Annotated in this window: 48 protein-coding genes, 1 pseudogene and 1 riboswitch (1 of these 50 only partly in view); of the genes and pseudogenes, 32 read left to right on the forward strand and 17 right to left on the reverse strand. The window is 67.2% G+C overall.

The features are described from left to right. Together KW835_RS24435 and KW835_RS24440 are read left to right on the forward strand one after the other, a co-directional pair. A pseudogene (locus tag KW835_RS24435) lies at positions 1-767 on the forward strand (hypothetical protein); the annotation flags it as partial. Positions 768-1106: 339 nt separating this feature from the next. Next, the gene (locus KW835_RS24440) at positions 1107-1667 is read left to right on the forward strand and encodes a helix-turn-helix transcriptional regulator (RefSeq protein ID WP_218387208.1); all 561 of its coding nucleotides are present in this window, start codon (positions 1107-1109) and stop codon (positions 1665-1667) included. 110 nt (positions 1668-1777) lie between these two features. On the opposite strand, the gene KW835_RS24445 is transcribed toward KW835_RS24440, so the two are convergent. From KW835_RS24445 to KW835_RS24465, 5 genes are all read right to left on the reverse strand, one after another. Further along, complete coding sequence (locus KW835_RS24445; RefSeq protein WP_218387332.1) at positions 1778-3178, reverse strand: MFS transporter; 1401 nt, start codon at positions 3176-3178, stop codon at positions 1778-1780. Beyond that, complete coding sequence (locus KW835_RS24450; protein WP_218387210.1) at positions 3178-4836, reverse strand: AMP-binding protein; 1659 nt, start codon at positions 4834-4836, stop codon at positions 3178-3180. The genes KW835_RS24445 and KW835_RS24450 overlap by 1 nt, the downstream gene beginning before the upstream one ends. A 394-nt stretch (positions 4837-5230) precedes the next feature. Next, positions 5231-6550: a Glu/Leu/Phe/Val dehydrogenase gene (locus KW835_RS24455; RefSeq protein ID WP_218387212.1), complete on the reverse strand. Its 1320-nt coding sequence runs from the start codon at positions 6548-6550 to the stop codon at positions 5231-5233. A gap of 161 nt (positions 6551-6711) precedes the next feature. After that, on the reverse strand, positions 6712-7605 hold the full coding sequence (locus KW835_RS24460; RefSeq protein ID WP_218387213.1) for a PPK2 family polyphosphate kinase: 894 nt from the start codon (positions 7603-7605) through the stop codon (positions 6712-6714). A gap of 222 nt (positions 7606-7827) precedes the next feature. After that, complete coding sequence (locus tag KW835_RS24465; RefSeq protein WP_218387215.1) at positions 7828-8811, reverse strand: GlxA family transcriptional regulator; 984 nt, start codon at positions 8809-8811, stop codon at positions 7828-7830. 164 nt (positions 8812-8975) lie between these two features. On the opposite strand from KW835_RS24465, the gene KW835_RS24470 reads away from it, so the two are divergent. After that, complete coding sequence (locus KW835_RS24470; protein WP_218387217.1) at positions 8976-9797, forward strand: MBL fold metallo-hydrolase; 822 nt, start codon at positions 8976-8978, stop codon at positions 9795-9797. A 76-nt stretch (positions 9798-9873) separates the two neighbouring features. Here KW835_RS24470 and KW835_RS24475 read toward each other — a convergent pair whose 3' ends face one another. Continuing rightward, a complete protein-coding gene (locus KW835_RS24475) occupies positions 9874-10809 on the reverse strand; it encodes a LysR family transcriptional regulator (RefSeq protein ID WP_218387219.1) in 936 nt (311 codons plus the stop codon). Positions 10810-10880: 71 nt separating this feature from the next. Between KW835_RS24475 and KW835_RS24480 the strand changes: the two genes are divergently transcribed. Further along, a complete protein-coding gene (locus KW835_RS24480) occupies positions 10881-11372 on the forward strand; it encodes a PACE efflux transporter (RefSeq protein ID WP_255593912.1) in 492 nt (163 codons plus the stop codon). 41 nt (positions 11373-11413) lie between these two features. Here the strand turns inward: KW835_RS24480 and KW835_RS24485 are convergent, their stop codons facing one another. Both KW835_RS24485 and KW835_RS24490 read right to left on the reverse strand, forming a co-directional pair. Beyond that, entirely contained in the window at positions 11414-12340 is a 927-nt protein-coding gene (locus tag KW835_RS24485) for a response regulator (protein ID WP_218387220.1), read from the reverse strand. Further along, positions 12324-15761, reverse strand: coding sequence for an ATP-binding protein (locus tag KW835_RS24490; RefSeq protein ID WP_218387222.1), 3438 nt, complete (start codon positions 15759-15761; stop codon positions 12324-12326). The genes KW835_RS24485 and KW835_RS24490 overlap by 17 nt, the downstream gene beginning before the upstream one ends. Positions 15762-15944: 183 nt before the next feature. Between KW835_RS24490 and urtA the strand changes: the two genes are divergently transcribed. The 9 genes from urtA to metH all read left to right on the forward strand — a co-directional run bounded on the left by urtA (position 15945) and on the right by metH (position 26935). After that, on the forward strand, positions 15945-17213 hold the full coding sequence (gene urtA, locus KW835_RS24495) for an urea ABC transporter substrate-binding protein (RefSeq protein ID WP_218387224.1): 1269 nt from the start codon (positions 15945-15947) through the stop codon (positions 17211-17213). Positions 17214-17296: 83 nt separating this feature from the next. After that, a complete protein-coding gene (urtB, locus tag KW835_RS24500; RefSeq protein ID WP_218387226.1) occupies positions 17297-18211 on the forward strand; it encodes an urea ABC transporter permease subunit UrtB in 915 nt (304 codons plus the stop codon). Positions 18212-18254: 43 nt separating this feature from the next. Next, the gene (gene urtC / locus KW835_RS24505; RefSeq protein ID WP_218387227.1) at positions 18255-19451 is read left to right on the forward strand and encodes an urea ABC transporter permease subunit UrtC; all 1197 of its coding nucleotides are present in this window, start codon (positions 18255-18257) and stop codon (positions 19449-19451) included. 31 nt (positions 19452-19482) lie between these two features. Continuing rightward, on the forward strand, positions 19483-20226 hold the full coding sequence (gene urtD / locus KW835_RS24510) for an urea ABC transporter ATP-binding protein UrtD (RefSeq protein WP_218387229.1): 744 nt from the start codon (positions 19483-19485) through the stop codon (positions 20224-20226). A 25-nt stretch (positions 20227-20251) separates the two neighbouring features. Further along, complete coding sequence (gene urtE / locus KW835_RS24515) at positions 20252-20941, forward strand: urea ABC transporter ATP-binding subunit UrtE (protein WP_218387230.1); 690 nt, start codon at positions 20252-20254, stop codon at positions 20939-20941. A gap of 61 nt (positions 20942-21002) precedes the next feature. Then, positions 21003-22232: a formamidase gene (gene fmdA, locus KW835_RS24520; protein ID WP_218387232.1), complete on the forward strand. Its 1230-nt coding sequence runs from the start codon at positions 21003-21005 to the stop codon at positions 22230-22232. Positions 22233-22252: 20 nt separating this feature from the next. Next, positions 22253-22618: a zinc ribbon domain-containing protein gene (locus tag KW835_RS24525; protein ID WP_218387233.1), complete on the forward strand. Its 366-nt coding sequence runs from the start codon at positions 22253-22255 to the stop codon at positions 22616-22618. Between the two features lie 31 nt (positions 22619-22649). Continuing rightward, entirely contained in the window at positions 22650-23675 is a 1026-nt protein-coding gene (locus tag KW835_RS24530; protein ID WP_218387235.1) for an aliphatic amidase, read from the forward strand. 395 nt (positions 23676-24070) lie between these two features. Then, a riboswitch (S-adenosyl-L-homocysteine riboswitch) is annotated at positions 24071-24167 on the forward strand. A gap of 26 nt (positions 24168-24193) precedes the next feature. Then, positions 24194-26935: a methionine synthase gene (metH, locus tag KW835_RS24535; protein ID WP_218387241.1), complete on the forward strand. Its 2742-nt coding sequence runs from the start codon at positions 24194-24196 to the stop codon at positions 26933-26935. A gap of 169 nt (positions 26936-27104) precedes the next feature. Here the strand turns inward: metH and KW835_RS24540 are convergent, their stop codons facing one another. After that, complete coding sequence (locus KW835_RS24540; RefSeq protein WP_218387242.1) at positions 27105-27653, reverse strand: shikimate kinase; 549 nt, start codon at positions 27651-27653, stop codon at positions 27105-27107. 202 nt (positions 27654-27855) lie between these two features. Between KW835_RS24540 and KW835_RS24545 the strand changes: the two genes are divergently transcribed. Both KW835_RS24545 and KW835_RS24550 read left to right on the forward strand, forming a co-directional pair. Beyond that, positions 27856-28812, forward strand: a complete 957-nt coding sequence (locus tag KW835_RS24545) for a YihY/virulence factor BrkB family protein (protein ID WP_218387244.1) — start codon at positions 27856-27858, stop codon at positions 28810-28812. 119 nt (positions 28813-28931) lie between these two features. Then, positions 28932-29735: a glycine zipper 2TM domain-containing protein gene (locus KW835_RS24550; protein WP_218387246.1), complete on the forward strand. Its 804-nt coding sequence runs from the start codon at positions 28932-28934 to the stop codon at positions 29733-29735. 80 nt (positions 29736-29815) lie between these two features. On the opposite strand, the gene KW835_RS24555 is transcribed toward KW835_RS24550, so the two are convergent. The 4 genes from KW835_RS24555 to fdxA form a co-directional block, all read right to left on the reverse strand. Next, a complete protein-coding gene (locus KW835_RS24555; RefSeq protein WP_218387248.1) occupies positions 29816-31003 on the reverse strand; it encodes an amidohydrolase family protein in 1188 nt (395 codons plus the stop codon). Between the two features lie 122 nt (positions 31004-31125). Continuing rightward, complete coding sequence (locus KW835_RS24560) at positions 31126-31833, reverse strand: TetR/AcrR family transcriptional regulator (protein ID WP_218387250.1); 708 nt, start codon at positions 31831-31833, stop codon at positions 31126-31128. 67 nt (positions 31834-31900) lie between these two features. Next, on the reverse strand, positions 31901-32677 hold the full coding sequence (locus tag KW835_RS24565) for a ferredoxin--NADP reductase (protein ID WP_218387252.1): 777 nt from the start codon (positions 32675-32677) through the stop codon (positions 31901-31903). Between the two features lie 76 nt (positions 32678-32753). Further along, positions 32754-33083, reverse strand: coding sequence for a ferredoxin FdxA (gene fdxA, locus KW835_RS24570; protein ID WP_218387254.1), 330 nt, complete (start codon positions 33081-33083; stop codon positions 32754-32756). Positions 33084-33257: 174 nt separating this feature from the next. Here fdxA and KW835_RS24575 point away from each other — a divergent pair, with 174 nt between their 5' ends. From KW835_RS24575 to KW835_RS24635, 13 genes are all read left to right on the forward strand, one after another. Then, on the forward strand, positions 33258-34892 hold the full coding sequence (locus tag KW835_RS24575) for a 6-hydroxynicotinate reductase (RefSeq protein ID WP_218387256.1): 1635 nt from the start codon (positions 33258-33260) through the stop codon (positions 34890-34892). 13 nt (positions 34893-34905) lie between these two features. Next, positions 34906-35826, forward strand: coding sequence for a UPF0280 family protein (locus tag KW835_RS24580; protein ID WP_218387258.1), 921 nt, complete (start codon positions 34906-34908; stop codon positions 35824-35826). 27 nt (positions 35827-35853) lie between these two features. After that, complete coding sequence (locus KW835_RS24585; protein WP_218387266.1) at positions 35854-36495, forward strand: amino acid synthesis family protein; 642 nt, start codon at positions 35854-35856, stop codon at positions 36493-36495. A gap of 54 nt (positions 36496-36549) precedes the next feature. Then, a complete protein-coding gene (locus tag KW835_RS24590) occupies positions 36550-37134 on the forward strand; it encodes an amino acid synthesis family protein (protein WP_218387267.1) in 585 nt (194 codons plus the stop codon). Positions 37135-37212: 78 nt separating this feature from the next. Beyond that, entirely contained in the window at positions 37213-38418 is a 1206-nt protein-coding gene (locus KW835_RS24595; protein ID WP_218387269.1) for an ABC transporter substrate-binding protein, read from the forward strand. A 253-nt stretch (positions 38419-38671) separates the two neighbouring features. Continuing rightward, positions 38672-40579 (forward strand): ABC transporter permease, encoded by a 1908-nt coding sequence (locus tag KW835_RS24600; RefSeq protein ID WP_218387277.1) that lies wholly within the window; start codon positions 38672-38674, stop codon positions 40577-40579. Continuing rightward, the gene (locus KW835_RS24605; RefSeq protein WP_218387279.1) at positions 40576-41367 is read left to right on the forward strand and encodes an ABC transporter ATP-binding protein; all 792 of its coding nucleotides are present in this window, start codon (positions 40576-40578) and stop codon (positions 41365-41367) included. The genes KW835_RS24600 and KW835_RS24605 overlap by 4 nt, the downstream gene beginning before the upstream one ends. Positions 41368-41369: 2 nt before the next feature. Beyond that, positions 41370-42110: an ABC transporter ATP-binding protein gene (locus KW835_RS24610; protein ID WP_370633685.1), complete on the forward strand. Its 741-nt coding sequence runs from the start codon at positions 41370-41372 to the stop codon at positions 42108-42110. 115 nt (positions 42111-42225) lie between these two features. Next, a complete protein-coding gene (locus KW835_RS24615; protein WP_218387282.1) occupies positions 42226-43404 on the forward strand; it encodes an ABC transporter substrate-binding protein in 1179 nt (392 codons plus the stop codon). Positions 43405-43431: 27 nt separating this feature from the next. After that, entirely contained in the window at positions 43432-43947 is a 516-nt protein-coding gene (locus KW835_RS24620) for a (2Fe-2S)-binding protein (protein ID WP_218387284.1), read from the forward strand. Then, a complete protein-coding gene (locus KW835_RS24625) occupies positions 43944-47690 on the forward strand; it encodes a molybdopterin cofactor-binding domain-containing protein (protein ID WP_218387302.1) in 3747 nt (1248 codons plus the stop codon). The genes KW835_RS24620 and KW835_RS24625 overlap by 4 nt, the downstream gene beginning before the upstream one ends. Positions 47691-47815: 125 nt before the next feature. Next, the gene (locus KW835_RS24630; protein WP_255593917.1) at positions 47816-48544 is read left to right on the forward strand and encodes a hypothetical protein; all 729 of its coding nucleotides are present in this window, start codon (positions 47816-47818) and stop codon (positions 48542-48544) included. Positions 48545-48594: 50 nt separating this feature from the next. After that, positions 48595-49575, forward strand: coding sequence for an SMI1/KNR4 family protein (locus tag KW835_RS24635; protein WP_218387304.1), 981 nt, complete (start codon positions 48595-48597; stop codon positions 49573-49575). Between the two features lie 71 nt (positions 49576-49646). Here KW835_RS24635 and KW835_RS24640 read toward each other — a convergent pair whose 3' ends face one another. Both KW835_RS24640 and KW835_RS24645 read right to left on the reverse strand, forming a co-directional pair. Then, on the reverse strand, positions 49647-50189 hold the full coding sequence (locus KW835_RS24640; protein ID WP_218387308.1) for an EVE domain-containing protein: 543 nt from the start codon (positions 50187-50189) through the stop codon (positions 49647-49649). A 150-nt stretch (positions 50190-50339) separates the two neighbouring features. After that, complete coding sequence (locus tag KW835_RS24645; protein ID WP_218387309.1) at positions 50340-50714, reverse strand: VOC family protein; 375 nt, start codon at positions 50712-50714, stop codon at positions 50340-50342. Between the two features lie 183 nt (positions 50715-50897). Here KW835_RS24645 and KW835_RS24650 point away from each other — a divergent pair, with 183 nt between their 5' ends. Both KW835_RS24650 and KW835_RS24655 read left to right on the forward strand, forming a co-directional pair. After that, positions 50898-51362, forward strand: a complete 465-nt coding sequence (locus KW835_RS24650) for a GNAT family N-acetyltransferase (RefSeq protein ID WP_218387310.1) — start codon at positions 50898-50900, stop codon at positions 51360-51362. Between the two features lie 130 nt (positions 51363-51492). After that, complete coding sequence (locus tag KW835_RS24655; RefSeq protein WP_218387312.1) at positions 51493-52818, forward strand: flavin-dependent oxidoreductase; 1326 nt, start codon at positions 51493-51495, stop codon at positions 52816-52818. Positions 52819-52838: 20 nt separating this feature from the next. On the opposite strand, the gene KW835_RS24660 is transcribed toward KW835_RS24655, so the two are convergent. Next, on the reverse strand, positions 52839-53267 hold the full coding sequence (locus KW835_RS24660) for a VOC family protein (protein ID WP_218387322.1): 429 nt from the start codon (positions 53265-53267) through the stop codon (positions 52839-52841). Between the two features lie 379 nt (positions 53268-53646). Continuing rightward, positions 53647-54579, reverse strand: a complete 933-nt coding sequence (locus KW835_RS24665; protein ID WP_255593919.1) for a helix-turn-helix domain-containing protein — start codon at positions 54577-54579, stop codon at positions 53647-53649. A 214-nt stretch (positions 54580-54793) separates the two neighbouring features. Between KW835_RS24665 and pobA the strand changes: the two genes are divergently transcribed. Then, positions 54794-55966 (forward strand): 4-hydroxybenzoate 3-monooxygenase, encoded by a 1173-nt coding sequence (gene pobA, locus KW835_RS24670; protein WP_218387324.1) that lies wholly within the window; start codon positions 54794-54796, stop codon positions 55964-55966. Positions 55967-56379: 413 nt separating this feature from the next. Continuing rightward, on the forward strand, positions 56380-56523 hold the 5' portion of the coding sequence (locus KW835_RS24675) for a hypothetical protein (RefSeq protein WP_218387326.1). The gene runs 18 nt beyond the window's last position; 144 of the gene's 162 nt are visible here — the first part of the coding sequence; it begins with the start codon at positions 56380-56382; the stop codon falls past the right edge of the window.

A 56523-nucleotide genomic window follows, 5' to 3' on the forward strand; every position in this document is an offset into this window, starting at 1 on the left:
CGCCTGCGGCGCCTGCCACGGCGGCCGGGGCTGCATCGGCCACGTCGGGCGCCGCCTGGCCAGCCACCGGCCTCGGCGCGCCGCTGATGCGCATGGTCAGTGCGCTGGTGCAGCAGGTCACGACCAGCAGCGGTGCGCCGCAGCGTGTGGTGTCAGCGCAGCCTTGGCCGGTGGGTCTGGCGCAGGCGCTGGAGAGCGGCTCCATCGACCCGGAGCAACCCCCGCTGCAGACCTGGCTGGTGCGCCAGGGCACGGCGCAGACGCCCGAAGGACCCCGCGGCTTTGCGCTCACGCTCAGGGTGCCGGTACCCTGGCTGGCCACCCAGCCCGCCCCGCCCCCGGCCGCCGCAGCGGGTGGAGCCGGTGGAGCGGTGCCGGGTGCGTTGCAAGTGCCTTTCGCGGGCGGCGGCCAGGCGCTGCAGTCGGGCGTGATCGCGCTGGTGCTGCAGGGCGCGGATGCTGCGGCGCCCCGCACCAGCGCGCTGCTGGTGCTCGACTTCCAGCCTCAGCTGGCGGCCACGGTGTATGGCCGCGACATGCTGCTGCAGCAACAGGCCGGCCGCCTGGACCCGTGGACGCAGATGGCCGTGCTGCAGGCCAGCGGCCAGGTGCCGCGCGAGGAGGACCGGGCGCGCAACGGCGCTTCGGGGCTGTGCGAGACAGTGGGTTGCCCCTACGCGGCCCGCGCGGAGTGCGCGCAGCCGTTCTGCCTGGCGATGCGGGGCGTGCTGCCCCCTGAGCCGGTCGGGCCTTCGCCAGGCGCATAGGGGTCCACGGCGTTCTCGGGGCCGGGGGCTCGAAGTCCGGCAGCCCGCGATGCTTCGCAGTCGTCAGCGGCAACATCTTGCCGTGCATGCGATTGGTTCGACCCGTGCAAAGGCCCCGCAGCCAAACTTTCTCCTGAACTGCGGTGATCGCCGGAGAAAGGGGCGACATGCCCGGCCGCGTGCCGTAGTCTGTGCCTTGATTGGCAGCACTACCCGCCCGGCACATGGCATTGAACGACATCAACGAGACCCGCGAACATGCGTAATCTCGCGCGCGCGGCCACGCTGTCCCACCCTATGTCTGCCCCGGCGCCGCATGCGGCCGCAGGACTCTTGCGCATGGACGCCCTGGCCCCGTGCGTGGTGGTGTTGGACCATGGCTGCACGATCCTCCACACAAACAGTGCAGCCCAACACGAATTGGCGGCGGGTGTCTTCAAGGTCCGGCACGGATGCATTGCCGCGACCGATGCGGGCATGCAGGCCCACCTGGTCAGCGCGGTGGCATTGGCCACGGGTGAGCCGTCTTCAGGCCCGGCTCGTGCCAGCGTGGTGCGCATGGGCCACGAAGGGGCGGGTCGGCTGTGCAGCGTGATCCCGCTGCTCGCCCACGAACCGCTCGCTCATGCGTCCGATGCCAGGCCCCAGGCGCTGCTGCTGTGGTCCGGGCCTCGCACCGTGCCGAACGCCAGCCAGTTGTCGGCGGTGTTGCGCGTTTCCGCGAGCGAGGCCCGTCTTGCCTGGGCGCTCGCTGCAGGCCAGACGGTCAAGGCCTTCGCACAGCTGCAGGGCTGCTCATTGCACACAGCCCGCACGCACCTGAAGAACCTGATGCGCAAGACGGGCTGCAGCCGGCAGGTGGAGCTTGTGCAACTGATCCATTCCATTCCTTTTGGCTGAACGGATTGCGCCGGCGAGGGGGGCGATACGGATGCGGACCGTGTCCCTGCCACGTGCTGCGGCTGGTGCGTGCCCGCGATGTCGGGCTGCGACGGGCAGGGCACAACACACTACGCGGCGCCCGTGCGGGACCGGATGTCCGCATGCCGTGACCGCGTGATCGGGTAGGCCACCAGCAGCGGAATTGCCAGCAACAGGCACACCGCGGGCAGCACGCCGGTCATGAGTGTGATGCCCTGCAGCGCGCTGGCCGACTGCGCGACGTTGGGCACGTAGCCCGTCACGTCCAGCATGCCGGCCACCATCACCGTGGCCAGCGTGCGCGCCAGCTTGTCCATCAGGCCATACAGCCCGTAGTACATGCCTGTCTTGCGCTCGCCGGCCTGCATGTGGCCGTGGTCGATGGTGTCGGGCACCATGGCAAAGGGCACGATCCAGTGCGCGCCCATGCCGATGCCGATCACGACCAGAATGCCCATGACCATGCGCTGGTCGCCCGGGCCCACCCAGTACAGCGCCACGAGGCCCGCCGCGCACAGGACCAGGCCCAGCACGTAGGCCCAGTTCTTCTCCCACCGGTCCACCACGTACTTCCACACGAACAGCGACAGGCCCACCACGCCCAGCAGAGTGCCCATGTAGCGGGGCAGGTCGCCCTTGTCGCCCTGGAGCCGGTAGATCACGAAGTACGCCAGCGCGGCCTGCACCAGCGTGAGCCCCAGGCGCACCAGCGTCGCGGCGCTCATCAGCAGCAGGAAGGGGCGGTTGTGCAGCGTGGTGCGCAGCGTCTCTCGCACGTTCTCCCACATGGGCTCGCGCGGCCCGTGGTCGCCGTCCGCACTGCCGTGGGCGCTGCCGCCGGGCTCGCGCACGCGCCAGGCCACCACGGCCACGGCCACGCCGGCAGCCAGGCCGAAGCACGAGCCCGCCAGCGCATAGCCGGTGCGGGCGTCCGGCGCGGCACGCACCAGCACGGGCATGAGCACGCTGCCCGCAAAGAAGCCCAGCAGCGCGCCCATGGAGGCATAGGCCGTGAGGCTGGTGCGCTCGTCGTAGTCGGTGGTCATGTTCGCGGCCATGGCCTGGTAGGGCAGCTGCACCAGGGTCATGAGCGTGTCGAACACCGTGTAGGTGATGGCGATCCACAGGAATGCGGCCACGGGCGAGAGGCCCGGCGGCACCATCCACACGGCGGCCGCCGCGATGCCCAGCGGGATGGCGCCATAGATCAGGTAGACCCGGTGGCGCCCCCAGCGCGAGCGCGTGCGGTCGGTCATCCAGCCGAACAGCGGGTCGTTGACGGTGTCCCACACCTTGCCCACCAGCAGCGCCGCGCCCGCCACCGCAGGGGCGACAAGCGCCACGTCGGTGTAGAAGATCATGAGCATGAAGTTCATCGCCGCGATCAGCATCTGCAGGCCGACATTGCCGACCGCGTAGCTGAGCTTGGTGCCAAGGGTGAGGGGCGATGCGTGGGCGGTGGCGGCGCCGGGCACGCTGCCTTGCGGCATCACGGAGCCACCGCCGGAGTGGGCGCGGGCACGGCAGCAGGCACGAACGACGGGGCGGCGGCGCGGGGCGGCGCGGCTTCGAGCATCAGCCGCACTTCTCGCCGCAGCATCTTGTTGAGGAAGCTGCGCGGGATTTCATCGACGATGCGCACGTCGTCAGGTTGCAGGTGCGCGGGCAACTCCTTCGCCAGGTACTGCGCCACTTCGCCTTCCAGCGCCCGCCTGTCGTGGCCGGTGCGCCATTTCTGGCGCACGCTCAGCACCAGCACCGCCTGCGTGCCATGCTGCACCAGGCAAGCCTCCTTGACCGAGGGGTGGGTGTGGGCCACTTCTTCCACTTCGCGCGGATTCAACAGCTGGCCGTTGCGCGAGACCCGGTCGGCGCTGCGCCCCAGCACGTGCAGGTAGCCGTCCTTGTCGAAGTAGCCCAGGTCGCCCATCACCACCCAGCCGTCGCGCAGCGTCTCCTGGGTCTTCTCGGGGTCGAGCCAGTAGCCGTCGAAGCGCACGGGCGTCAGCACCGTGATCAGGCCCATCTCGCCCTGCGACAGCGGCTGGAAGTCGTCGTCGCGAATGACGACCTGCACGCCGGGCATGACCCGGCCCACGGTGGAGAGCACGTCGAGCCCGAGCGGGTTGCCCTGTGCATCCACGTGCTGGTGCGGCAGCAGCCAGGTGATGGGCGGCAGCGCCTCCAGGCAGCCGTAGCCCTGCTGGAAGATCGGCCCGAAGCGGCGGATGGCCTCGGCGATCTTGGGGGCGGGCGTCATCTCGGAGCCGTAGGGCACATGGGTGAGCGAGGACAGGTCGTACTGGTCCAGCGTGGGCTCGTCCAGCAGGTCGATGATGGCCGATGGCGAGAGGAAGGCACGAGATACGCGGTGCTTCTGGATCAGCGCGGCAAGGGTCGCGGCGCTGAAGTCCTCGGGCATCACCAGTGCTGCGCCCGACAGCAGCGTGGGCAGCACCAGGCCAGAGCCCGGACCGGTGAGCGGCAGGCCCAGCATGTTCACGTCGGGCCTGTCCGGCGGTGGCGCAAAGTTGATGGACCGTGCGATGAAGCGCACGCTGTCCAGGTACTTGCGGTTGCTGTAGCCGATGGACTTGGGCAGGCCCGTGGTGCCAGAGGTCATGTGCAGGGCGAAGATGTCGTCTTCGTGCACATCGACCTCGCTGCGCACGGGCGCATGCTGGGCCAGTGCCTCTTCATAGTCCTTGCCGATCGCCAGGGTGCGCAGGCCGGGCAGCTTCTCGCGCACGGCCTGCAGGATGGGGGCGCTCAGCAGCGGGTCGTGGATGAACAGGGTGGGCTTGACGCGGCCGATGGTGGTAAGTGCCGCATCGGCGGGTAGGTGCTTGTGAAAACTCGCGAAGATGGTGCCGTTCTCGAACGTTGCCAGCCTCGCTTCGTACTGCTCGCCCGTCTCTGGCAGCAGGGTGAACACCACGTCGCCCTTCTTCACACCCTGCGCCTGCATCCAGGCCTGCAGCCGATACACCCGGTCTTGCAACTGCCGGTAGGTGAGCGTGCCGCGCCGGTCAATGAGCGCCGGCTTGTCTGGATGGCGAAAGTAGGCCAGCCGGGCCACGGAGCGCGCCGTGCGCAGCCGGTCTAGGAGAAAGCGCGCAACAAAGCTGCGCAGTGAGGGTAAAGCCACCGTAATCTCCCGAAAGAGGCGTGAAGAAAGCAAGGAAGTTTTTCACGACCGGTCGTAGCAAGAGATGACCATTTGTATGTACGCGTATCTTTTCGTTTCCAATCCGGCTGTGCGGCTGCTTTGCGCTCTCGAACGGTCTTTTCGGTGAGATGACGTCAGTCCCGCGCAACAGCTAGCGCGCTGCGCGCCCGCCGCATGAAAAAACCGCCAGGGCCGGATCACGGCCACTGGCGGTTAATTTGTATGACTCGTCTCCGGATGGAAGACGATCACATTCGGTGACTGCGTCACCTAAGGGCGTGAACAAAGACCAGCGCACCCGTGGATCTGGCTCAGCCAGTCCACCGGGTGCGTCCCCCCTCGGGGGGGAAGCGGCGCAGCCGCACAGGGAGGCTCAGGGATACAGTCCGCGCATCTCGCGGGCATGCAGGATGCGCTGGCAGGCCACGATGAAGGTGGCGGTGCGCAGGCTTACCTTGTGCTCCTGCGACACCTGCCAGATGCCGGCGAAGGCCTCTTGCATGATGCGCACCAGGCGGGCGTTGATCTCGTCCTCGCTCCAGAAGAAGCTGGAGAAATCCTGCACCCATTCGAAGTAGCTCACCGTCACGCCGCCGGCGTTGGCGATCACGTCGGGCAGCACCAGCACGCCCTTGTCGTTCAGGATGTCGTCGGCTTCGGTGGTCGTGGGGCCGTTGGCGCCTTCGATCACGAGCTTGGCCTTGATCTGGCCTGCGTTGTCCTTGGTGATCTGGCCTTCCAGGGCTGCAGGGATCAGGATCTCGCAATCCACGCCCCAGAACTCTTCGGGCTTCATCACATCGGCGCCGGCAAAGCCGCCCACGCCACCACGGGTCTTCACATGCGCGAGCAGGGCGGGTACGTCCACGCCGTTGCCGTTGAAGATGGTGCCGGTGTGGTCCTGCACGGCCACCACCTTGGCGCCCGCTTCGGCAAACAGCTTGGCGGCAATGCCGCCCACGTTGCCAAAGCCCTGCACCGCCACGCGGGCACCGGCCAGCGCCAGGCCGGTCAGCTTGGCGGCTTCGACACCCACGGTGTACACGCCGCGGCCGGTGGCCTCCACGCGGCCCAGCGAGCCGCCCAGGTCCACGGGCTTGCCGGTGACCACGCCGGTGGCGGTGGCTCCGGTGTTCATCGAATACGTGTCCATCATCCAGGCCATGACCTGGCCGTTGGTGTTCACGTCGGGCGCAGGGATGTCCTTGGACGGGCCGATCAAGAGGCCGATCTCGCTGGTGTAGCGGCGCGTCAGGCGCTCCAGTTCACCCAGCGACAGTTTCTTGGGGTCCACGCGGATGCCGCCCTTGGCGCCACCGTAAGGCACGTTCACCGCAGCGTTCTTCACCGACATCCAGGCCGACAAAGCCATCACTTCGGACAGCGTCACGTCCTGGTGAAAACGCACACCGCCCTTGCCGGGGCCGCGGCTCAGGTTGTGCTGCACGCGGTAGCCTTCGTAGTGCGCGATGGTGCCGTTGTCCAGCTCGATCGGCACGTCCACGATCAGGATGCGCTTGGGGCGCTTGAGCGTTTCCACCCAGCGCGCCAGGTTGCCCAGGTAGGGCGTGACGCGGTCAACCTGCTGCAGGTAGTTGCCCCAGGGGCCGAGGTGGTCGGCTTGCAGGTAGGAGGGCAGGCTGTGGACGGCGCCCGCAGTGGCGGTGCCGGGGGCGCCGGAGGATGAAGACATGGTGAGTTCCTTGTGGGATCAGTTCAAGCCGCGAAGCTTATGCCTGCGCATTCACCCTGTCTAAGGCCGGAGTGTTTGTGGGTTATGCGTTTGGTGCATAACGTGCGGAGAGCACCCGTTCATGCGGCATTGCAGCAAAAACAGGTGCCTGCCGCGATGGCTCATTCGATCTTGAGACCGGCCAGCGCGGGGTCGCCTTCGGGGTAGCGCAGGTCCAGGTTCTGCAGCACCTCGCGCAGCACCGTGGCGATCATGAGGTTGCGATGCGTCTTGGAGTCGGCGGGCACGATGGTCCAGGGCGCCCACGGGGTGTGGGTGGCGGACAAAAGTGCTTCGTAGGCGCGCTGGTATTCGGCCCATTGCTTGCGCACCTCGATGTCGCCCTGGCTGAACTTCCAGTGTTTTGCCGGGTCGTCCAGGCGCTCCTGCAGGCGCTTTTTCTGCTCGTCGGCGCTGATGTGCAGCAAGAACTTGAGCACCACGGTGCCCGTTTCGCTGAGCATGCGCTCGAAGTCGTTGATGTGGGACAGGCGCTGCTGCTGCTGCTCGGGCGTGACCCAGCGGTTGACCACCGGTACCAGCACGTCCTCGTAGTGGCTGCGGTTGAACACGGTGATGTCGCCCGCCTGCGGCACCTGCTGGTGGATGCGCCAGAGGTAGTCGCGGGCGCGCTCCGGCTCGGTGGGCGCCTTCCAGCCCACGGCGTGCACGCCCAGTGCGCTCATGCGGCCAAACACGCCGCGGATGGTGCCGTCCTTGCCCGAGGTGTCGGTGCCCTGCAGCACCACCAGGAGCTTGTAGCGCTTGTCGGCGTAGAACAGGTCCTGCAGCGCATCGAGTTCTGTGGCCAGCGCCTCGACCGCAGCCTTGTCTTCGGACTTGCTGCCCAGCGAAAACGGCTTGGCTCCGGGGTCGTAGTCACCCAGCGATGCGCCGCGCTGCGGCTGTCCGCGGCTGCCGTCCTGGCCGTCAGCGGCTGTGGGTTTGCCTGGCTGCCATTGCGACCACAGGTCGGCGGTCTTGCTGCGGGATTTGGGGATCAGGGGTGAGGGCATGGATGTGATGGACGATGCGTTGATGTGGCGCAGGTTAGTGCAACGGGGCACGTTGCACAAATGGTCTGCGTGGGCCGGTGCCTGTTGCCATGGGTCGTGCCGACCGTCCAGGCGAACCATGGCCCGCTGCGGCAGGTTCGCGGCAGGCCAAGCCGCGTGCGCAACCGGGTGACGCAGCTACAGCGGTGAGGGGGCGGGCCCGGTGCGAGCGTGGTGAGGGCGTCACCGCTGCGCCATGCGGTAGGCCAGCGGAGTCTGCCCCGTGGCCTGGCGGAAAGCGCGGTGCAGGCCCGCCTCGCTCGCAAAGCCCAGGTCCTCGGCAATGCGTTTCAAGGGCTGCGCCGTATCGCACAGTGCTTCGCTGGCCTGGCGCAGCTTGATGCGGCGCATCCAATGGGCGGCCGACAGCCCCGTGTGGGTCTGCACCCGGCGTGCCAGTGTGCGGGGAGACATCCCCAGCGCGTCCGCCAGGGCCGGTAGCCGCACTCGGGTGGCGGGGCTGCGCTGCACCCAGAGCATGGCGCGGCGCAGGTCGCCGTCTGTCGTGGCCATGAGGTCCTGCCCCGCGAACGCCGGGTGGGTGGTGCGCGGGCGGGGCAGCATCAGCAGCGCCTGCACGTCCGCCAGAGCCTCGGGCGGCAGCAGCGCGCCCAATGCATGCAGCATCAGCGGGAGGTAGCCGTTCGCGCTAGCCGCCGTGGTGGTGGTGCCGTCGTGCACCAGGGGCTCGTCAAAGCGCCATTGCACGGTGCCGAACTGCCGCTCCAGCGCGGCGCGCAGCCACCAGGTGGCGGTGGCACTGTGCCCGCGCAGGCGGCCGCTGGCCGCCGCCAGCGCCACTCCCGCGCAGTAGCTCCACACCTGCGTGCGGCGGGGGAGGGCCGCAAGGGCCTGCACCACCGGGGCCAGCTGCTGCAGCGGCACCGCGAGGCCATCGGTGGACGACAGCCACAGGCCGGGGACCAGCACCGCGTCCACCTCAGCCCCTGCCAGCCGTGCCGAGGGTGTGAGTGCAGGCCCTTGCCAGGTCGGCACGGGCTGCAGGTCTGCGCTTACCCACAGCGTCTGCACCAGGGGCCGCTGCACCCGTAGGCCGGCCGCGCGGGCGATGTCGGCGGCGGCGAACAGGCCGGCCGGCATGCAGCCGGGGTACAGCAGCAGACCCAGGCGAAGCGGGGCGGCGGGCGCAGTCGTGGGCTGGGGCATGGGAGTCAGCGGGAAAAAAGGAGGGGGGGGGGGGGCCGGAAATGACAAGAAGCTGTCAGATCAGGCCATTCTCGCGCAGGCCGTGAAATCCAACAATCGTCCTCGTACCTGGCCTCCTGAGCCTTGAGCCACTTTCCCCATCCATACGCTGCGAGCCCACCACCATGCACATCACCCACTTGCGCAATGCCACCGTCTTGCTGGAGTTTTCAACGGGGGGCCCGCCTGTGGGCCTCTTGGTGGACCCGATGCTCGCGAGGCGCGGCAGCCTGCCAGCACTGCGCTACCTGGGCGCCGGCCGCCAGCGCAATCCCATCGTCGATCTGCCGCCCGGCACAGACGATGCATTGGAGCGCGTGACGCACGCCCTCATCACCCACTGCCAGCGCGGCCACTTCGATCACCTGGACCGTGCGGGACTGCGCTTTCTGCGCGAGCGACAGATTCCGGTGATCTGCATGCCGCGCGATGCGGACTACCTGGCGCAGCGGGGCCTGGTGGTGTTGCCCCTGTCCGGCCCGACAGGCCAGGGACGCCAACCGTTCACGCTGGGCGGCCACGTCACGCCCATCCCCTGTGTGCACGGCACCGGGTGGATCGCACGCTTCATGGAGCATGGCCATGGCTACCTGCTGGAGCTTCCTGGCGAGCCCAGCGTGTATCTGGCAGGCGATACGCTGCTCACCCCCGCCGTGCGCGACTGCCTTGCGCGCCTGCGGCCGGACGTGGCCGTGCTGCCGGCGGGCGGCGCGCGCTTCGACGTAGGCGCTGAAATACTGATGGACGCTGCCGACATGGCCGAGGCCGCAGCGCTGGCCCCGGGAACTCTGGTGGTGAACCACCTGCAGGCTCTGGACCACTGCCCCACCACCCGTGAGGCGGTGCGGGCACTGGCGCAGCAGGGCGGCTGGGCGCACCGGCTGTGGGTCCCCGAAGACGGGGAGAGCAGGCCCTTTCATCTGATGGGCATGCCAGTCGCTATATAAACGATAGCGGGCGGCGCTTGCTGGTCAAGCGGTAGAGGCAAATTCTCTTCGTGGATGGGACCGGCGGGGCTGGCGTTCAGCGCGAGGGGGGCGTGGCGGCGGCCTTCATCAGTGCCACGAAGCGCGCGGCGCCCAGGCCCTGGGGCCGCTCCTTGGACCACACGACGTCCACCCATAGCGCCGTGCCGTTGCTCAGGTTCTCGAACGGCATCTCCACCAGTGTGCCCGCCGCGATGCGCGGCTGCACGAGGGCACGTGGCTGCCAACCCCAACCCAGGCCCGACTCGATCAGGCCCAGGGCCGCCAGGTGGTTGTCTGTGCGCCAGTGATGGCGCGCGAACACGAAGCGCGGGTCGGTCTGGCGAAGGTCGCGGCTGGCGACGACGATCTGGCGCGTGGTGGTCAGGTGCTCCTCGCGCAGCATGGCGCTGCCGGGCGGCTCGCCCCGGGCTTGGGCGGCGGCCCGCGCCCCTGCCAGCACGGGGTGGTCTGGCGCCATCACGGCGACCAGGGTTTCGGTGCCCACCTCCTGGAACCCTTCGCGCCCGTCGATGCTGGGGCGCTCGAATACCAGCGCCAGCTGCGCCCGGCCCGCGTGCACCAAGGCCAGCGCGTCCACCTGCGGCGCTGCCAGCACCTCGACCTGCAGCAGCGGGTATTCCTGCGCCAAGGCTGCCAGGGGCCCTGTCCAGCGCGCGGCCAGCAGTTCGGGAGCGATGGCCAGGGTCAGGCGCTCTTCCAGCCCCTGGGTAAGGGCCAGCGCCTGGGCGTTGAGCTGCTGTAGTTGCCCCGCGAGCAGCCGCGCCTGGGGCTCCAGGGCCCGCGCAGCGGCCGTGGGGCGCGGCTCGCGTCCGCTGCGGTCGAACAACTGCACGTCCAGCTCCGCCTCCAGGTGGGCGATGGTCATGCTCACCGCCGACGGCACGCGCGCCAGCGCGCGCGCAGCGGCCGAGAACGAGCCGTGGTCCAGTGCGGCAAGAAACACCTGCACGCTATCGGAAGAAAAAGCCATGCAGCCAATCTATCAGAAAATCTGAAACAAGCTGACTTTATATATCAGCCATGCGAACATAAAGTGGCGCTATGTCTTCGAGCACCACCCCTCTTCAGAGCACGCCGACCAACCCCTCCCGCACCGGCCTGCAGGGCGTCAAGCGCCGGGTGATCTACGTCACCCTGTACGAACTCATCGCCATCGCTGCCGCTACCTTGGGGCTTGCGGTGCTGACGGGTCAGGGCGCTGGCCATTCCAGTGTGGTGGCGGTGGCTGCGTCGGCGATCGCCATCGTCTGGAACATCGTCTTCAACTGGGCTTTCGAGCGCTGGGAGTCCCGCCAGGCCGTGCGCGGGCGCAGCATGGCGCGGCGCGTGGCGCATGCCATCGGATTCGAGGGCGGGCTCGTCTTCACCCTCGTGCCGCTGTTCGCCTGGTGGTTCGGCGTGAGCCTGTGGACCGCCTTCGTCATGGACCTGGGCCTGATCGTGTTCTTCCTGTGCTACACCTTTGTTTTCAACTGGGGGTTCGACCGCATCTTCGGCCTGCCCGCCAGTGCACAGGACGCTGCACGGGCCTGACGGTCCACGCCTTCCTCCGCCGTCCCCGGGGCGGCGCCCCATCAGCCTTGCAGCAATCGCCCGGCGATGGCCGCCGCCGCCGTGCGCGTCTCCACCCCCAGCTTCTCGAAGATGTGCTCCAGGTGCTTGTTCACCGTGCGCGGGCTCATGCCGAGGATGTCGGCGATGTCGCGGTTGGTCTTGCCCTTGGTGAGCCACGAGAGCACCTCGGTCTCGCGCGGAGTCAGCGCCACCTGCTGCAGGTGGCGCGGTGCCGCGGCCTCGGGCTGCGCGTGGCTGAGCAGCAGCATGGATTCGGCCAGGCCGCTGGCGCCCATGTGCCGGGCCAGCAGTTGGCGACCATCGGCCAGGGCCAGGGTCTGCTCGCCCTCGCTCTGGGCCTGTACCAACCAGGCGGCGGCCCGTTCTTTGGGTGCTTCGGTTGCGGCGAAGGCATCTTCCAGCCACTGCGTGGCCTGGGGTGAGCGCCAGGCCACACGGCCCTGGCCGTCGAGCACCACCACCCCCAGACCTGCCACGTCCACCGCCTCGCGCGCCAGGCGCGTGGCCTGGGCGTTGCGCACGTGGGTGGCCAGGCGTGCCAGCACCTCGGGGATGCGCAGCGGCTTGACGACATAGTCCACGCCACCGCTGGCAAAGCCTTGCAAAATCTGCGCCGTCTCGGACAGCCCGGTCATGAAGACGATGGGCACGTGCGACCAAGGCGGGGTGGCCTTGAGCTGGCGGCACAGCGCGAAGCCGTCGATGCCAGGCATCACCGCGTCGAGCAGCACGCCGTCGGGCACCACCATGTCGAAGCGCTGCAGTGCCTCCTGGGCATCGCGCGCGGCCAGTACGGCGTAGCCTTCGGCCGCGAGCGCATCGCAAAGCATCCGCAGGGTGTCCAGGGCATCGTCCACCACCAGGATGACGCGCTGGCCGGGCGCGCCGGAGCTGGCCGGTGCAGTGGAATCAAAGGGGCTGTTCATGGTCAGGTTCGCGAAGGTGGCGGGCCAGGGCCTCGAAGTCGAAACGGTCTGCGCAGGCCTGCAGCACGTCCAGTGCCACGGCATGGGCCGGCAACTCGACCCGCGCCTGGCGCAGCAACTCGCGCACGGCACTGGCCTGGCCCTGGCGCGCCAGACGGGTCAGGTCATCGCGCAGCGCCTGGGGCAGGCTGGCCGGCGCGGGCGCGTCGATCACTGCATGGTCTGCGCCGGCAGGCAGCGACTGCGGTGTGTTGTCGTGCACCCATTCGAGCTGCAATGCGAGCTGCAGTGCGCACAGCAGCTCCGACTCGATCACCGGCTTGCCCACGAAGCCCTGCACCTGCGCGGAGGTCAGGCGCCCCGGCTCGTGGTCGAACTGGTTGGCTGAGACGAAGACGATGGGCAGCGAAGCTGCAGGGAGCAGGGAGCGCAGCAGGGTGGCGGTCTGCCAGCCGTCCAGGTCGTCCATGGAGATGTCGAGCAGCACCAGGTCGGGCGGGGTCTGGCGCACGATCTCCACGCATTCGCGTCCGCTGGCCGCTTCGTGCACGATGAAGCCCAGCGGCACCAGCAGGCCGGCCAGCAACTGGCGCTGCAGCGGCTGGTCGTCCACCACCAGCAGCGTGCGCCGCGGGCCGATGTGGCCGATCACCGGGCGCAAGGCCACCAGGTGCGCGGGCCGCCAGGCCGGGTCGGGTGAGATGCCGGGCAGATACAGTCGCACGGTGAAGGTGCTTCCTTGTCCCGGCGTGCTGGCCACCGTGAGTTCGCCGCCCATGAGCTGGGTGAGCAGGTGCGTGATGGTCAGGCCCAGACCGGTGCCGGCCTCGCGGGCGCGGCGACCGGCGCTGCCGCGCTCAAAGGGCAGGAAGATGCGCTCGCGGTCCTGGGGCTCGATGCCGATGCCGGTGTCCATGACCTCGATGCGCGAGACATGGGGGCGAAAATCCATGCGCAGCCGTACTTCGCCGCGCTCGGTGAAGCGCACGGCGTTGGACAGCAGGTTGATGAGGATCTGCCGTAGGCGCTTGGCATCCGCGCGTATCCAGCCGGGCATGCTGCCTTCGGTCTGCACCACGAAGCGCAGGCCCTTGGCCTCGGCCTGCGGCCGCAGCATGCCCTCGACGTTCTGCACCAGCTCGGGCAGGGGCAGGGGAGCCAGGTCCAGGCGCAGACGGCCGGCCTCGATGCGCGCCAGCTCCAGCGAACCGTCGATCAACGCGTGCATGTGCTGGCCGCTGTGCTGGATGGTGGACAGGCTCTCGCGCAGCCATCCCTCGGTCTGCGGGTTCTTGAGCAGTATCTGTGTGTACCCGAGGATGCTGTTGAGCGGTGAGCGCAGTTCGTGCGTCATGCCGGCCACGTAGCGCGTCTTGGCCAGACTGGCCGATTCGGCCTGGTCCTTGGCGGCCTGCAACTCGGCGTCGGTGCGCTTGTGCGCCTCGATTTCCTGGAGCAGGAGCTGTGTCTGGCGTTCCGATTCGTCCTGCGCCATGCGCCGGCTGTCCGTACTCAGCACCACCCACCAGGCGCACACGGCGGCCAAAAGCGAAAGCAGCGCGAAAACCTTGAAAAAGGGCATGCGCAAAAACTGCGCCGGAGTCTCCAGGCTCTCCTGCACGTAGACCACGCCGAGCAGAAAGGCCATCACCGCGCACAGCACCACGGTGACCATCAGGTACTGGCCCACGCGGAAGTTGACCTTGGCAGCCCAGTGGCGCGGCAGCAGCAATGCGGCGACGGCGCGCAACTGGTCGGTAGCGCGCGAGCCGGTCTTGCAGCGGTCGTGGCAGCGCGATTCAAGCGAGCAGCACAGCGAGCAGATCGCCGCGCCATAGGCCGGGCAGCGCGCCATGTCCTCGGCTTCGAACTGGTTCTCGCACACCGTGCAGCGCACCGCCTCGCCGGGCTGCCAGGTGGTGTCGGGCTGGCGCGCCAGGTAGTAGCGGCCCTTGGTGGCCCAGGCCAACAGTGGGGCCAGCGCCATCGACAGCACCAGCGCGATGAAGGGCGAGAAAGCAGCCGCCATTTCCCCCAGCATGCCGGCATAGGCGCAGCAGGCCGCCGTGGCCGCCAGCACCATGGAGCCCAGCCCCACAGGGTTGAAGTCGAACAGGTGGGCGCGTCGGAATTCGATGCCCGGCGGCGATAGCCCGAGCGGCTTGTTGATCACCAGGTCGGCCACCAGCGCGCCCACCCAGGCGATGGCCACGTTGCTGTAGACCGCGAGCACCTTCTCCAGCGCGCCGAAGACCCCGAGTGTCATGAGCAGCGTGGCGATGCCCACGTTGAATACCAGCCAGACCACACGCCCAGGGTGGCTGCGCGTGATGCGCGCGAAGAAGTTGGACCAGGCGAGCGACCCCGCATAGGCATTGGTGAGGTTGATCTTGATCTGCGAGACGACCACGAAGAGCACGGTGACCGCCACGGCCATGCCCGGAAGGCCCAGCGCCTGCATGACCTGGTGGAAGCCGGCAAGAAACATCTGCGTGGGCTCCGCCGCCCGGTGGGCGCCTACCTCGAACTGCAGTGCCGCGAAGGCGAGGAAGGCGCCGCCCGCCATCTTCAGCATGCCCATCACAATCCAACCCGGGCCAGCCACCAGCACCGCGCCCCACCAGCGCCAGCGATTGGCGGCCGTGCGCTCGGGCAGGAAGCGCAGGAAGTCCACCTGCTCGCCGATCTGCACCACCAGCGAGAAGATCACCGTGCCGGCCACGCCGAACATCAGCAGGTTGAACTGGCTGCTGCCGCTCTTGAGGCCGGACAGCCCTGCGAAGTCGCGGTACAGCTGCGGCTGCGTGAGCGCGATCCACACGAAGGGCAACAGCAGCAGGAATAGCCAAAGTGGCTGCGTCCAGGCCTGCAGGCGCGAGATCAGCGTGATGCCGCGCATGGCCATGGGCAGGATCACCAGGGATGAGAGCACATAGCACCACTGCAGCGGCCAGTCCACCACCATCTGCAGCGCCAGCGCCATGATGGCCGCCTCCAGTGCGAAGAAGATGAAGGTGAAAACCGCGTAAATCAGCGAGGTGATGGTCGAGCCCAGGTAGCCAAAGCCTGCCCCGCGGGTGAGCAGATCCATGTCCAGCCCGTAGCGCGCGGCGTAGTACGCGATGGGCAGCCCCGTCAGGAAGATCAGCACCCCCACCGCAAGGATGGCCCACATCGCGTTGGAAAAGCCGTAGTTGAGCGCGACGGCGCCGCCGATGGCCTCCAGCGCCAGGAAGGACAGCGAGCCGAAGGCGGTGTTGGCCACGCGGAATTCGCTCCAGCGGCGAAAGCTCTTCGGGGTGTAGCGCAGCGCGTAGTCCTCCGTGGTCTCGTCGGCGACCCAGGCGTTGTACTCGCGCCGGAAGCGAAAGATCGTCTGCGGTGCAGGCTGCGCGGCGCTGGACGGGGTGGTGGAGGGCATGCACGGGCACATGCAAGAAACGTTCTAGCCGTACGACCGCTTGCGCAATGGGTGTACGCACCACCTACGTTAATTGACGTATGGGCGCAAACCAGGGTTCTCCCTAATCTTGGCACCAGCGCGGCACACAAGGAATGCCGTCCTGAACCACCCCCCCTGTCTGTTGCAAGGAGCGCACGCACCATGAAGCACCTCACCGATCCGCATGCCCTGGGCATCAACCCCTCCACGGACGCCGGCCGGCGCCGACTGCTGCAGGCCATGGGCGCCGCGTCCCTGGCCGGCCTGCCTGCCTGGTCACTCGCCCAGCCCACGGCCCAGGTCAACACCACCAAGCTGGCGGTGACGGACACCGAAGTCACCGTGGGCCAGCTGCATTCGGCCACCGGCACCATGGCGATCTCCGAGACCGGCTCCATCCAGGCCGAGCAACTCGCCATCGACCAGATCAACGCCATGGGCGGCGTGCTGGGCCGCAAGATCAAGGTCATCAAGGAAGACGGCGCCTCCGACTGGCCCACCTTCGCCGAGAAATCCAAGAAGCTGCTCATCAACGACCACTGCGCCGCGGTGTTCGGCTGTTGGACCAGCGCCTCGCGCAAGGCCGTGCTGCCGGTGTTCGAAAAAGAGAACGGACTGCTGTATTACCCGACTTTCTACGAAGGACTGGAGCAGTCCAAGAACGTGATCTACACCGGCCAGGAGGCCACGCAGCAGATCCTGTACAGCCTGGACTGGGCCAAGACCGAGAAAAAGGCCAAGACCTTCTTCCTGATCGGGTCGGACTACATCTGGCCGCGCACATCGATGAAGATCGCTCGCAAGCATGTGGAGAACTTCCAGAAAGGAAAGATCGTCGGCGAGGAGTACTACCCGCTGGGCAGCACCAACTTCGGCTCGCTGATGAACAAGATCAAGGTGCAAAAGCCCGACTGCCTGTTCGTCGCCGTGGTCGGGGGCTCCAACGTGGCCTTCTACAAGGCGCTCAAGGCCGCCGGCATCACGGGCGACAAGCAGCTCCTGGTCACGCTGTCGGTCACCGAGGATGAGATGACCGGCGTGGGCGGCGAGAACTTCGCGGGCTTCTTCTCGTCGATGAAGTACTTCCAGTCGCTGGACAACGAGAACAACAAGAAGTTCGTGGCCGCCTTCAAGGCCAAGTACGGCAAGGACGCCGTGATCGGCGACGTGACCCAGGCCGGCTACCTGGGCCCCTGGCTGTGGAAGGCCGCAGTCGAGAAGGCCAAGAGTTTCGACGTGGACAAGGTGGTGGCCGCCTCGCCGGGCATCGAGCTCAAGACAGCGCCCGAGGGCTACGTCAAGCTCGACGCCAACCACCACCTGTGGAGCAAGTCGCGCATCGCCATGGGCATGCCCGATGCGAGCTTCAAGGTCGTTTCCGAATCACCCGAACTCATCAAGCCCGACCCGTTCCCCAAGGGTTACCAGTAAGTCCTTCACGCTGCGGCGTCCGGCCACCAGGCCGGGCCGCTGCATGCCCGCCCCTTTCCTCGATCCCACGGAGCCTGGCACCCATGACCTTTTCCGAAATGCTCAACATCGGCCTCATGCAGGGCTTCGCGGGCCTGAGCCTGTTCGCCGTGCTGCTGCTCATGGGCCTGGGGCTGGCCATCATCTTCGGGCAGATGGGCGTGATCAACATGGCGCATGGCGAGTTCATGACCATCGGCGCCTACACCATCTACCTGGGCTCCACGCTCGCGGCCACGCATGCGCCCGGGTTCATGGCCTACTACTTCCCGCTGGCCATCGTGGCGGCCTTCGGCATCGCCTTCGCTGCGGGCTGGCTGGTGGAGTGGGGGCTGATCCGCCACCTCTACAAGCGCCCGCTCGATACGCTTTTGGCCACCTGGGGCATCAGCCTGGCGCTGCAGCAGTGCTTTCGCACCTTCATCGGCCCCAAGGAGGTCAGCCCCACCTTGCCCGACTGGCTGCTGGGCTCCTGGACGCCTGTGGAGGGCCTCGACATCCCCATCAACGGCATGTTCGTGCTGGGGCTCACGGTGGTGGTGACGGGTGGCGTGCTGCTGGCCCTGCACAGGAGCCGCTGGGGCCTGCGCGTGCGCGCCACGGTGAGCAACCGCGTGATGGCCAACGCCACCGGCATCGACACCAAGAAGACCGACCGCCTGACCTTTGCCATCGGCTGCGGTATTGCCGGCGTGGCGGGCGCGGCCTTCACCACCATCGGCTCCACGGGGCCCACCTCGGGCTCGCTCTACATCGTGGATGCCTTCCTGGTCGTCACCTTCGGCGGTGCGGCCAGCCTGCTGGGCACGGTGGTCTCGGCCTTCGGCATCGCGCAGACCCAGTCCATCACCGAATTCTTCCTGGCCGGCTCCATGGCCAAGGTGATCACGCTGTCGCTGATCGTTCTGATCCTGATGGTGCGGCCACAGGGCCTGTTCGCCTCCAAGGTGCGCCGCTGAGCGTGCGTCGCTTCCACCCTCCCGAGTTCACCGGAGTCCTTTCATGAATGCCCTCAAAGCCTGGATCCAGCGCTATCAGCTCGCCAGCCTGGTGTTGCTCACCGTGCTGCTGGCCGTGGTGCTGCCGCTCTCGCTCGACATCTTCCGACTGAACCTGGTGGGCAAGTACCTCACCTACGCCTTCGTGGCCATCGGCCTGGTGATGGTCTGGGGCTATGGCGGCGTGCTCAGCCTGGGGCAGGGCGTGTTCTTCGGCCTGGGCGGCTACGCCATGGCCATGTTCCTCAAGCTCGAGGCCTCGGACCCCATCAGCACCAAGATCCAGTCCACCCCCGGCATTCCCGACTTCATGGACTGGAACCAGATCACCGAGCTGCCCGCGTTCTGGGTGCCGTTCAAGAGTCTGCCGTTCGCGCTGGCGGCCGTGATCGTGGTGCCCACGCTGCTGGCCTGGATCGTGAGCTTCGCCATGTTCAAGCGCCGTGTGGGGGGCGTGTACTTCGCCATCATCACCCAGGCTGTGGCGCTGATCTGCACGGTGCTCATCATCGGCCAGCAGGGCTACACGGGTGGCGTGAACGGCATGACCGACCTCAAGACCCTGTGGGGCTGGGACACGCGCACCGACAGCGCCAAATACATCCTGTACTACGTGTGCGTGGCACTGTTGGTGCTGGCCATCGTGCTGTGCCGCTTCGTGCAGACCAGCAAGCTCGGCACCCTGCTCCTGGCCATGCGCGACAAGGAAGACCGCGTGCGCTTTTCGGGCTACGACGTGGCCAACTTCAAGGTCTTCACCTTCTGCCTGGCGGCCGCGCTCTCAGGCATCGGCGGCGCGCTGTTCACGCTGCAGGTGGGCTTCATGTCGCCGAGCTTCGTGGGCATCGTGCCGTCCATCGAGATGGTGATCTACGCCGCTATCGGCGGGCGCATGAGCCTGGTGGGCGCCGTGTACGGAGCGCTGCTGGTCAATGCCGGCAAGACCTACTTCTCCGAGAGCTTTCCCGACCTGTGGCTGTTCCTGATGGCGGGCCTGTTCATCGGCGTGACCATGGCCTTCCCCATGGGCCTGGCGGGCCTGTGGGAAAGCCATGTCGTGCCCTGGTGGAAGGGACGCCGCGAGGCGCTGCGCCAGGCTGCTGTGCGTGCGCCTGCACCGCCCCCGAGCCGCCCTGCAGTCGCCGAAGCGCAGGCACCTGCCCCCAGCCTGCCCGAAGGCACCAGCAGCCAGCGCGCCTGAGTGATCGCACTGCACACCTGGAGCACACCCCATGAGCAACACCGACTTCGCCCTGGCCGTGGAAGACCTCACGGTCTCGTTCGATGGCTTCAAGGCCATCGACGCCCTCACGCTGTACGTGGACAAGAACGAGCTGCGCGTGATCATCGGCCCCAACGGCGCGGGCAAGACCACGCTGCTGGACCTGATCTGCGGCAAGACGCGCGCCACCGGCGGCAGCATCAAGTTCAGGAACGAGGAGCTCACGCGCATGGCCGAGCACAAGCGCGTGCGGCTGGGGATAGGCCGCAAGTTCCAGACGCCTTCGATCTACGAGAACCTCTCGGTGTTCCAGAACCTCGAAGTCTCCTACCCCTCGGGCCGCACCGTGTTCGGTGCACTGGCCTTTCGCTGCACCGATGCGGTGAAAGAGCGCGTGCAGGCCGTGGCCGACGACATCGGCCTGGGCGACAAGCTCGCCACGGAGGCCGGTCTGCTCTCGCACGGCCAGAAGCAGTGGCTGGAGATCGGCATGCTGCTGATGCAGGAGCCCGAGCTCCTGATGCTCGACGAGCCCATCGCCGGCATGAGCGCGCGCGAGCGCGAGCTCACGGCCGAGTTGCTGCAACGCATCTGCAAGAACCGCGCGGTGATCGTGATCGAGCACGACATGGATTTCGTCAAGCGCATCGCGCACAAGGTCACCGTGATGCACCAGGGAAAGATCCTGGCCGAGGGTTCGATGGACAAGGTCCAGAACGACCCCAAGGTGATCGACGTCTACCTCGGCCATTGAACGCCATCCGCACAGGAGCACCCGCATGTTGGAAGTCAAGGACCTGTTCGTGGCCTACGGCCAGAGCGAAGCGCTGCACGGCATCTCCTTCGAGGGCCGCGCCAACGAGACCGTGGCCATCATGGGCCGCAACGGCATGGGCAAGACCACGCTGTTCAAGAGCCTGATGGGTGTGATGCCCGTCAAGAGCGGCAGCATCACCGTGGCAGGCCAGGAGGTGACGAAGGACGAGAGCTTTCGCCGCGTGGCCAAGGGCATTGCCTATGTGCCCCAGGGCCGCATGATCTTTCCGACCCTGACGGTGGAAGAGAACATCCAGACCGGCCTGGAGAACTCGAAGACGCGCGAGATACCCGAAGAGATCTATGCGCTGTTCCCCGTCCTCTGGGACATGCGCCGGCGCAAGGGCGGCAACCTCTCGGGCGGGCAGCAGCAGCAGCTGGCCATCGCCCGTGCGCTGGTGACCGACCCCAAGGTGCTGCTGCTCGACGAGCCCACCGAGGGCATACAGCCTTCAATCATCAAGGACATCGCCCGCGCGCTCAACGAGATCCGCAAGCTGCGCAAGATCACCATCGTGGTGAGCGAGCAGGTGCTCTCGTTCGCCATGGACGTGGCCGACCGCCTGTTCGTCATCGAAGGCGGCCGCCTGGTGCACGAGACCGCGCGCGCCGACACCGACCAGCAGCGCATCAAGGCCTATCTCTCCGTTTGACCACGCCGGTCAGCCCACTTTTCGTCCCTCCCAAAGCCATCCATCCAAGGAGCAATACACCATGGCCGATACCCTGATCAAGGTGGACCTCAAGCAGTCGCCGTACGACAACCCCCAGGTGCACAACCGCTGGCACCCGGACATTCCCATGGCCGTGTGGGTGGAGCCCGGGGCGGAGTTCAAGCTGGAGACCTACGACTGGACCGGAGGCGCCATCCAAAACAACGACAGCGCCGACGACGTGCGCGACGTGGATCTGTCCACCGTGCACTTCCTGTCGGGGCCGGTGGGTGTCAAGGGCGCCGAGCCCGGCGACCTGCTGGTGGTGGACCTGCTCGATATCGGCGCGCGCGACGACAGCCTGTGGGGCTTCAACGGCTTCTTCTCGAAGAAGAACGGTGGCGGCTTCCTGACCGAGCACTACCCGCTGGCGCAGAAGTCCATCTGGGACTTCCACGGAATGTTCACCAGCAGCCGCCACATCCCGGGCGTGAACTTCGCGGGGCTGATCCACCCGGGCCTGATCGGCTGCCTGCCCGACCAGAAGATGCTCGACGCGTGGAATGCGCGCGAGGCCGAGCTGATCGCCACCGACCCGCACCGCATCCCCGGGCTGGCCAACCCGCCCAACGCCACCACGGCCCACATGGGCACGCTGCAGGGCGAGGCCAGGGCCAAGGCGGCCGCCGAGGGGGCGCGCACCGTGCCGCCTCGCGAGCACGGCGGCAATTGCGACATCAAGGACCTCTCGCGCGGCTCCAAGGTCTACTTCCCGGTGTACGTGGAAGGCGCAGGCCTGTCGGTGGGCGACCTGCACTTCAGCCAGGGCGATGGTGAGATCACCTTCTGCGGTGCCATCGAGATGGCCGGCTGGGTGCACATGAAGGTCAGCCTGATCAAGGGCGGCATGGCCAAATACGGCATCAAGAACCCGATCTTCAAGCCCAGCCCCATCACGCCCAACTACAAGGACTACCTGATCTTCGAGGGGATCTCGGTTGACGAATCGGGTCAGCAGCACTACCTGGATGTGACAGTGGCCTACCGCCAGGCCTGCCTGAACGCCATCGAGTACCTCAAGAAGTTCGGCTACAGCGGCGCACAGGCCTATTCCATCCTTGGCACTGCCCCGGTGCAGGGTCACATCAGCGGCGTGGTCGACGTGCCCAATGCCTGCGCCACGCTGTGGCTGCCCACCGAGATCTTCGACTTCGACATCAACCCCACGGCCGCTGGCCCGGTCAAGGTGCTCGACGGCAGTGTGGACATGCCGATCTCGCAGGACAAGTAACCGGCCAGCCAAGGACCACCATGCCTACCTACGACTACGACTGCACGGGCTGCGGCCCCTTTGATGCGCTGCGCAGCGTGGCGGCGCGCAACGAACCCTGCGCCTGCCCGGGCTGTGGCGCACCTTCCGCACGCGTGTTTGCGCATGCGCCGCACCTGGCCTGCGTGAGCCCGGAGCAGCGCAGGGCGCACGACACCAACGAGCGTGCCCGGCACGCACCTCGCTCATCACGCGATGGTGATGCAGGCAGCTATGGGCGGCTGCGCCACCCTTCGGGGTGCGGTTGCTGCAGCGGCAACGGCAGCGGCAAGCGCGGCTCTACCGTGACGGCACCCGACGGCGCAAAAACCTTTCCATCCAAGCGCCCCTGGATGATCAGCCACTAGCTGGTCCCACGACTCCCAAGGAGAACACGCCATGATCCACGGCGATATTTCAAGCAGCAAGGACACCGTGGGCGTCGCGGTCGTCAACTACAAGATGCCGCGACTGCACAGCAAGGCCGACGTGCTGGACAACGCGCGCAAGATCGCCGACATGCTGGTGGGCATGAAGACCGGCCTGCTAGGCATGGACCTGGTGGTCTTCCCCGAGTACAGCACCCACGGCATCATGTACGACCGCCAGGAGATGATGGACACGGCCACCATCATCCCCGGAGAGGAGACGGCGATCTTCGCCGCCGCCTGCCGCAAGGCCAAGGTCTGGGGCGTGTTCTCGCTCACAGGCGAGCGCCACGAGGAGCATCCGCACAAGATGCCCTACAACACGCTGATCTTGATGAACGACCACGGAGAGATCGTGCAGAAGTACCGCAAGATCATGCCCTGGACGCCCATCGAGGGCTGGTACCCGGGCGACCAGACCTTCGTGAGCGAGGGCCCCAAGGGCCTCAAGATCAGCCTCATCATCTGCGACGACGGCAACTACCCCGAGATCTGGCGCGATTGCGCGATGAAGGGCGCCGAGCTCATCGTGCGTTGCCAGGGCTACATGTACCCTGCCAAGGAGCAGCAGATCCTCATCAGCAAGGCCATGGCCTTTGCCAACAACACCTACGTGGCGGTGGCCAATGCGGCCGGGTTCGATGGCGTGTACAGCTACTTCGGCCACTCGGCGTTGATCGGTTTCGATGGCCGAACTCTGGGCGAGTGCGGCGAGGAGGAATATGGCGTGCAGTACGCGGCGCTGTCCACCAGTCTGATCCGTGACTTCCGCGCGAACGGCCAGTCCGAGAATCATCTGTTCAAGCTGCTGCACCGCGGCTACACCGGCGTGATCAATTCCGGAGAGGGCGACAAGGGCGTAGCCGCCTGCCCTTATGGCTTCTACCACCGATGGGTGACCGACCCCGAAGGCACGCGTGCTGCGGTGCAGGCGCTCACTCGCACGACGGTGGGCACAGCCGAATGCCCCATCGAGGGAATTCCCCACGGCGGGTGACGCACCGTTTCAGCGCGGGCCGGCCAGTTGCCGGTGGTGGATGCACGTGCTGGCGTGCGCATCACCTTCCACGGCGTGGGCTTGCGGGCCCGCTCCGTTTCGGTCTTTCTGGCCAGCTCCCTTGCCTTCGCTCCGTCCCCGGAGCATCGCACGGGCTGGGCGCAGCTGCAGGGGCGGCGCGACGTCGCAGCCGGGCGCGCAACCTGAGCGTCGAAAGCGGTTCGGCAGGTCCACCGCTCGCCTGGACCTGTCGGGTGCTGTGGCGACAGGTGCGTACAGATGGGTCAAGGTACGTCAAGGTGCGTCAAGGTGCGTCAAGGTGCGTGGCCATCAGCGGCGTGCGGGGTTGCGGAGGGAACGTTCCTGCGAATCTCGCCAGTTCGGTAAAATCAAGCTCCCCCGAGGAGCGTTGCAGCGGACCCCCTTGCCCAGGCTTCGGGCAGGCATCCGTCAGGCTCGGGGTCGACCAACCCGCAACGACGCTCACCTGTTACCGATACCCCTTGCAGGTGAGCCTGATGTCCGCCCATTCTTCCATTCCCCCGCTGAAACTGTCCGGCCTGGAGCCCGTCTCCATTGGCGAGGGCACGCTGTTCGTCAACATCGGCGAGCGCACCAACGTCACCGGCTCCAAGGCGTTCGCGCGCATGATCCTGAACGGCCAGTACGAAGAGGCCCTGGCGGTGGCGCGCCAGCAGGTGGAAAACGGGGCGCAGGTCATCGACATCAACATGGACGAGGCCATGCTCGACAGCAAGGCGGCCATGGTGCGCTTTCTGCAGCTCATCGCGTCCGAGCCCGACATCGCCCGCGTGCCCATCATGGTGGACAGCTCCAAGTGGGACGTGATCGAGGCCGGCCTGCGCTGCATCCAGGGCAAGGGCATCGTCAACTCCATCTCCATGAAGGAGGGGGTGGACAAGTTCAAGCACGAGGCGCGCCTGGTCAAGCGCTACGGCGCTGCCGCCGTGGTGATGGCGTTTGACGAGGTGGGCCAGGCCGACACCTACGCCCGCAAGATCGAGATCTGCGAACGCGCCTACCGCGTGCTGGTCGATGAGGTGGGCTTCCCGCCCGAAGACATCATCTTCGACCCCAACATCTTCGCGGTGGCCACCGGCATCGAGGAGCACAACAACTACGCGGTCGACTTCATCGAGGCCGTGCGCTGGATCAAGCAGAACCTGCCCGGCGCCAAGGTCTCGGGCGGCGTGTCCAACGTGAGCTTCAGCTTCCGCGGCAACGACCCCGTGCGCGAGGCCATCCACACCGTGTTCCTGTACCACGCCATCCAGGCGGGCATGGACATGGGCATCGTCAACGCCGGCATGGTCGGCGTGTACGACGACCTGGAGCCCATGCTGCGCGAGCGCGTCGAGGACGTGGTGCTCAACCGCCGGCCTGACGCCGGCGAGCGCCTGGTGGAAGTGGCCGAGACGGCCAAGAGCGGCGCCAAGGACGAGAGCAAGAAGCTCGAATGGCGTGGCACGCCCGAAGCCCCGCGCACCGTGGGCGAGCGCCTGTCGCACGCGCTGGTGCATGGCATCACCGACTTCATCGTGGAAGACACCGAAGAGGCCTACCAGGCCATCCTGGCCAAGGGCGGGCGCCCGCTGCACGTGATCGAAGGCCCGCTCATGGACGGCATGAACGTGGTGGGCGACCTGTTCGGTGCGGGCAAGATGTTCCTGCCCCAGGTGGTCAAGAGTGCGCGCGTGATGAAGTCCGCAGTGGCCCACCTGATCCCCTACATCGAGGAAGAAAAGCGCCAGGACGAACTGGCCGGGCGCGACGTGCGCAGCAAGGGCAAGATCATCATCGCCACCGTCAAGGGTGACGTGCACGACATCGGCAAGAACATCGTCACCGTCGTGCTCCAGTGCAACAACTTCGAGGTGGTGAACATGGGCGTGATGGTGCCCTGCCACGAGATCCTGGCGCGCGCCAAGGTCGAGGGGGCCGACATCGTGGGCCTGTCGGGCCTGATCACGCCCAGCCTCGAAGAGATGCAGTACGTGGCCGGCGAGATGCAGAAGGACGACCACTTCCGCATCAAGAAGATCCCGCTGCTCATCGGCGGCGCCACCACCAGCCGCGTGCATACCGCCGTCAAGATTGCCCCGCACTACGAAGGCCCCGTGGTCTACGTGCCCGACGCCTCGCGAAGCGTGAGCGTGGCGCAGAGCCTGCTGGGCGACGGCGTGGACAGCTACGTGCAGGAGCTCAACGCCGACTACGACAAGGTGCGCACCCAGCACGCCAACAAGAAGCAGACCCCGCTGTGGCCGCTGGCCAAGATCCGCGCCAACAAGACTTCAATGGACTGGGCTGCTTTCAAGCCCACAGTGCCCCGCGCGCTGGGCCGCCGCGTGTTCAAGAACTTCGATCTGGCCGAGCTGGCCCGCTACATCGACTGGGGCCCGTTCTTCCAGACCTGGGACCTGGCCGGCCCGTACCCCGCCATCCTGACCGACGAAGTGGTGGGCGTGGAGGCCACGCGGGTGTTCGCCGACGGCCAGGCCATGCTCAGGAAGATCATCGAAGGCCGGTGGCTCACCGCCAGTGGCGTGATGGCGCTGCTGCCCGCCAACAGCGTGAACGACGACGACATCGAGTTCTACACCGACGAGACCCGCACCCAGGTGGCCATGACCTGGTACGGCCTGCGCCAGCAGGCCGAGAAGCACACCATCGACGGCGTGACGCGCCCGAGCCGATGCCTGGCGGACTTCGTCGCGCCCAAGAGCAGCGGCATCGCCGACTACGCCGGCCTGTTCGCCGTGACGGCGGGCCTCGGGATCGAGAAGAAGGAAAAGGCCTTCATCGACGCGCTGGACGACTACTCCGCCATCATGTTCAAGAGCCTGGCCGACCGCCTGGCCGAGGCCTTTGCCGAGTGCCTGCACCAGCGCGTGCGCACTGACCTGTGGGGCTATGCGGCGGGCGAGCAATTGAGCAACGACGAGATGATCGCCGAGAAGTACGCCGGCATCCGGCCCGCACCCGGCTACCCCGCCTGCCCTGACCACAGCGCCAAGACGGAGCTGTTTCGCGTGCTGCAGTGCGAGGAAGTGGGAATGACGCTGACGGAAAGCCTGGCCATGATGCCGGCCGCCAGCGTGAGCGGCTTCTACCTGGGCCACCCCGAGAGCGCGTACTTCAACGTCGGCAAGATCGGCGAAGACCAGCTGCACGACATGGCGCAAAGGCGGGGCATGGATGAAAAGGCCCTGGAACGGCTACTGGCCCCGAACCTGTGATGCTATGAGTTAGATAGCACTCAGCGCTTTCTGAAAGGGCGCCAGGGCCATATTCAGCCAAAATAACGAAAGCCCCGCATGCGGGGCTTTCCTTGAGCTGCGGTGCACGGGCTATGGGCACGCACAGCAACCGGAGCCGGTGCTGCCGCGCATGCAGGCTGCACCGGCCTCACTCCGTCGCGGCGCTGCCCGTTGGCGCATGGCCTGCCATCTCCAGCTGCATCATGATCATGTTGACCAGGGTGTGCACCGTGGGGCGCCCGGTTTCGATGATGTAGTGCGCGGTCTCGCGGTAGAGCCCGTCGCGCTGGGCGTAGAGGTCGCGCAGCTTGTCCAGCGGGTTGCCGCCTTGCAGCAGGGGGCGCGTGCGGTCGTGCTTCACGCGCTTGAAGATTTCTTCGGGTGAAGCGCGCAGGTAGACCACCGGGCCGAAGGTGCGCAGCACGTCGCGGTTCTGCGGGCGCAGCACGGCCCCGCCGCCGGTGGAAAGCACCATGCCCCCGTCGCCGCTGCACACTTCAGCCAGCACCTCGGACTCCAGGTCGCGAAAGCGCGCCTCGCCCTCGGCCTCGAAGAAGCTGCGGATGGTGGTGCCGATCAGCTGCTCCAGCCGGTGGTCCAGGTCGACGAATGGCACGCCAGCGCGGTGGGCCAGTTGCCGGCCGACGGTGGATTTGCCCGAGCCGGGCATGCCGACCAGTGCACAGCGAATCTGCATAGATGTCCTGTTGTATTGAATGCTGTACCAACTGGGCGCTGAGTGTAAGGGGCACAGCCGCGCCTCAGCACGCTCTGGTGGGCGTGGCGCTGGAGTGGATGCACAGGGCGAAGCAGGGGGGCTGCCGATGTCGGACCCCGCCTACCTGCGGTGCCGCGATTCGCGGGTGGACGCTGGCGGTATCTCGCCATAGGCTTACGGCATGACCGCTCCCCGCCTGCTGCGACGCGCCCTGCGCCTTGTCGAACCCCTGTGGAAGATGGTCGAGCCGTTCTGGCGCGCGACCAACCTGTGGCTGGACGCGGACGGCCTGCGCATGAGCGCCGCGATGTCCTTCTACGGCATGCTGAGCCTGGCCCCGTTGTTGTTGTTGCTGGTGGGCGTGCTGGGTTGGTGGATGGACCGCAGCTATCTGGAGACCAACCTCATCGCGCAGGTGCAGGCAGTCATGGGCCAGCAGGTGGCCGACGTGGTGCGCCAGGCGCTGGCCAGCGCCAAAGAGCCCTCGGAAGGGCGGCTGGCCTCTCTGATCGGGTTCGTGGTGCTGGTGTCCGGCGCCACCGGGGTGTTCGTGGAGCTGCAGTCGGCGCTGGAGCACCTGTGGCGCGGCGGCGCGGCCGGGCAGCAGCGCGCGGCGTGGTGGCGCATGGCCTCGCTGCGGCTGCGGGGGCTTGCGTATGTGCTGGCACTGGGCTTCCTGCTTCTGGTGTCGCTGGTGCTGTCCACCATGATCAACCTGTTTGCGCACTGGGCCAGTGCGCACTGGTCGTCCGCGCCGCTGGCGCCTGCCATGCAGATCCTCAACGAAGTGGTGGCGTTCGGCTTTGCGGTGCTGCTGTTCATGGGGTTGATGCGCATCGGTGGCGGTGCAAGGCCACGCTCGCGCTGCATCCTGGCCGGGGCCGTGGTGGGGGCGACGCTGTTCACCGTGGGCAAGCAGCTGCTGGCCTGGTATCTGTCCACTGCGGCCGTCGTGTCGGCCTACGGGGCTGCGGGCTCGCTGGTGGTGCTGCTCATGTGGATCTACTTCTCGTCTGCCGTGTTGCTGTTCTCTGCCAGCTGCGCGCGTGCTTTCCAGGAGCTGGGCACGGCACCGCCCGAGCCGGGCACGCTTGTCGATCCGGCCAACGCATCGCATACGGAAAGCCAAGGTTTGTAAACAAACAGCTTCTTACGTCCTTTACAGCCCCTATGCCCGGTTTGCTGGCCCTGGCAGGTACTCTGCAGCCACCCTTCCTGCGTTGTGTTGGTACCGCAGGACCTTTCGGAGAAAAAATCATGAGCCTGATCGTTTCATCAACCCCCCGTCATGCAGTAGCGGCCGTGCCCCACGCAGGGATGGCGGGCGCTGGTCCTTCCCTCAAATGGCTGTGGGTCGCCATCGGCGTGCTGGGTGTGAGCGTGGTGGCGCTGGGCACGACCCTGGTGGTGCAAAACAGTGGCAAGTCCGCCGACCAGGCACCGGCATCCCCTGCGGTGGCCGCCATTGCGCAACCGGCGCCGGGCATGCCCACGGTCGAGAGCCTGGCCCCGACCAAGCCGCTGCCGCAAGCCCCGCAGCGCAACGGGTTGGTGGCCCAGGGACCCGGTCATGCGCAGGGCGGCCCCGCCGAGCCGACCGCACAGTACTCGCAGCAGCCCTACCAGCAAACCTTGCGCACTGCCGCACAGGCGCCCGTGTGTGCCACCTGCGGCCGGGTGGAGTCCGTGCAGGCCGTGCAGCAGGCCGCACCGGCCACCGGAGTCGGCGCTGTGGCGGGCGGCGTGTTGGGGGCCGTGGTGGGCAACCAGGTCGGCAAGGGCAATGGCCGCGCTGCCGCCACCGTTCTGGGCGCCGTAGGCGGTGGCTATGTGGGCCACAAGGTCGAGGAGCGCACGCGCACGCAGACGGTCTACCAGATCGCCGTGCGCATGGACGACGGCTCGGTGCGGCGCTTCACCCGCTCGCAACCGCCCGCTGTGGGCACACCCGTGGTATTGCAGGGCAAGGGGTTCCGCGTGGACGACGGCGCCGCCTCGCGCGCAGCCGATCCTTATCCGCGCGCCCAGCCCGGCGCCGTGCGTGTGGCCGACACATACTGATCTCCCGCTTTCACCTGCAAAAAGCCCGCAGATGCGGGCTTTTTGCAGGGCATGCGTTGAACGAACCCGAGGCTGCAGGGCTACAGCACCACCGGGATTTCGGTCGCAGGCGGTGTGTTGCGGCTGCGGCCGCAGCGAACCAGGCCGTCGATCATCACCATGCCGATGCCCGGGATGTCGCCCAGCTGCACGCTCTCCAGCAGCGTGGCGCCGGCGGTGTGCTGTGCGCGGTCCATGAACACGAAGTCCGCCGCGCGGCCCGGCTCGATCAGCCCGCAGTTCAGGTTGCGGATGCGCGCGGTGTTGCCCGTGGCAAAGCAGAACACCAGCTCGGCAGGGATGTCTGCAAAGCTCGATATCAGCGCAATCATGCGCAGCATGCCCAGGGGCTGCACTCCCGAGCCGGCCGGGCCGTCGGTGCCCAGAATCACGCGGTGCGGGCACTTGAGCTCGATGGCCGCGCGCGCCGCCTGGATGGCGATCTTCTCGTTGCCGTTGTGCACCAGCTCGATGGCGCGCGATGACTTCTCGCACAGCTCGCAGACGTGCTTCCAGGGCAGCGAGGTGTGGCCGCCGTTGATGTGGCCGATCACATCGGCATCGGCCTCCAGCACCACGTCCTTGTCGATCAGGCCCGAGCCCGGAATGGACGGGCCGCCCGTGTGGATGGTGCTCTGGATGCCGTGCTTGCGCGCCCACGCCACCATTTGCTGGGCCTCGTAGCCGGCCTTGACGGATCCCAGGCCTACTTCGCCCAGCAGCGTCACGCCCGCATCGGCCATGTCCTTGAAGTCCTGCTCGGTCATGCCTTTTTCAATGACCGGTGCGCCCGCGATCACCTTGACCCCGCCCGGGCGGAAGTTGTCGAATGCGCGCTGCGCGGTAATGGCCAGCGCCTTCAGGCCCACGATGTCCTTGGGGCGGCCGGGCAGGTGCACCTCGCCGGCCGAGACCATGGTGGTCACGCCGCCGTTCATGGTGGAGTCGATCCAGCCGATCTGGTTCTGGCGCGGCGTCCAGTCGCCGAAGACCGGGTGCACGTGGCTGTCGATCAGGCCGGGCGCCACGCAGGTCTTGCGTGCGTCGATCACGTTCTGCGCGTGTTCGGTGTCGCAATCCTTTTCGCGGCCCACGGCCACGATGAGTCCGTCATTCACGACGATGGTGTCGGCATCGAGAATGGGGCGCTCCAGGTCGCCCGACAACAAAAGACCGATGTTCTTGATGACCACTTTGCCCGACTTGCCGCCGGCTGCTGCTTCTGCCATGGATTCTCCTCGTGGGGGTGGGGGACGCGGGGCTCGCAGTGGCGGCCCTCGCTAAGAAAAATCGTTGTGTCCTGGGGCACCTGCAGGTTCATGGCGCAAGCGCTCGCGCATCGTCCTGGCCGTCACTTGCCCTTAGGCAGGCTGGGGCCCGGCGCCACCGTGCGCAGCACGCTGTCGATGACGAAGGACTCCCAGTGCGCCAGCGCATCGGGCGTCTCCAGGTCTTCACCCAGGAAGGCCGACAGCGTGTGGCGGTTGGACATGTAGAAGTAGCCCGTGGCGGCGATCAGCAGGTACACGTCGCGCGCCGACACGTCCTTGCGGAACAGGCCCTGCGCTTGGCCGCTCTCCAGCACGCGGCGGATGACCTCGATGGCGGGCGAGGAGTATTCGCGGGCCCGCATGGACTTGGAGATGTGCTTGCCCTTGTGCAGGTTTTCGGTGTTGAGCAGCGTGATGAACTCGGGGTTCTTGCGGTAGTAGCCCACCACGAAGCGGATCACCGCCTGCAGCGCCTCGACAGGCCGTGCGGTGTCCAGGTCGAGCTTGGACTCCGCATCGTTCATGCGCCGGTAGGTTTCCTCCAGCACCTCGATGAACAGGCCTTCCTTGCTGCCGAAGTAGTAGTAGATCATCCGGTCGAAGGACTTGGCCGCCTTGGAGATCTTCTCCACGCTGCCGCCTTCGTAGCCGTAGCGCGCGAACACCTTGGTCGCCGCTTTCAGGATGTTGTCGCGCGTGGTCTGTGCGGCCTGCTCGCGCACCCCCGTCTTGCGCACGGTGGGAGATCGGCTGGACGCTGTCCGGGTCTTGGGGGGAGTGGCAGACATGGCGGGTCCTGGTAGGTGGGGCCGGCAGCGGCACCTGTTCCACAGGTGTCCGGTGCCGGCCGGGAGGTCACTGCTCTGCGAACGCGCGTTCGATCACGAAGTCGCCCGGCTTCGTGGTGTTGCCTTCCTTGAAGCCGCGCTCTTCCATCATGTGCTTGAGGTCGCGCAGCATCTCGGGGCTGCCGCAGATCATCACGCGGTCTTCCAGCGGGTTGAGCGCCGGCAGGCCCAGGTCGCGGGCGAGCTGGCCGTTCTCGATCACGGTGGTCACGCGGCCCTGGTTCTTGAAGGGTTCGCGGGTCACGGTGGGGTAGTACTTGAGCTGCTTGCTCACGATCTCGCCCAGAAACTCGTGCTGTGGCAGTTCCTTGGTGATGTAGTCGTGGTAGGCCAGCTCCTTGACCTCGCGCACACCGTGCACCAGGATGACCTCTTCGAACTTTTCATAGGTCTCGGGGTCGCGCATCAGGCTCAGGAAAGGCGCGACGCCCGTGCCGGTGGAGAGCATGTACAGCCGCTTGGCGGGCAGCAGGTAGTCAATGAGCAAGGTGCCTGTGGGCTTCTTGCCCACCACGATGGTGTCGCCTACCTTGATGTGCTGCAGCCGTGATGTCAGCGGGCCGTCGGGCACCTTGATCGACAGGAACTCCAGGTGCTCTTCGTAGTTGGCGCTGGCAATGCTGTAGGCGCGCAGCAGCGGTTTGCCGTTTTCGCCACGCAGGCCGATCATCGTGAAATGGCCGTTGGAAAAGCGCAGGGCCGTGTCCCGCGTGGTGGTGAAGGAGAAAAGGCGGTCCGTCCAGTGGTGGACGGAGAGGACGCGTTCTTCGAGAAAGGCGCTCATGGTGCTTGGTCGGAAAAGTTGAAAGTACAGAAGAAAACTGGCTGAAGTCCGCGCTGGCGGCGTGCTGGAGCGGGGCTCAGAACGCGATATCCAGGCCGGAAAGCTTGTGGCTCACAACCCTCCATTGTTCCGCATCTGGCAAAGCCGGTTTTCTTTTGGTGATTGTGGGCAGTCCGGGAGCCAGTTTCCTGTTGAATTCCAGAAAGATTTCCATTCCTTGCGGCAGGTCGTCTTCCGCATAGATGGCGTTGGCCGGGCACTCGGGGATGCACACCGCGCAGTCGATGCATTCATCCGGGTCGATCACGAGATACTCCGGACCCTCCTTGAAGCAGTCGACAGGGCAGACATCGACGCAGTCGGTGTACTTGCACCGAATACAGGCATCCGTCACAACATGCGTCATTTTGGGGCTCCTCTTGCACCGTTTCGGGGGGTGCGAAAACACCATTGCGGACCATCGGCGATTACGCTACATTCGCGATCAATGTAGTGATCACAACATTTAAGTTAAGTGAATGCTACACAAAATGCAATGCGCGTACAAGCATTTGAAAAGATGCAATGAATGGGCTCCACGATGACTGAACACACCAAGACCGACGGGCTTCCAGGCATGGATGCGCCAGAGCTGCCGCAGGTGCTGGAGCGCGCCAGGCCGCGCAACGAGCGCATGAATGCCGCCAAGGTGGAGTGCAACGCGTGCCCCGTGCTGTGCCAGCTCTCGGAAGGCCGTGCGGGCGCCTGCGACCGCTATGCCAACCAGGGCGGTGTGCTGGTGCGCGTGGACCCGGTGGTGGTGCTGCGCAAGACGCTGGAGGCGGGTGAAGCGGCGCTGGTGCCGTTCGCGGGACGCTCGTCCGCGGCGGATGCCAACGTGCCGGTGGATGTCGCCGACAGCACCGCCGGGCAGCCCGCCTGGAGCGGCGACCTGCTGCTGACAGAAGAAGTGTTCGTCACGGGCGTGGGCTCCTCCACCACGTATCCCGACTACAAGCCCGCGCCCTTCATCGTGGGCTCCAAGGTCGACGGCGTGGACATGGTGACGGTGGTCACCGAGGGCATCTTCAGCTACTGCAGCTTCAAGGTGAAGATCGACACCGACCGCTTCCTCGGGCCAGAGCAGGCCAATGTGCGCTGCAAGGGCGAGGTGGTGGGGCATGTCACCACCGCCGAATACGGATCGCAGATGCTGTCGCTCGGCGGCGTGCACCACCTGACCGGCGGCAGCAAGAAGGAAGGGCGCATCGCCAACGAGATGATGCAGCTTCTGGGCAACAAGCAGGCTGTGGAGCTCACCATCGACGGCGGCTCGCAGCTCGTCATTCAGGCCGGGCAGGCGCCCATCGTCAACGGCGTGGCCGAGCAGCGCATGCGTGTGGGCTGCGGCTCGGCAGCCATCGGCATCTTTGCGCGCCAGTTCTTTGGCCAGGCCGACGAGGTGGTGGTGGTGGACGACCACATTACCGGCGTGCTTACCGAGCACCAGGCCGGCCGCTGCTTGGACATGAAGCCCTCGGGCATCCAGATGCGCGGGCGCAAGTCCACCCCGGGCCGCTACTTCCAGGTGGCCAACCCGGGCACGGGCTGGGGCGGCACCGACATTGCCGACCCGCTGTCGATCATCGAAGGCTGGGACGAATCCGTCGCCTGGCCGGGCCTGCGCCTGCTCATGACCTCCACCACCGGCGAGCATGCCAGCTGGTATGTGCTTGACGAATCGCTGGTGCCGGTGGAGGCCGAGATGCCCGCCACCGTGCGCCGCATCGTGGACCGCATCGGCGAGAACTGCGAGCCCTCGCTCACTTCGGTGCTGTTCCTGGGCGGCGCGGGTGGCAGCCTGCGCGCGGGCGTCACCGAAAATCCGGTGCTGCTCACGCGCTCCATCAAGAACGCGCTTGTCAACGTGACCTGCGGCGGCGCGCCCGCCTATGTATGGCCCGGCGGGGGCATCACTGTGATGGCCGATGTGCTGCGCATGCCCGACAACAGCTTTGGCACCGTGCCCACCCCCGCCATCGTGGCGCCCATCGAGTTCACCATGCGCCGTTCCGACTACGAAGCGCTGGGCGGCCATGCTGACCAGATCCGCAGCCTGCGCGAAGTGCTGGAGCACGGGGCGTGGCACAACGACGGGGCGCCGCAGGCCCTGTTCTGGCAGGCGCTGCCCGTGGCCAACCCCTGGCCGCTGGGACGCGCTCCCCTGCTGGGCTGAACGGGCGCACGCAATGCACGCCTGCCGCAACTTCCTGCCCGATGGCCGCTGGCACTTCCAGCATGGCCCGATGGACCTGGTCATCCAGGCCGACGGTCTCCGCAGCGCCGTAGCCGAGGCCTACGAAAGCGCGTGGCAGCGGTTTGAAGGCCTGCTGCAGGAGCTGGTCGACGAACTGCCCGGACTGCGCGCGCCCGTGGGCGAGACCACCTCGCTGCAGGGCGTGGTCGCCCAGCGCATGTGGCTCGCTTGTCATCCCTATCGCAAGGGATTCATGACGCCAATGGCCGCGGTGGCGGGCTCCGTCGCCCAGGAGATCCTTGGCTGCTTCAGGTGTGACGGCATTGATCGCGCCTGGGTCAACAACGGTGGCGACATTGCGCTGCACCTCGCCCCTGGCCAGTCGGCCTCGGTGGGGGTGTATGCGGACATCGCCAGGCTCGATGCCGCTCAGTTGCGCCACGGGCTGCTGCTGGACGGCCAACTGCGCATCGACAGCACCATGCCGGTGCGTGGCGTGGCCACCAGCGGCTGGCGCGGGCGCAGCCAGTCGCTTGGCATCGCCGACAGCGTTACCGTGCTGGCGCGCACCGCCGCAGAGGCAGATGCAGCGGCCACCGTGGTCGCCAACGCCGTGAACGTGCTGGACGAGCGCATCACCCGCATGCCGGCCTGGCTGGTGCGCGATGACAGCGACCTGGGCGCCATTCCCGTCACAGTGGATGTGCCGCCGCTGCCTCGGTCACAGGTGCAGCGCGCGCTGCAGCAGGGGCTGCAAAAAGCGCAAGAATTGCAGTCGCGCGGACTGATCTGGTTTGCGCTCCTGGCCTGCCAGGGCGAGTTCACCGCGACGAGAGCGCCCGGGGTCTCGCTGACGGGTCTGCCCGCAGCGAAAGACATGGCGGCGCAAGAAGTTGGTTCAGTATTTGCTTAACGAATTTACAGGCTCACAGGTCCCCCCATGATCCAGATACGACGCGTTTTCACCCACCTCGAAGAGATCCGGCACGAATTCGGCCCGGCGGCCGATGTGCCGTTGCTGCGCGGTGCCATCGGCGCGGTGCTGACCAACCCCTACGCAGGCCGCTACGAGGCCGACATCCTGCCCATGATGGAAGCGCTGCAGGATGTGGGCCTGGACATGGCCCGGCGCCTGCTCGCAGCCATGGGCGTGCCCGCCGAGCGCATCGAGACCTACGGCAAGGGCGCCATCGTGGGGGCGGCCGGCGAACTGGAGCACGGTGCGCTGTGGCACGTGCCGGGCGGCTACGCCATGCGCGAACTGCTGGGCTGGAAGGGCGATCGCAATGCCTACGCCAAGGGCCAGGCCGAAGAGAAGACGGGCCAGCCCGCCAACGCGCTGTCCATCGTTCCTTCCACCAAGAAGGTGGGCGGCCCGGGCGCGGCGCTCGACGTGCCGCTCACGCACATCAACGCCAGCTACGTGCGCAGCCACTTCGACGCGATGGAGGTGCGGGTTCCCGGTGCGCCGCTGGCCGACGAGATCGTCTTCATCCTGGCCATGACCACCGGCCCCCGCGTGCACGCCCGCGTGGGCGGGCTCAAGGCGCAGGACATCAGCCAGTGGAACGGCCTGCGCTAGGCCCGGCGCGATAGCGCAAGAACGCAGCAACACAAGAACCCAGGAGTACAAGACATGCCCGCCAAGATCCGGAAAATCATCGTGCAGACCGACGAAGTGCGTGTGGAAATGGGGCGCGACGTGCAGCCGCCCGTGCGCAAGGCCCTTGCCATGGCCGTGATCGAGAACCCGTTTGCCGGCCGCTACGCCGAAAACCTCGATGAGCTCACGGCCATCGGCGAAGAGCTGGGTGCGCTGCTCGGCCAACGCTGCGTGCAGGCCCTGGGCATCGAGCCCGGCCAGGCGCACAGCTATGGCAAGGCCGCCATCGTGGGCGAGGCCGGTGAACTGGAGCATGCCGCCGCCATCCTGCACCCCAAGCTCGGCGCACCGCTGCGCGTGGCGGTCGAGAAGGGTGCGGCCCTCGTGCCCTCCAGCAAGAAGATCGGAAGCCTGGGCACGGCCATCGACGTGCCGCTGGGCCACAAGGACGCCGCGTACGTGCGCAGCCACTTCGACGCCATGGAGGCCCGCGTGGCCGACGCACCCCGCGCCAACGAGATCGTGGTCGCCATCGTCGTCACCGACAGCGGCCGGCCGCTGCCGCGCGTCGGCGGGCTCAAGGTCTCCGACATTCAGGGTCTGGACGGCCTGCGCTGAATGCCCCGCGCCGCACTACCATCTCTCCCCGTCCCCAACGATCTCCCACACCAACCCTACCTTTTCAGGAGTGTTCCCATGACGATGCGACAAAACCTCATGCGTGCCACGGCCGCAGCCGCGCTGGCCATCACGCTGGCCCCTGTGCACGCACAGGATGTCATCAAGATTGGTGAGATCAACAGCTACAAGGCGCAGCCCGCATTCCTGGAGCCCTACAAGAAAGGCATGGAGTTGGCGGTGGACGAGATCAACGCCTCGGGTGGCCTGCTGGGCAAGAAGGTCCAGCTCGTGATCCGCGACGACAACGCCAACCCCGGCGACGCGGTGCGCGTGGCTGAAGAGCTGGTCTCGCGCGAAAAGGTGGACGTGCTCACGGGCTCCTTCCTGTCGCACATCGGCCTGGCGCTGACCGACTTCGCCAAGCAAAAGAAATTCTTCTTTCTGGCCAGCGAGCCGCTGACCGACAAGATCGTCTGGCAGAACGGCAACCGCTACACCTACCGCCTGCGTGCCTCCACCTACATGCAGGTGGCGATGATGGTGCCGGACGCCGCGGCCTTGAAGAAGAAGCGCTGGGCCCTGGTGTACCCCAACTACGAATATGGCCAGTCGGCGGTGGCCACCTTCAAGCAGCTGCTCAAGGCCGCACAGCCCGATGTGGAATTCGTCGTGGAACAGGCGCCGCCACTGGGCAAGGTCGATTCGGGCAGCGTGGTGCAGGCCCTGGCCGATGCCAAGCCCGATGCGATCTTCAATGTGCTGTTCGGTGCCGACCTGTCCAAGTTCGTGCGCGAAGGCAACACCCGCGGCCTGTTCAAGGACCGTGAGGTGGTCAGCCTGCTGACCGGCGAGCCCGAGTACATGGACCCGCTCAAGGACGAGGCTCCCAATGGCTGGATCGTGACCGGATACCCCTGGTACGGCATCCAGACCCCCGAGCACAAGGCTTTCCAGACGGCCTACCAGGGCAAGTTCAACGACTACCCGCGCCTGGGCTCCGTGGTGGGCTACAGCGCCATCAAGTCTTTGGCCGAGGGCATCAAGAAGGCAGGCTCTACCGACACCGAAAAGCTCATCGTTGCGTTCAAGGGCCTGCAGGTGACCACGCCGTTCGGCCGCGCCACCTACCGCGCCGAAGACAACCAGTCCACCATGGGCAGCTATGTGGGCCGCACCAAGAACGAAGGTGGCAAGGGCGTGATGGTCGACTACCGCTATGTGGACGGCGCCAAGGTACAGCCAACCGCTGAAGAAGTGAAGAAGCTGCGCGCGGCAGACTGAGGCAGGCGCTCCGCAGGCGCCGGTGCCAGAGCGCCCGCTGCTCGCATTGCTGCTGTCCCCCCGGCGTGCAGGCCGGCCAGCGCGGCCTTTGCATTGGCACCACCGTTCACGCTGAGCCTGTCGAAGCGCTGCGCAAGGCTTCGGCAGGCCCGGTGCGACCGGCTGGGCTGGGCGCCGCACGTTGCTCTCTAGTGCCACACCGCAGGCGCAGGCCTGCAGGGATGAACCTTGCCGTGACCCCGAAGGATCTGGAATGAGTTTTTCGAGTTTTATCGTTCAGCTGCTCAACGGACTGGCGGGCGCGTCCTCGCTGTTCCTCGTGGGTGCCGGGCTCTCGCTGATCTTCGGCGTCACGCGCATCGTGAACTTTGCGCACGGCTCGTTCTTCATGGTGGGCATCTACATCGCCTACTCGCTGGTGGCCAAGCTGGGCACGGGCCTTGGCTTCTGGCCCGCGCTGCTGCTGTCTGCCGTGGTGGTGGGCGCGCTCGGCGCGGTGGTCGAGGTGGTGCTGCTGCGCCGCATCTACAAGGCGCCAGAACTCTTCCAGCTGCTGGCCACGTTCGCTCTGGTGCTCGTCATCAAGGACGCGGCGCTGTGGATCTGGGGCCCTGAAGAACTGCTGGGCCCGCGTGCGCCCGGCCTGTCGGGCTCGGTGGACATCCTGGGCCGCCAGTTTCCGTCCTATGACCTGTTCCTGATCGTGGTGGGGCCGGTGGTGCTGGGCCTGTTGTGGCTGCTGCTCACCCGCACCCGATTCGGCACCCTCGTGCGCGCCGCCACGCAGGACCGCGAGATGGTCAGCGCACTGGGGGTGAACCAGGCCTGGCTGTTCACGGCGGTGTTCGCGCTGGGTGCGCTGCTGGCGGGCCTGGGCGGTGCGCTGCAGCTGCCGCGCGAACCGGCGACGCTGGAGATGGACCTCAACACCATCGGCGCTGCCTTCGTGGTGGTGGTGGTGGGCGGCATGGGCTCCATTCCAGGCGCATACGTGGCCGCGCTGCTCATCGCAGAGATCAAGGCGGTGTGCATCTGGCTCGGTGTGGTCGAAATCTTCGGCTACAGCATCTCGTTCTCCAAGCTCACGCTGGTGGTCGAATTCCTCGTGATGGCCGTGGTGCTGGTGGTGCGTCCGTGGGGCCTGATGGGCCGCCCGCAAGCTGCAAGCCGCAACACCGGCCTGCCCGAGGCGCCGCTGCGTGCGCCCGAGCGCTGGTTCAAGATCGGCGGCATGCTGCTGCTGGCTGTGCTGGTGCTGCTGCCGATGCTCACGGCCGGATCGCCCTACCTCACCGTGCTGTTCATCGACCTGTTGATCGCCGCGCTGTTCGCGGCCAGCCTGCACTTCATCATGGGGCCGGCGGGCATGCATTCGTTCGGCCATGCGGCGTACTTTGGCCTGGGCGCGTACGCAGCAGCGCTGCTGGTGCGCTCGGCCGGCATTCCGATGGAGCTGGCCCTGGTGGTGGCGCCGCTCGCGGCGGCAGCCGGGGCGCTGCTGTACGGCTGGTTTTGCGTGCGGTTGTCGGGCGTGTACCTGGCCATGCTCACACTGGCGTTCGCGCAGATCACCTGGGCCATCTGCTACCAATGGGATGGCTTCACGGGCGGCAGCAACGGCCTCACGGGCGTGTGGCCTGCAGCCTGGCTGTCCGACAAGCGCAACTACTACTACCTCACCCTGGCACTGGTCGTGGGCGGCGTGCTGCTGCTGCGCCGAATCCTGTATTCGCCCTTTGGTTATGCCCTGCGCGCGGGGCGCGACTCGGTGCTGCGCTCCGACGCCATCGGCATCGACGTCAAGCGCATGCAGTGGACCGCCTTCGTCATCGCCGGCCTGTTTGCGGGCCTGGGCGGCGCGCTGTTCGCGTTCTCCAAGGGCAGCATTTCGCCGGAGACGCTGCACGTGAGCCGCTCGGTCGATGGCCTGGTGATGGTGCTGCTCGGCGGCATCCAGACGCTGGCCGGCCCTGTGGTGGGCGCGGTCACCTTCACCTGGCTGCACGACACCGTGGCGCGCAACACCGACTACTGGCGCGCGATGCTGGGCGCCATCATCCTGATCCTGGTGCTGCTCTTCCCGCAGGGCATTGCAGGCGCCATCAAGCAGGTCTTCGACAACCGGCGCGAAGCCAAGAACATGAAGGAGGGCCAGGCATGAGCCTGCTCAAAGTCACGGGCCTGGGCAAGTCTTTCGGCGGCGTCAAGGCGGTGGACGGCATTCACTTCGAGCTGGCCGCAGGCGAGCTGCTGGCGCTCATCGGGCCCAACGGCGCCGGCAAGTCCACCACCTTCAACATGGTCAATGGCCAGCTCGCGGCGGACGTGGGCTCCATCCAGCTCAACGGGCAGGAGCTGGTAGGCCGCAAGCCACGCGACATCTGGCGCATGGGGGTGGGCCGCACCTTCCAGATCGCCGAAACCTTCGCCTCGCTCACCGTGGTGGAGAACGTGCAGATGGCGTTGATCTCGCACGACAACCGCCTGTTCTCGATGTGGCGCAAGGCCGCGGACCACAAGCGCGACGAGGCGCTCGCGCTGCTCGACCAGGTGGGCATGAAATCCCAGGCCGACCGCCCCTGCAGCGTGCTGGCCTATGGCGACGTCAAGCGCGTGGAGCTGGCAATCGCCATGGCCAACGCGCCCAAGCTGCTGCTCATGGACGAGCCCACGGCCGGCATGGCGCCCAAGGAGCGCAATGAACTGATGGCGCTCACCAAGCAGCTCGTGATCGACCGCGGCATGGCCGTGCTGTTCACCGAGCACAGCATGGACGTTGTGTTCGCGTATGCCGATCGCATGATCGTGCTGGCGCGCGGGCGCCTCATCGCCGAAGGCAAGCCACTGGAACTGCGCGACCACCCCAAGGTGCAGGAGGTCTACTTCGGCACCGGCAAGACCTTCGAGAAAAAAACAGCAGCAGCGGCCCCGGCGGCGGAGACGGCATGACCATGACGAGCGCAACGAACGAAGTTCTCCTGAAAGCCCAGGGCCTGCAAGCCTGGTACGGCGCCGCGCAGATCCTGTACGACGTCGACCTGGAAGTGCGCCGCGGCGAGGTGGTGGCGCTGATGGGCCGCAACGGCGCGGGCAAGTCCACCACGCTCAAGACGCTGATGGGCATGCTCGCCAAGCGCAAGGGCAGCATCCAATTCATGGGCAATGACCTGTCGAGAAGCGACCCGCACGACGCGGCCCGCCTGGGCCTGGGCTTCGTGCCCGAAGACCGCCGCGTGTTCACCGACCTCACGGTGATGGAGAACCTGGAGGTAGGCCGCCAGCCTGCCCGCCAGTGGCCCGACGGAACGGCCGCCCCGCTGTGGACGCCCGAGGCCTTGTTCAAGCTGTTCCCCAACCTGGGCGAGATGCCCCAGCGCCCCGGCGGCCGCATGAGCGGCGGCGAGCAGCAGATGCTGACCGTGGCCCGCACGCTCATGGGCAACCCGTACCTGGTGCTGCTCGACGAGCCCTCCGAGGGCGTGGCGCCAGTGATCGTGGAGCAGATGGCGCACATGATTCTTGCGCTCAAGCAGCAAGGCGTGAGCATCCTGCTGTCCGAGCAGAACATGCATTTCGCCGAGCTGGTCTCGGACCGGGCCTACGTGCTGGAGAAAGGCCAGATCCGCTACCAGGCCTCCATGGCCGAGCTGGCGGCGAACGACGAGGTGCGCAGGGCCTACCTCAGCGTATAGCGCGCGGCGCAAGCCATCCGTCGCAGGTTTGACGGATTCACAACACACCGCAGAAAGTGTTGCAAAGCCCCTCTGGTTGAAGGGAAACTTGCGCCTTTGATGTAAGGAGCGCTTCATGAAGTTCCGAGGGATGGAGGAAGAGGGAGTCGTCAACCGCCGGGTGGTGCTCACAGGCCTGGCGGCAGCGGCTTTTGCGGGTGCAGGGCCGGCGGCCGCCGCCGAGACAGGCGTCACGGACTCCCGCATCAAGGTGGGGCAGTCGGCCGTGTTCACCGGGCCTGCCAAGGATTTCGGCGTGGACTACAAGGCCGGCATCGCGCTGGTGTTCGACAAGGTCAACAAGGGCGGCGGGGTGCAAGGCCGCACGCTGGAGCTGGTCTCGCACGACGACGCCTATGAGCCCAAGAAGACGGCTGAGAACACGGCCAAGCTGATCGATGAGGACAAGGTCTTCGCCCTGATCGGCTACGTGGCCACGGGCAACCTGATCGCCGCGATGCCCTTGGCCGAAAAAGCTGGCGTCCCCATGTTTGCGCCGCTGGTGGGCACCACGTCGTTCCGTACCACGCACAACCGCTATTTGTTCCATGTGCGCGCCAGCTACGAGACCGAGCTGCGCAAGATCGTGGGGCACCTGGCCACGCTGGGTATCAACAACATCGCCGTCATCTACCAGAACAGCGCGTTCGGCAAGTCCAACCTCGACACCTGCCTGCAGATCGCGCAGGGCCTGAAGGTCAAGGTGGTCGAGTCCGTGCCCATGGAGATCGCCGCCACGGACGCCAAGCCCCAGGTCGCCACGCTCGCCAAGGCGCAGCCCGGCGCCGTGGTGATGATCATGGCCGGCAAGATGGTCGAGGTCTTCCTGCGCGACTACCGCGCGGCCGGCGCCGCATCGCCGCTGTACACCATCTCGGTGGGCATCACCGATGCGCCGGGCTCGGCGCAGCGCCTGAACGGCGGCATCGAAGGCCTGGTCACGGCCAGCATCGTGCCGTCCCCGCAGGCCAGCCGCATGCCCATCGTGGCCGACTACCGCAAGGACCGCACCGACGCGGGCGAGAAGATCGACAGCTACACCATGCTGGAAGGCTACATCGCCGCACGCGTGTTCGTCGAAGGACTCAAGCGCGCCGGCCGCAACCTCACGCGCGAAGGCTTCATCAAGGCCATGGAAGACATGGGCACCACCAAGATCGGCGACTTCCCGCTGCAGTACGGACCGAACAACCACAATGGCTCGAACTTCGTGGACCTGGAGATGTACACGCGCACCGGGACCTTGAAGCGCTGACGGGGCCCGCCGCCTTTCCTTGAATCCATGCACACCACCGCCCCCAGCACCGCCGCTGCGATCACCGTGAACGGCCGGCCCTGCGCGCTGCCCAGACCCACGGCGGCGCTCGCCACGCTGCTGCACGTGCTGCGCAATGACCTCGCGCTCAACGGCCCCAAGTACGGCTGCGGCCTGGGGCAGTGCGGCGCGTGCACGGTGCTGGTGGACGGCGTGGCAGCCCGCGCTTGCGTGATTCCGGCGCAAGGCGTGGTGGGGCGCGAGGTGACCACGTTGGAGGGTCTGTCCGCGCGCTGCGGTGGCGCTGCAGCGGGCCTGCACCCGGTGCAGCAGGCCTTCGTCGACGAGCAGGCTGCCCAGTGCGGCTATTGCCTCAACGGCATGGTGATGATGGCCGTGGCCCTGCTGGAGCGAAACCCCGAACCGGACGAGGCCGCCATCCGCCGCGAGCTGTCGGCCAACCTGTGCCGCTGCGGCACGCACGTGGAGATCATTCGGGCCGTTCAACGCGCTGCGGTGTTGATGCAGGAGGCCAGGGCATGAGCGCCACGCCTGCCAGCGCCCTGCCGCTGCGCGCCCACACGCCCCTGACCCGCGCCGACTTCCATGCGGCCGACGGTGTGCTGCTGGTGGTGCGCAACCCGCCGCCCGCGCCACCACCGGTGAAGGGCCAGCCCGCGCTGGTGGCCGGCAACCCGGCCGAGGGCGTCGAAATCTTGATCGCCGTGTGGGACGACGGCAGCGTGACCGCACTCAACGGGCATGTGGACCTGGGCACCGGTATCCGCACGGCGCTGGCGCAGATCGTGGCCGAGGAGCTGGATGTGGCCCTGTCCCAGGTCAACATGGTGCTGGGCGACACCACGCGCGCGCCCAACCAGGGCGCAACGATCGCGAGTGCCTCGATCCAGATCCACGCCAAGCCGCTGCGGTTTGCGGCGGCACAGGCGCGCCACTGGCTGCTGGCCCGCGCGGCCGAACGGCTGGACGTGCCTGCGCAAGCATTGCGGGTGCAAGGTGGCGTGGTGCAGGTGGCTGCCGACCCTGCGCGGCAGGTGCGCTATGCCGACCTGCTCGCGGGCCAGCGTACCGCGCTGGAGCTGTCCGACGCCACCCCCGTCAAGCCCGCCGCCGACTACAGCGTGGTGGGCCGCTCGGTGCCGCGCGTGGACATCCCCGCCAAGGTCAGCGGCGAACTGGTCTTTGTGCACGACATGCGCGTTCCCGGCATGCTGCACGGACGCGTGGTGCGCCCGCCGTATGCGGGGGCGGACCATGGCGACTTCATCGGCAACACGCTCGAATCGGTGGACCAGGCGTCCATTGCCCACATCCCCGGCATCCGCGCGGTGGTGGTGGTCCGCGACTTCGTGGGCATCGTCGCCGAGCGCGAGGAGCAGGCCGAGCAGGCCCTGCGCGAGCTGCGCGTGCAGTGGAAGGACTGGCCCGGCTTTCCGCGCCAGGACAGCCCCGAGGCCATCGCCCAGGCCATCCGTGCCAACCCGGCCACGCAGCGCCGCCTGGTGGACGAAGGCGATGTGGACGCAGCCCTGGCGGCTGCCGACCAGCCCATGCCGCGCACTTACGTGTGGCCCTACCAGATGCACGGCTCCATCGGCCCCTCGTGCGCGGTGGCCGAATGGCGGGCGCAGGATGGTGACACCGGCCGCCCGCGCATGAGCGTATGGGCCGGCACGCAGAACCCCCACGTGCTGCGCGCCGACCTGGCCCGCCTCATGGGCATGGGCGATGTGGACATCGACCTCATCCGCATGGAGGCCGCAGGCTGCTACGGCCGAAACGGTGCAGACGATGTGGCGGCCGATGCCGCACTGCTCTCGCGCGCGGTGGGCGCGCCGGTGCGGGTGCAGCTCACGCGCGAGCAGGAGCATTTGTGGGAGCCCAAGGGCACCGCGCAGCTCATGCAGGTGCGCGGCGGGCTCAATGCCGATGGCTCGGTGGCGGCCTATGACTTCGAGACGTCCTACCCGTCCAATGGTGCGCCCACGCTGGCCCTGCTGCTCACCCGCACCATTGAGCCCGTGGCGCAGGCCTACGAGATGGGCGACCGCACGGCGCGCCCGCCCTACCAGTACGACAACCTGCGCGTGGCCGTCAACGACATGCCGCCCATCGTGCGCGCATCGTGGCTGCGGGGCGTCTCCGCGTTGCCCAATTCCTTCGCGCACGAATCGTACGTGGACGAACTGGCCACCGCCGCCGGCGTGGACCCGGTTGAGTTTCGTCTGCAGCTGCTGAACGACCCGCGTGCGGCCGAGCTTGTGCAGGCCACGGCCGAGAAGGCCGGCTGGGTGCGCCGCACCGGCCCGCAGCAGCGGGCACTGGATGGCTGCAGCGACGGCGACTGGGTGCAGGGCCAGGGCTTTGCGTATGCCCGCTACATCCACAGCAAGTGGCCCGGCTTCGGTGCGGCCTGGGCCGCGTGGGTGGCCGATGTCGAGGTCAACAAGAAGACCGGCGAGGTGCATGTGCGCCGCGTGGTCGTGGGGCACGACGCGGGCCTCATGGTCAACCCGGCGGGCGTGGAGCAGCAGGTGCATGGCAACGTGCTGCAGACCACCAGCCGCGCGCTCAAGGAGCAGGTAACCTTCGAGCCCGTCAAGCAGGCCGTGGACAACCGCGAATGGGGCAGCTACCCCATCCTGAGCTTCCGCGACGTGCCCGTCATCGAGGTCATGCACATGCCCCGGCAGGACGAGGCGCCGCTGGGCGCGGGCGAATCCTCCTCGGTGCCCGGCACGGCGGCCATCGCCAACGCGATCTTCGACGCCACCGGCGTGCGGTTTCGTGCGCCGCCGTTCACGCCCGAGGTGGTGCGCGCCGGGCTCAACCCCCTGCCCGGTGGCGCTGGCGAAGCGGCTGCTGGCAACAGTCCCCCCTCACAGCCCGCCGAGGTGTTGCCCACGCTGGAACTGCCGGCGCCCACCGTGCCCACCAGCGCCACGTGGCCTGCGCGACGCGGCCCCTGGGCCCGTGCGCTCGCCCTGGTCGCCGGTGGCGTGGCTGTGGGCGCAGCGCTGCTGGGCTGGCGCCCCTCCATCGCGCCCGTGGCGCAGACCACCGGCGGTGCAGCGGTGTACAACGCCGCGACCATCGAACGCGGCCGACTGCTGGCCGCCGCAGGCGACTGCGTGGTCTGCCACACCGCGCCGGGTGGCACGCCCAACACGGGGGGCCGTGCCATGGACACCCCGTTTGGCAAGGTCTACACCACCAACCTCACGCCCGATGCCGAGACGGGCATCGGCCAGTGGTCGTTCAGCGCCTTCCAGCGAGCCATGCGCGAAGGCATCTCGCGCGATGGCCGGCACCTGTACCCAGCGTTCCCGTACACCGCGTTCGCGAAGATGAGCGACGACGACCTGACCGCGCTGTACGCCTACCTGATGGCGCAGCCCGCCGTGCGCGCCGAAGTGCCCGCCACCCAGCTCGCGTTTCCGTTCAGCGTGCGCCCGCTCATGGCCGGCTGGAACGCGCTGTTCCACGACGCCACCCCGTTCAAGCCCGACCCCGCACGCCCGCCCGAATGGAACCGTGGCGCCTACCTCGTACAGGGCGTGGGCCACTGCGGCGCCTGCCATACCCCCCGCAATGCGCTCGGCGCGGAGCAGGGCGGGGCCGCGTTCCTGTCGGGCGCGTTGGTGGACGGGTGGGAGGCGCCCGCGCTCACCGCGCTGTCCCAAGCACCCGTGCCGTGGAGTGCCGAATCGCTCTACAGCTACCTGCGCCACGGCCACAGCGCGCAGCATGGCAGCGCCTCGGGCCCCATGGCGCCCGTGGTGCGCGAGCTGGCGCACCTGCCCGACGACGACATCCGCGCCATGGCCAGCTACCTCGCATCGTTCAATGCCGCCGCCGAGCCTGCCGCCGATGCGGTGCAAGCCCGCGCCACGGCTGCAGTGGCCCAGGCCGCCGCGCTCGCGCCGCAGCCCGGCCAGGCGCAGCGCCTTTTCAATGGCGCCTGCGCCGCCTGCCACCATGACGGCGACGGGCCCCAGTTGCTGGGCGTGAACATCCCGCTGGCCCTGAACAGCAACCTGCACAGCGACCGGCCTGACAACCTGCTGCAGGTCATCGTGCACGGCATTCGCGAGCCCGCCGCGCGCGACATCGGCTTCATGCCCGCCTTTGGCCACGCGCTCAGCGATGCCCAGATCACCGAACTGGCGCTCTACATGCGCCAGCGCTACGCGCCGGGCCGCCCCGCATGGCGTGATGTACCCGACGCGCTGGCGCGAGTGCGGGCGGGGCCTGCGCATCCGTGATCTGAATATTCTTTGCCGCCCGCCGGCTGATAGATGGAGATAGCGCAGATTGCTATCAATAGGAGAGCATCGGACGGATGGTGCCGTGGCGCGACAATTCGCGCACCACTGCCTCTGCCTTACCCATGCCTGAGCCCTTTGCGCACCTGTCCGACAGCCGCACCTTGCACGCATCGCGATGCGCTGCACCGGTGCTCGCCGCGCTGGTGCTCGCAGGTTGCGGGCCCACGCTTAAGGGCTCGCCGGAGCCGCCGACTGAGTTCGGCCGGGTCCAGGGCGCTTTGTTCGGCTGCCCGTCCCTGCAGGGCGTCTACGCTTGGCCGCCGGTCGAGGGGGCTTTCTCGCACGGCAAGTACCCCTCCAACCGCAAGCCTTGGGAGGGCGGCTTTCCCATCGGCATCCACGGCACCGAGATGCAGATCTGGCTGCAGCAGCCCGCAGGCGGCGCGACCCTGCTGCGTGCGCGTGCCGTCAACCGTGCGCGCAACGTGCGCTCGCCGCTCACCCGCCAGTGGAGCCTGGCCACCTACAGCGGGGCGGAAACCAGCTGCGGCTCCAGCATGCTCGACATTGCGCCGCGCGAGGTGCCAGCGGCCCTCGGCGAATATGGCGGCACCCGCGTGCAGCGCGGTGTCCGGCTTGCAATGCTCAAGGACGGCGCGCTGGCTGTGGGCATCCGCACGGTGTCCAGCGGGCACAAGGGTTCGTTCTTCTCGTGGGGCGGGCAGTCGTACGGCACCTACGACGCGGCAGACATCGAATACTGGTCCTGGTCCAAGCTCGCGCGCACCGGCCCGGGCGACCAGGAGCCGGCCGTGGTCGACGCCTACGTGCCCGGCGCCACCGCGCCCTAGCTGCGTGCCGGATCACGCGCCGGGTGGGCTGCGTGGTTACGATGCGCGCCATGACCTTGCAGACCCCGCCTGCTGACCACCTTGCCGGCCCCACCGACACCGCACAGGCCAACGCCCGCGCGCTGGACGCGCTGGCGAACCAGGCGCGCATCACCGTCCCCAGCCTGCTGCGGGCGCTGGTGGCCAGCGGGGCAACCTTTTACGGGCCTGAATGGCGGCGGCAGTGGCGCAGCCTGTGCCTCACGCAGCCACCGGCGTTCATCAGCTGCGAAGACTTCGAATGGATGGACGCCGACGAGCGGGACGAGGCGGTGGCGCAGTGGCTCCACCCGGCCGCGCAAGGTGGGCAGCGATTCTTGCCGTTTGCGCAGAACGGCGCTGGCGATGCGTACTGCCTCACGCTCGATGGTGATGCGCCTGCGGACGCACCCGCCGCCGTGTCCCTGGTGCCGCACGATGGTGATGAAGCCACCGTGCTGCACGCGAGCTTCAATGCGTTGGCGGCGGCACTGCTGCTGCAAGCCCTGGCGGACCTGAGTCACCAGCTGGACGACTACACCGAAGAAGAAGCGGTGCACATCGCCCGCCTGGACGTAGCCCGCGTGACGGCGTGGATGCCGCCAGGCGACAACGTGCAAGCGCTGCGCGCACTGGCCGCCCAGGCGCCGCAGCGCCACACCGTGCAGGATGCGCCCCGCGCCCGGCCGCGCGAGGTGCTGGCGCTGGTGTCACCATCGCAGCACGACGAAGCACTGGCGCGCTGGCAGCCGCCATCCGCCGAACCGCTGGAGCGTTTTGGCGTGATTCCCCGGTGGGAGGTGCGCGCTGCCGACACCATGCCAACGACCGGCCGCGAGAGCGCCTCGCAAGCTTCCCCCTTCACACCGGTGCCTGCGTCTGCGCCCACCTGGCAGGCCCTGGCCGCCGACCCTGCCACGCGCCGCCAGGCCCTGCGTGCCTACCAGGCGGCATACCAGGTCGATCTGCTGGCCGCCAAGGCTGCAGTGGATGCGTATTGCGCGTCGCTGTGAAAGCCTGGCTGGGGTTGCACGCGATTTGAAGCATTTTTGCCCTGAAGCCGTTGATATAAAAGCGGTCATTGCTACCAAAAGCAGAGTAATTCGGTGTCGGCGCCCATGGCCTGTGCGATCAAGCGCATGTCGTGGTCGCTCACGCTGAACAGGCCAAAGCGCAGCCTGGAACCCCAGTGGGCCGGGTCTGCCAACACAAACTCCAGCGTGTGCAACAGCGGCCGGATGGGTGCCTCGCGGGCGGCCACGTAGTCCACGCTCCGGCGATAGGGCACGAAGCCGCCGCCCGCGTCGAATGCGCAGGCATCGCCGGGCAGCACATGGCCGATCGAGATGAACGCCTGCAACCGGTCGTTCCCGCCCATCGTGGTGTGGGGCGCGTAGTACGCCACGCGGTCGCCCACCCGCAGCCGCCGCAGCGGCGCTGCCTTGCCGTGGCACACCTGCATGAACCCGGCGCCGGGTGTGGCGCAGGCCCGTCGCGCGTGATCGGCGCACGCCACGGCGATCCAGTTGCGGGGCGACTGTGCAGCGGCAGGGGATGGAAGGGTTCGCGGCGCGGACCGGGCAGCGGCGGAGGTGGCGGAGGTGTCCGCCCAGAGCGCGTGTTGCATGTTTTGTCCTTGTGTTGAGTCAATCGCACAGTGATGCGATCACGGTGCATGGCCGGGCGCAGCACATGCCCGCGCACCCGCGTATCCGGTTCGGCCGGTCCACCGGGTGCATCTCTTTGGGGGAAGACGCCGCCAGGGCGGCTCAGGGGGCTACTGGGCCGCGTGCAGGCCCACGCGGTTGCCATCCAGGTCGACGATGTGCGCGAAGAAACCCATGCCCGGCGGCAATGGCGTGCGCGGGATGACCACGCGCGCGCCCTGTGCCACCGCACGCTCCAGCGCCGCGCCGATGGACGGCATGGCATCCAGGTAGACCACGGTGCCATGGGCCGATGGCTGGGGGGCCTCGGGGTAGTGCGTCAGCGCACCGCCCACGCCGGCTTCAGGCTCGTAGGCGAAGATGGCCATCTCGCTCGTGTCCATGGTCTGGCGGTTCATGGGACGGCCGAGCAGCTTTTCGTAGAAGGCCTGTGCGCGTTCGAGCTGCGTGGTGGGAATCTCGAACCAGGTGATCGCGTTCTGCATGGAGGCTCCTTCGGTGTGTGCCAGCGGGCACGTTGTGGATGAAGGCCTGATGCTGACGGGGGGTTGCTGACAGCGGTTTGTCAGCAGCGATCACGGGGTGTGCGCGTTGCGCGCGGCAGGCTTGCGGGTGGGGTGGGTCGATGGCTGCATGGCCCGCCCACCGGTGCCGGTAAGCTGGGGCCCATGCACCCAACGATCACCTTCGAGCCCGCGCGGGCGTCCGATGCGTCCGGGCTGGCCGACCTGCGGGTCGAGGCCATGCAGGAAAGCCTGGAGCGCGTGGGGCGCTTCGACCCCCAGCGGGCGCGCAGCCGGTTCCTGGATGGCTTTGCGCCCGCAGACACGCTGCACATCCTGGAGCAGGGCGTGCGGGTTGGGTTCTGCGTCGTCCGCCTGGAGCCAGATGGCGCCTGGTGCCTGCAACACCTGTACATCCGGCCCGGTCACCAGGGGCTGGGGGTGGGCGCGGCCGTGCTGACCAGGCTGCTGGCCCGGGCCGACGAGGAAGGCCGCGCCGTGCGCGTGGGCGCGCTCAAGGAAAGCGCCTCGAACCGCTTCTACGCCCGGCACGGATTCGTGCTGGTGGAGCAGTCCGAGTTCGACAACCACTACCTGCGCCCCGCGACGCATCCAGCGCCCGGCCGCTGATCGGCTCCACCTCGAATTCGGGGGGCAGCAAGGTGTCCACGGCGAAGCGCGAGCTGCGCGACTTCCCCTGTTCCCCGGCGTTCGCGGGCAACGAAACGTTCCAGGCGCTCGCTGCAGGGACAATATCGTTATGTCCGGTAATGTTTCAAACACCTCTTCTCCCCGCCCTGTCCTGATCGCCGGTGGCGGCATCGGCGGCATGGCCACCGCCCTCACGCTGCACCAGATCGGCGTGCCCTGCGTCGTTTTCGAATCGGTGCCCGAGCTGCAGCCGCTGGGCGTGGGCATCAACCTGCAGCCCAACGCCGTGCGCGAGCTGCACGACCTGGGTTTCGGCAACGAGGTGCTGGACACCATCGGCCTGCAGGCGCGCGAATGGGCGCTGTTGGGCCGCAACGGCAGCGAGATCTACGCCGAACCCCGCGGCCTGCAGGCCGGCTACCGCTGGCCGCAGTACTCGGTGCACCGGGGGCAGTTGCAGATGCTGCTGTTCAACGCGGTGAAGGCACGGTTGGGCGACGGTGCCGTGCGGCTGGGCCGGCGCGTGGCCGGCTACCGGCAGGATGCCGAAGGCGTCACGGCCCTGGTCGAGACACGCAGTGGTGAGCGCCTGGAAGTACCGGGCTCGCTGTTGATCGCGGCCGACGGCCTGCACTCGGCCGTGCGTGCGCAGATGCACCCCCAGCAGCCGCCCATCCAGTGGGGCGGCGCCATCATGTGGCGCGGCACCACGCCCGGGGTGCCGGTGCGCACCGGCGCTTCTTTCGTGGGGGTGGGGTCGCTGCGCCACCGCGTGGTGTTCTACCCCATCTCGCCGCCAGACCCGGCCACGGGCCTGGCCACCATCAACTGGATCGCCGAGATCACGGTGGACAACCAAGGCGGCTGGCAGCAGGGCGACTGGAACCGGCGCGTGGCGCTCCAAGAGTTCATTCACCACTTCGAGGGATGGAACTACAGCTGGCTCGATGTGCCGGCCATGCTGCGCGGTGCGAAGGACGTCTTCGAGTACCCCATGATCGACCGCGACCCCGTGCCCACCTGGGTGGATGGCCGCGTGGCCCTGCTCGGCGATGCAGCGCACGTGATGTACCCCGTGGGCTCCAACGGTGCGAGCCAGGCCATCGTGGATGCGCGGGTGCTGGGCGCACAGTTGCTCGCGCACGGCGTGGGGCCGCAGGCGCTGCGCGCCTACGACGACAGGCTCTGCAAGGACATCTCGGCACTGGTGCTGCGCAACCGGGGCTCGGGCCCCTTCGGCCTGCTGGGGCTGGTGGACGAGCGATGCGGTGGCGTGTTCGACAACATCGACGACGTGCTGCCCCGCGAGGAGCGCGAGGCCTTCATGGCCCGCTACAAGCAGGCGGCGGGCTTCGCGATCGAGACGCTCAATGCGGCGCCGCCCACCATCGCGCCGGGCCAGCGCGTGGCGGGGGGCGGGTCGGCTGTGGCGTAAAAAAGCAGTGTGACCAGGCCCTAGAACGTCACCTTGACCGACGCGGCGCTGCGGTTGGCCTCGCCGTGGAACACGGCTTCGATGTTGTTGCCGTCCGGGTCCAGCACGAAGGCGGCGTAGTAGCCCGGGTGGTACGGCCGCTCGCCTGGCGCGCCGTTGTCCTTGCCGCCGTGCGCCAGAGCCGCCTGGTAGAACGCATCGACCATCGCGCGGTCCTGCGCCTGGAAGGCCAGGTGGTGGCGGCCGGTCAGGTGGCCCTGGGCGGCCGCACTGTCGGCGGTGGAGACAAAAAGCTCGTCCGCCCAGAAGTAGCCTTCTCCCGTTCCACCCATGGGAACCTTGATCGCGTCGAACACGGCGGTGTAGAAGGCCTGGCTGGCGGCCAGGTCGCGCACGACCAGCTGGATGTGGTCGATGAGTCGGCCTCGGTGCAGTTCCTGCGTTTCCATCGGAATCTCCTTTCGATGAGTGGGGCGGTCAATGGGCCTGGGCTCAGTCCGGCCGGGCCGTGGGAACGTCGAACCAGGCGATGGCGTTTTTCATGGGGCTCCTTGTGAGTGAAAAAAACAAGCTCGATGGTGAGCGCAAGCTGCTGACAGCGGCATGTCAGCAGCGGGCACAGCCATGCAGCTTGCGGTGCTGCTCGGCGAAGTGATGCGATAGGCCCTCGGATGCCCCAAGCAGCTCAATAACGACATGTGGATTGCGACTGGCAAAAAACTTCTCTGGAGCAAACAAGGATGAGCCGGACAAGTCAGCCGGTGGCGCCTGCGGACTTGCCTGTCGGGCAAGGCGTACGCACATTCAATGTTTTGGTGCGGCGCTGGCTCACACGGCGACATTGTGAGTGGTTGATGCGTCACGACCTGTAGCGATTTGTTGGGGGCGGTGGCTCGCAGCAGGCGCTGCCACCTGCGCACGAAACGCACGCGGCGACAGGCCCACATCGCGCGTGAAGGCGCGGGTGAAGTACGCCGGGTCGGCATAGCCCAGCGTGTAGGCAATGGTGGCTACGCCCAGGTTGGTGTAGGCCAGGTTGCGCCGGGCCTCGCGCATCAGCCGCGCCTCGATCAGCCGCTGGGCCGACACGCCCGTGGCAGCCCGCGCCACGCGGCTCAGGTGCGTGGGCGATACGGACAGCGCGCGCGCATAGTCCGCCACCTGCCAGTGCTCCAGAAAATGCGCCTCGATCAGCGCCTCCAGCCGCTGCACCAGGCTGGACTCTGGTGCTCCAGCGTCGCCCGGGCCGTGCGCGTCAATGGCGCGTGCCACCCAGCCCAGCAGCGTGGCGCTCAGCCCCCTCAGCACCAGTGCACGCGCCTTGGCGCGGCCCGAGAACTCCTGCCAGACCTGGCCCATGGCCTGGCGCAGTTCAGGCGGCGCGGGCGCCACGGCGGGCCGCGCCAGGTCGCGCCGCACATCGCCCACGCGCACAAAAATCTCGGCCATCAATTCATCGGCCAGCGTGGCCACCCAGCCCTGCGTGTGCTGCGTGAAGCGAAATGCATGCACATGCCCCTGCGGCACGTTGATGAGTGCGCCCGCAAACAGCGCAACCCGATCGCCGTCCAGGTGCGCCACGCCCCCTCCCGAGGTGATCAGCAGCACCTGGTGCAGCCGCGTGTGCCGGTGCGGCGCCAGCTCCCAGTCGTGCAGCACCGATCGCTCGGCGATCGTCTCGCAGTGCAGCACATCGGGCAGGTGCTGCGACTCGCCGAACAGGCTGTACGAGTGGATGGTTCCGATGTTCGAAAAGTGCATGTTCTGGCTCCATCCGTCCATTCAAAGCGGCGACTGTGCCACGTATCTTTGGGTGGTCCTTTTGACCCATGTCATCAACCCAACAGAGCGACTCACACAACTCAACGAAGCGTCCCTGGCTAGGCGTCCTGCCGCAGACAGTACAAGTAGTACGGCAAGGCAGGACAACAACGCCAGGGGAGTCTTGTGAGCCGCTCGCCACAAAGGAGACACCATGAAAACCCAGGTTTGCATCATCGGCGGAGGCCCCTCGGGCCTCATGCTCTCGCAGCTCTTGCACCTCAAGGGCATAGACACCATCGTGCTGGAGCGCCAAAGCCGCGAATACGTGCTGGGCCGCATACGGGCCGGCGTGCTGGAGCACGGCTTCGCCGCACTCATGCGCGAGGCCCAGTGTGGCGAGCGCATGGACCGTGAAGGCGAGATCCACGTCGGCTTCATCATTGCCCACGACGGCCAGATGGACCGGGTCGATTTGCACAAGTACAGCGGCGGCAGCTCGGTGGTCGTCTACGGCCAGACCGAGCTGACGCGCGACCTGTACGAAGCGCGCGACCGGATGCAGGGCATCGTCATCCACAACGCCGAAGACGTGCAGCCCCACGACCTGAAAAGCGCCAACCCGTATGTGACCTACCGCAGCGGCGACGAGGTGGTGCGCATCGACTGCGACTTCGTCATCGGCGCCGACGGCTTCCACGGCGTGAGCCGCAAGTCCATCCCGCGCGACGTGCTCAAGGAGTATGAAAAGGTCTACCCCTTCGGCTGGCTGGGCGTGCTGTCGCGCACCCAACCCGTCTCGCCCGAGCTGATCTACGCCAAGCACGAACGCGGCTTTGCGCTGTGCTCGCTGCGCTCTCAGGTGCTGAGCCGCTACTACATCCAGGTGCCGCTGACCGACACCGTGGAAGACTGGTCCGATGAAGTCTTCTGGGCAGAATTGAAACGCCGCCTGCCCGCCGAGGTGGCCGACAAGCTGATTACGGGTGCCTCCATCGAAAAGTCCATCGCCCCCCTGCGCTCCTTCGTGGCCGAGCCCATGCGCTACGGCAACCTGTTCCTGGCCGGCGACGCCGCCCACATCGTGCCGCCCACGGGTGCACGTGGCCTGAACAGCGCGGCATCGGACATCTACTACCTGTACCACGCCATGGTCGCGCACTACAAGGATGGCGACAGCACCGGCCTGGACAAATACTCCGAGAAGGCCCTGGCCCGCGTGTGGAAGGCCCAGCGCTTCTCGTGGTGGATGACGACCATGCTGCACACCTTCCCGGATTCCATCGCGTACGACCAGAAGCTGCAGGACACGGACCTGGCGTATCTGTTCTCGTCGGAGAAGGCGCTGGGGTCGCTGGCGGAGAACTATGTGGGGTTGCCGTTTTGAGCACCCGGCAGTAACACGCCACCCCATCAAAGGCCTGCATGGGGTTCCCTCATGCAGGCCTTTTTGGTGTTCCCGCATCGGCGTTGATTGCAACCTGCGGTCCGTCCGCGCACTCCCGGCGCGCCCTACGGCCTGCGCATTGCGGTCCCATGCGGCCCCCATGACAAAGCCGCTTTCCAGACAGCTGCCCTGTACAGCGATCTCCATCTGCTACGGAAAATTTAAGCAGAACTGATGCTTACGCCCGCACAGCAGGCCCGATAGCATCGCACCAAGTTTTCAGATCATTTGCCCAGTGGTGTCGGCGTCAGCGTTGCCGATGGCTTGAACACGATGAAGCTGCCGATGCAGCGTTTTGAGGCAGTGCACTTCACATCCGATAGTGCCAATCAACAGCCAGGAAAATCTCAAAGATGGATTGGGTCCCGATAGTCTTCATTGTGTTCAAGGTGGCCGTGTTTGGCACCGGCATGTTCTTTGCCATCAAGTGGCATTACGACCAAGGAAAGAAGGCGAAAGAAGAAGCCAGCAGATCGCAAATGTCGGCTGAACGCACG

Origin of the sequence: Acidovorax sp. sic0104 (assembly GCF_019219095.1) — a bacterium.
GTDB lineage: Bacteria > Pseudomonadota > Gammaproteobacteria > Burkholderiales > Burkholderiaceae_C > Acidovorax.

What these genes read in the sequence shown, in the direction of transcription:
- KW835_RS24440 (WP_218387208.1), top strand. Translation starts at nt 1,107, where the DNA reads ATGGACGCCCTGGCCCCGTGCGTGGTGGTGTTGGACCATGGCTGCACG.
- KW835_RS24445 (WP_218387332.1), bottom strand. Translation starts at nt 3,178, where the DNA reads ATGCCGCAAGGCAGCGTGCCCGGCGCCGCCACCGCCCACGCATCGCCC.
- KW835_RS24455 (WP_218387212.1), bottom strand. Translation starts at nt 6,550, where the DNA reads ATGTCTTCATCCTCCGGCGCCCCCGGCACCGCCACTGCGGGCGCCGTC.
- KW835_RS24460 (WP_218387213.1), bottom strand. Translation starts at nt 7,605, where the DNA reads ATGCCCTCACCCCTGATCCCCAAATCCCGCAGCAAGACCGCCGACCTG.
- KW835_RS24465 (WP_218387215.1), bottom strand. Translation starts at nt 8,811, where the DNA reads ATGCCCCAGCCCACGACTGCGCCCGCCGCCCCGCTTCGCCTGGGTCTG.
- KW835_RS24470 (WP_218387217.1), top strand. Translation starts at nt 8,976, where the DNA reads ATGCACATCACCCACTTGCGCAATGCCACCGTCTTGCTGGAGTTTTCA.
- KW835_RS24475 (WP_218387219.1), bottom strand. Translation starts at nt 10,809, where the DNA reads ATGGCTTTTTCTTCCGATAGCGTGCAGGTGTTTCTTGCCGCACTGGAC.
- KW835_RS24480 (WP_255593912.1), top strand. Translation starts at nt 10,881, where the DNA reads ATGTCTTCGAGCACCACCCCTCTTCAGAGCACGCCGACCAACCCCTCC.
- KW835_RS24485 (WP_218387220.1), bottom strand. Translation starts at nt 12,340, where the DNA reads ATGAACAGCCCCTTTGATTCCACTGCACCGGCCAGCTCCGGCGCGCCC.
- KW835_RS24490 (WP_218387222.1), bottom strand. Translation starts at nt 15,761, where the DNA reads ATGCCCTCCACCACCCCGTCCAGCGCCGCGCAGCCTGCACCGCAGACG.
- urtA (WP_218387224.1), top strand. Translation starts at nt 15,945, where the DNA reads ATGAAGCACCTCACCGATCCGCATGCCCTGGGCATCAACCCCTCCACG.
- urtB (WP_218387226.1), top strand. Translation starts at nt 17,297, where the DNA reads ATGACCTTTTCCGAAATGCTCAACATCGGCCTCATGCAGGGCTTCGCG.
- urtC (WP_218387227.1), top strand. Translation starts at nt 18,255, where the DNA reads ATGAATGCCCTCAAAGCCTGGATCCAGCGCTATCAGCTCGCCAGCCTG.
- urtD (WP_218387229.1), top strand. Translation starts at nt 19,483, where the DNA reads ATGAGCAACACCGACTTCGCCCTGGCCGTGGAAGACCTCACGGTCTCG.
- urtE (WP_218387230.1), top strand. Translation starts at nt 20,252, where the DNA reads ATGTTGGAAGTCAAGGACCTGTTCGTGGCCTACGGCCAGAGCGAAGCG.
- fmdA (WP_218387232.1), top strand. Translation starts at nt 21,003, where the DNA reads ATGGCCGATACCCTGATCAAGGTGGACCTCAAGCAGTCGCCGTACGAC.
- KW835_RS24525 (WP_218387233.1), top strand. Translation starts at nt 22,253, where the DNA reads ATGCCTACCTACGACTACGACTGCACGGGCTGCGGCCCCTTTGATGCG.
- KW835_RS24530 (WP_218387235.1), top strand. Translation starts at nt 22,650, where the DNA reads ATGATCCACGGCGATATTTCAAGCAGCAAGGACACCGTGGGCGTCGCG.
- metH (WP_218387241.1), top strand. Translation starts at nt 24,194, where the DNA reads ATGTCCGCCCATTCTTCCATTCCCCCGCTGAAACTGTCCGGCCTGGAG.
- KW835_RS24540 (WP_218387242.1), bottom strand. Translation starts at nt 27,653, where the DNA reads ATGCAGATTCGCTGTGCACTGGTCGGCATGCCCGGCTCGGGCAAATCC.
- KW835_RS24545 (WP_218387244.1), top strand. Translation starts at nt 27,856, where the DNA reads ATGACCGCTCCCCGCCTGCTGCGACGCGCCCTGCGCCTTGTCGAACCC.
- KW835_RS24550 (WP_218387246.1), top strand. Translation starts at nt 28,932, where the DNA reads ATGAGCCTGATCGTTTCATCAACCCCCCGTCATGCAGTAGCGGCCGTG.
- KW835_RS24555 (WP_218387248.1), bottom strand. Translation starts at nt 31,003, where the DNA reads ATGGCAGAAGCAGCAGCCGGCGGCAAGTCGGGCAAAGTGGTCATCAAG.
- KW835_RS24560 (WP_218387250.1), bottom strand. Translation starts at nt 31,833, where the DNA reads ATGTCTGCCACTCCCCCCAAGACCCGGACAGCGTCCAGCCGATCTCCC.
- KW835_RS24565 (WP_218387252.1), bottom strand. Translation starts at nt 32,677, where the DNA reads ATGAGCGCCTTTCTCGAAGAACGCGTCCTCTCCGTCCACCACTGGACG.
- fdxA (WP_218387254.1), bottom strand. Translation starts at nt 33,083, where the DNA reads ATGACGCATGTTGTGACGGATGCCTGTATTCGGTGCAAGTACACCGAC.
- KW835_RS24575 (WP_218387256.1), top strand. Translation starts at nt 33,258, where the DNA reads ATGACTGAACACACCAAGACCGACGGGCTTCCAGGCATGGATGCGCCA.
- KW835_RS24580 (WP_218387258.1), top strand. Translation starts at nt 34,906, where the DNA reads ATGCACGCCTGCCGCAACTTCCTGCCCGATGGCCGCTGGCACTTCCAG.
- KW835_RS24585 (WP_218387266.1), top strand. Translation starts at nt 35,854, where the DNA reads ATGATCCAGATACGACGCGTTTTCACCCACCTCGAAGAGATCCGGCAC.
- KW835_RS24590 (WP_218387267.1), top strand. Translation starts at nt 36,550, where the DNA reads ATGCCCGCCAAGATCCGGAAAATCATCGTGCAGACCGACGAAGTGCGT.
- KW835_RS24595 (WP_218387269.1), top strand. Translation starts at nt 37,213, where the DNA reads ATGACGATGCGACAAAACCTCATGCGTGCCACGGCCGCAGCCGCGCTG.
- KW835_RS24600 (WP_218387277.1), top strand. Translation starts at nt 38,672, where the DNA reads ATGAGTTTTTCGAGTTTTATCGTTCAGCTGCTCAACGGACTGGCGGGC.
- KW835_RS24605 (WP_218387279.1), top strand. Translation starts at nt 40,576, where the DNA reads ATGAGCCTGCTCAAAGTCACGGGCCTGGGCAAGTCTTTCGGCGGCGTC.
- KW835_RS24610 (WP_370633685.1), top strand. Translation starts at nt 41,370, where the DNA reads ATGACGAGCGCAACGAACGAAGTTCTCCTGAAAGCCCAGGGCCTGCAA.
- KW835_RS24615 (WP_218387282.1), top strand. Translation starts at nt 42,226, where the DNA reads ATGAAGTTCCGAGGGATGGAGGAAGAGGGAGTCGTCAACCGCCGGGTG.
- KW835_RS24620 (WP_218387284.1), top strand. Translation starts at nt 43,432, where the DNA reads ATGCACACCACCGCCCCCAGCACCGCCGCTGCGATCACCGTGAACGGC.
- KW835_RS24625 (WP_218387302.1), top strand. Translation starts at nt 43,944, where the DNA reads ATGAGCGCCACGCCTGCCAGCGCCCTGCCGCTGCGCGCCCACACGCCC.
- KW835_RS24630 (WP_255593917.1), top strand. Translation starts at nt 47,816, where the DNA reads ATGCCTGAGCCCTTTGCGCACCTGTCCGACAGCCGCACCTTGCACGCA.
- KW835_RS24635 (WP_218387304.1), top strand. Translation starts at nt 48,595, where the DNA reads ATGACCTTGCAGACCCCGCCTGCTGACCACCTTGCCGGCCCCACCGAC.
- KW835_RS24640 (WP_218387308.1), bottom strand. Translation starts at nt 50,189, where the DNA reads ATGCAACACGCGCTCTGGGCGGACACCTCCGCCACCTCCGCCGCTGCC.
- KW835_RS24645 (WP_218387309.1), bottom strand. Translation starts at nt 50,714, where the DNA reads ATGCAGAACGCGATCACCTGGTTCGAGATTCCCACCACGCAGCTCGAA.
- KW835_RS24650 (WP_218387310.1), top strand. Translation starts at nt 50,898, where the DNA reads ATGCACCCAACGATCACCTTCGAGCCCGCGCGGGCGTCCGATGCGTCC.
- KW835_RS24655 (WP_218387312.1), top strand. Translation starts at nt 51,493, where the DNA reads ATGTCCGGTAATGTTTCAAACACCTCTTCTCCCCGCCCTGTCCTGATC.
- KW835_RS24660 (WP_218387322.1), bottom strand. Translation starts at nt 53,267, where the DNA reads ATGGAAACGCAGGAACTGCACCGAGGCCGACTCATCGACCACATCCAG.
- KW835_RS24665 (WP_255593919.1), bottom strand. Translation starts at nt 54,579, where the DNA reads ATGCACTTTTCGAACATCGGAACCATCCACTCGTACAGCCTGTTCGGC.
- pobA (WP_218387324.1), top strand. Translation starts at nt 54,794, where the DNA reads ATGAAAACCCAGGTTTGCATCATCGGCGGAGGCCCCTCGGGCCTCATG.